The following is a 56,988-nucleotide window of genomic DNA, read 5'->3' as shown; positions in this document are numbered from 1 at the left end:
ATGACCTCCGGGATCTCCGAAGCGTGCTTGATCATGAAGCTGTGCTTCACGATCGGCCGGGAAATACCGATCATGTCGGTTTCCTGGAACGCGTCGGTGCCGACCATGGTGCTGGGCACCTGACCGGAGATGATCACCATCGGGATGGAGTCCATGTACGCCGTGGCGATACCGGTGATGGCGTTCGTGGCGCCAGGGCCGGAAGTCACCAGGACCACGCCGGCTTTACCGGTGGCACGGGCATAACCGTCAGCCATATGGGTCGCCGCTTGCTCATGACGAACCAGGATGTGGGTCACTTCCGGTTCTTTGAACAGGGCATCATAGACATGAAGAAGAGCACCACCGGGGTACCCGTAGATATATTTGACGCCTTCGTCACGCAAAAAGCGGACGAGCATCTCACCGCCAGATAAAAGCTCCACGTTGTTCACCTCTAAAACGCCAGAATACCGGCCCACACAAAGGGACGGGTCTTAATAGGTTTACTTCTCGGCAGAGCATGAGCGACGGTGGTCGCCGACTACGTCAGCACTGACTGAGCAAGTATTGGGATCGTCCCAAGTGTTGCGGGCCTTTCCCACCCAGCGCGAGGTAACGCGTTGCGGGTGTAACAGGTCGGCGCGGATGTGCGCCTCATGATCTGCCGAGTGGGCCTGCTTCTGGCAGTCCCTCTACAGCGGACTTTGGATTCTTCTGTTTCGCCCTCTGCAAGTCAAGCCGTCAATGTGCTTTATTCGAAGTAAGCGCATGAGAACGCAAGAAAAAACCTTTAAACAGCAACTGTGTTAGCTTCAATTGCGCAACCCATGACAAGGAAACAGCATGCGAATGTTCTTCTTGACGGCCAGCCTACTGGTTGGCCTGAGCCCGATGTGCATGGCCGGTCAGGTCTATAAATGGGTGGATGCCCAAGGGGTTACCCACTTTGGCTCTCAGCCACCGCCGGGAGGACAGGCCACGACGGTGATCAAGCCCTCCCCTTCCGCCGCCAAGCCAGCAGCCCCCCCGCCTGCCGGGGTCATTGGCGACCAGAAGGCGATTGACCAACAGGTCAAGCAACAGATTGCCGAGCAGCAAGCCCAGCTCAAGGCCTTCTGCGAACAGACTCGAACCAATCTGGCGCAACTGCAGAACAATCCGAGGGTACGCGAGGATGTGGAAGGGGAAATGCGCCGCCTCACAGAAGAGGAGCGGCGCCAGCGCATCGACGAAACCCGTAAGCAGATCGAGGAGCACTGCCAATAAATGGCAGTCAGTTGACGTCGCTGATCAATTGGTCGAACTGCGCCAACAGTCGCTGCAACTCGATACCCTGCCCCGGCCGCTGGGCATAGACCATTTCAGCCATCGCCAGGATGCCGGAGGCGTTGGGCAGCGGCAGGTCATTTTCCAGGATGGCTTTCATGCGTGGCAGGAAAATCCATTGCAGCCATTGCTCGAAGTCCAGCGTGTCGACCGCGAACGGCTCGACACTGGCCAACGCCTCGGCCGACGGCGAAACGCTGCTCCACCAGCCCTGGACCCGCAACTCCCGCTCAATCAGCAGCAACTGATCGGCGATCTTGGGAAAACGCGTATCCATCAGAGCGAAACCTTGGCCTTCTGACGGGCCAATGCCGCGCCGGCGGAGTCGCCTTGTTTCTCACGGGCCTGAGCGATCAATTCCCACAGGCTGGCCTGAAGCGCAGGACGACCGTTGGCGAACGTCAGGCCACGGCGGGCCAGTTGCTCGGCTTGCGGCGCATCGCCCTGGGCCATGCGCACCTGGGCCAGGCGATAGAGAACCTGGGGTTCACGCGGCGCAACACGCTGGGCTCGCTCCAGGCTGGAGGACGCACCATTGAGATCACCACCGGCCTGTTGCTGTTGAGCCGTGGTGAGCAATGCCAGTACTGGACCGTCCAATTGTTCATCTGCGGACAGACCTCCCGAGCTGGTCGAGGGAATGCTGCTTGGCGCAGAAGGCATGCTGTAGCTACCCTGGTCGATCGGTGAGGTATCGATAGGTCCTGGCGTAATCGGCCCCGGCGTGATCGGTGTGCTGCTGATCGGTGCCGACGTCGTGGCGCCGCCACCGGGCACCATCACCACGACACCGGTATCGCCCTGGGGAATCGCCTGGACCTGTCCCTGCACCGGCCGCTGCACCGTCGTTTGACGGAAACCGCCATTGGCCGAGACCCGCTCGCTATTGGAAACGGCAGTGCCGGAATCGACAACCGGAATCGACCCGCGCTGTACGGTAGAGCAACCGCTGAGCAATGCCACGGCCGTTACCGCTGGAATCAACCACTTGTTCACTTGAAACCCTCTTTGCTTAATTCATCCAGTCCTTGACCCAATCCATGACCGATTCGGCGGGATTTGGAATGCCACAGGCTGCACCGGGTGGTGGTTCGCTGCCGCGAATATACGGCATCTGCACCGCGCCCGGGCAACTGGCGTCGGAGCCTTGGCCGGTGCGCGAATCCACCCAGGCCTGAACGATATTGTCTGGTTGCGGCATGTCCAGCGGCAACGGATCGGCCTTGCGCATGAAACTGGTCCAGACCTGCAATGCACCGGTGGCGCCAGTGAACGGGGTCTTGCCATTGTCGTCACGGCCGAGCCAGACCACCGCCAGCAGATCCTGGCTGAAACCGGCAAACCAGCTGTCGCGCGAGTCGTTGCTGGTACCGGTCTTGCCCGCCAGGGTCAGGTTACGCGGTAGTACGTTATAAACCGAACTGCCAGTGCCTTCACGCATGACCCGTTGCATGGCGCTCTGGATCAGATAAATGGACGCTGGATCAAAACGCTGCTGGATCTGGAACGGATAGCGCTTGAGCGGCTCGCCGTCGGCGGTCAGCACGCTGCGAATGCCGCGCATCGGCGTATTGAAACCGCCGTTGGCCAGCGTCTGATACATGGCTGCCACTTCAATCGGCGTGAGGCCACCGGCCCCCAGCAGCATCGATGGGAATGCCGGGAATTCGCGACTGACACCCAGGCGGGCCAGGGTCTTGAGGACGTTCGGCACGCCGATTTCAAGCCCGAGGCGAGCCGTCGACAGGTTGTAGGAATGCGCAAGTCCCTGGTACAGGAACACCGTACCGTGGGACCGGCGATCATAATTCTGCGGTTTCCACACCTGGCCATCCGCGCCCTTGACCGAGAACGCCTCGTCGGACAACCAACTGGTCAGGGTGTACTGGCTCGGCTTTTCCAGGGCGGTGAGGTAGACCGCCGGCTTGATCAGGGAGCCGATCGGGCGGACCGCATCGAGCGCCCGGTTGAAACCGGCAAAACTGGCCTGCCGACTGCCGATCATGGCCTGGACTTCCCCGGTTTCCGGGTTGGTCACCACCATCGCGGCTTCCACTTCATCAGAGCCCTTGCGCCCGGCCAGTCGCTTGAAGGTGTCATTGACCGATGCTTCGGCCTTCATCTGCAGGATCGGGTCGAAACTGGTGAAGATCCGCAGGCCTTCTTCGGTCAAGTCTTCATCGCGGTAGTCTTCACGCAGTTGACGCTTGACCAGGTCCATGAAACCAGGAAACGAGCTGTCTGCCAGACTGCCGCGCTTGGTCACGCCCAAAGGCATCTTCTTCGCCGCTTCGACTTGCTCGGCCGTCGCCACGCCTTGCTGTTGCAGCAAGTCGAGTACCAGATTGCGCCGCTCGAGGGCGCGCTCCGGATTACGCCGCGGGTTGTAGGAGGACGGCCCTTTCACCATCCCCACCAACAATGCCACCTGATGCAGCTTGAGCTCGGACAGCGGCTGGCTGAAGAAGAACTGGCTGGCCAGGCCGAAACCGTGAACCGCTCGCTGGCCGTCCTGGCCGACGAAGACTTCGTTGAGATACGCCTCGAGAATCTCCCGCTTGTCGTAGTGCAGCTCCAACAACAGCGCCATCATGGCTTCGGTAAGCTTGCGGCTGAGGCTGCGCTCGTTGGTCAAATAGAAGTTCTTGACCAATTGCTGGGTCAGGGTACTGCCGCCCTGGCGCATACGGCCCGAGGATGTGTTGACCCAAATGGCTCGGGCAATCGACTTGGGCGAAACGCCGAAGTGATGATAGAAGTCGCGGTCCTCGACAGCGATCAGCGTATCGAGCAGGAACGGCGGCACCTGGTCGATCTTGATCAGGATCCGGTCTTCAAGGTTCTTGGGGTACAGGCCACCGATCAGCAGCGGTTCAAGGCGCACCACTGACAGCTTCGCATTGTTGGCACCGGTCAGCGCAGCGACGTAGTCGCCGGAGAAACGCACTCGCACCGCCTGCGCCTGCTCCATGCCCTCATAAAATTGGAAACCGCGGGTATTGAGGTCGACGGTATTGCCATTGACGGACGCAGCACCCGGGCCATTGGCAACGCTTTCACGGCGATAGCCCAGGGCATCGAGCTCGGTCAGGAAATCGTCCCGACTCAGCTTTTGTCCGACGAACAGCTCCAGGGGCCTGGCGTAGACCTTGGCCGGGATGGTCCAGCGCTTGCCGGAGAACTTCTCCTGGACCACGGCATCGAGATAGACCGCAAAGCCAGCGAGCACGACGAGGCCCACCAGGCTGAGTTTAAGGGCCCAGCCCAGCCAGGGCCGCAGGCGACTGGCGGGTGGTTTCTTGGGGGTACGGGGGGATCGGGTACGAGTCATGGCGGCGGATTATACGCACTTTGCCGCGCTTCAACATGACCACACAACGGGCCCTTCTGTTTGCGTTAACGCGGCTTGCCGCCATAATGACGGTCTTGAACTTTCCCAGTCTCTGAAGGATCGCCCGTGAGCCAGTCCCTGATCGCTGCCCTGCAAAACCCGGCCCTCTATCCGCATCCCGTCGAAGGGTTCCAGGTCATCGAGACCCACATTTCCTGGGTATTGCTCACTGGGCCGTATGCCTACAAATTCAAAAAACCGGTCAATTTCGGCTTCCTTGATTTCACCAGCCTCGAGGCACGCAAGCATTTCTGCGGGGAAGAACTGCGCTTGAACCAGCGCCTGACCCAGGATCTGTACCTGGAAGTCATGCCGATTACCGGCACCGAGCAAGCGCCACAATTGGGTGGCGAAGGCCCGGCCATCGAATACGCCCTGAAGATGCGTCAGTTTCCCCAGAGCCAACTGCTCAGCACACTACAGGCCAATGGTGAACTGACCACTGCGCACGTCGACGAAATGGCCGCGCAGATCGCCCGTTTCCATCTCTCCACGCCCACAGTGCCTGCCGAAAACGAAGCCGGCACCCCCGACAGCGTCATGGCGCCGGTGCGGCAGAACTTCGAACAGATTCGTCCGTTCCTCAGTGACAAGGCTGACCTGTTGCAGCTCGAAGCCCTGCAAGCCTGGGCCGAAAGCAGCTTCGAACGCCTCAAACCGCTGTTCAGTCAACGCAAAACCGAAGGTTTCATCCGCGAATGCCACGGTGACATCCACTTGGGCAATGCCACGGTGATCGATGGCAAGGTCGTGATTTTCGACTGCATCGAGTTCAACGAGCCCTTCCGCTTCACCGATGTCTATGCCGACACCGCTTTCCTGGCCATGGATCTGGAAGACCGGGGTCTCAAGTCCTTGGCGCGACGTTTCGTCAGCCAATACCTGGAGCTGACCGGCGACTATCAGGGGCTGGAGCTGCTGAACTTCTACAAAGCCTACCGCGCCCTGGTCCGCGCCAAGGTCGCGCTGTTCAGCATGCCGGCCGAAGCCGACCCGGTGCAGCGCGCCACAACCCTACGTCAATACCGCAACTACGCGAACCTGGCCGAAAGCTACAGCACCATTCCCTCGCGCTTTCTGGCTATCACCCACGGCGTTTCGGCCGTTGGCAAAAGCCATGTCGCGATGCGCCTGGTGGAAGCCCTGGGCGCCATTCGCTTGCGCTCGGACGTTGAGCGCAAGCGTCTGTTTGGTGAGCAGCAAGTGCCCAATGATCCACAAGCCGGCATCTATAGCAGCGACGCCAGCGATGCCACTTATGCCCGTTTGCATGAAATCGCTGGTGTCATCCTGCATGCCGGGTTCCCAGCAGTGATCGACGCCACGTACCTCAAACACGATCAGCGCGATGCGGCAGCGAAAGTTGCCGAGGCCACCGGCGCTCCGTTCCTGATCCTCGATTGCAACGCACCACAAGCGGTTATCGAAAGCAGACTTGCGCAACGTCAGGCCGATCAAACAGATCCCTCCGACGCAAATCTGGCCGTTATCGCCGCCCAACAGGCCACCCGCGAAGCACTCACCCCGGCGGAAATCCTCTGCAGTAAACGGGTCCAAACCAATGAAAGCGGCACGCTCGACATCGTGGTCGCGCAGATTCGTCAACGCTTGCCAGGCTTGTAAGAAACTATTTCGGTCGTGGAGTCCTCACAGCCTTCACGGCCGCCAAATAGTGGCAGTATACTGGCGTCATAAAACCAACAGGTGATATGAAATGAGCCAACCCAAGCTTCTCAGTACCCCGCTGTATGCTTTGCTGCGTGCAGACGACATTGCCGGTTTCAACAACGAACGGCCTCAAGGCCCCGTTGATATGCGTGGCGGCGACTTTCGCGGCCTGGACCTGCGCGAGCTCAATGCCGACGACGTGGATTTCACCGACGCTTACTTTCGCTCCGCGGATTTGCGCGGTATCGATTTTCGCAAGTCTTCCCTGGAAGGTGCCAGCCTGGCCCATGCGCAGATCTCAGGCGCCTATTTCCCCGCGGAGCTGTCTGCCGACGAGATTCTGATGTCGATGAACTTCGGCACCCGGCTGCGCTACCGCACCCGCTGAATCGGGCCGAATCTACCGTAGCCCCATTGATCTCCAGCGCCCCTGCCTGCGCTGGAAGACGCATCCTGCCGCGCCTCCCCACCCTATCGTGCGTAATGCATTAGAAGCTTTTGCTTCAAATCCCACCAAAGAATCACGTTTTTCCTACTGACCGCTACACTGCTGAGAAGCTTGCCCACTGCACCAATCGGCCGTCGCAAGGAGGCTCGATGAATGATGAACTGCAACACCTGAAGAACCTGGGCAAGACATCCGCCCAGTGGCTGCATGCCGTGGGCATCCACAGCGCCTCTGATCTGCGCCGCCTCGGAGCGGTTGATGCCTATCGCGCGGTACGCACCCGCGGGTTCCGGGCTTCGAAGGTGTTGCTCTATGCCATTGAGGGCGCATTGATGGATGTGCACTGGAATGACATCCCCGCCGAACGCAAGGAAGCCTTGAACAAACAATTGGATGCCGTTTCGACGCGTCACAAAGCCTGACCATTCTCCTTGTTTGTCGCCACACGGCCTTCGCTTGAAAGTTATTTAGGCAAATTCCCAAAACAACGTTTGACATGGTAATGAGAATCGCTATTATTAGCGCATCCGGTCGCGAGACTGGTCGATATTTGAAAAGCCCTTGGTTCGGACTCTCAGATATCTCCTCATCAGGCTAATCACGGTTATTTGACCCGACTTTTGTCGGGTCTTTTTTTGTCTGAAAGAATGCACCTTTCTCCACATCGCCCCTGTAGGAGCTGTCGAGTGCAACGAGGCTGCGATCTTTCCCAGACCTGACTCTCAAGCGAAAGATCAAAAGATCGCAGGCTTCGTCAGCGCCTACGGGGCTCGCTTGTGTTCGCGCATCTGGGCACAGTAATCCTGCGGCGGCGTAGCCTTGGTGTACCACACGTAATCTGCCATGGCCGATGTCATCTCGCTGCCCTCCTCGGCCAGCATCAGCACGATCGGTGCCTCACTGGCCCCCAAGTCCAGCACATGCAGCGGCACGCCGACGTCTTTTCGTCCATGCCAGGCACCGGCGAACAACAACGCAGGTAATGGCGCCTCCAGGAGACGTTCGGCCATGCGTCGGTCACGTTGTTGCTGGACGGCCAGCATGGCCGGCATCTGTGATTCGGGCAGCAGGCCGCAATGGGATTGGCGGATCTGCTCCAGCAACTGATCCTTCACACCGACTGCATTCGCACGGGCGCCTCGCAAGTGCGGCGCTTGCCGGTAGACGCGCTGGATCTCGGCGGTGTCCAGATTGGCGGCCAACAACGGATAACGTTGCGCCAAAGCGAACTCGACGACCGGCCCATACAGGCTCCAGTCCCATCCCGGCGACCAATCCAGGGCTGCGGGCAGATCAGCGGGCAAGGCAGGTAACTGGCGGACCGCGTCAACCCGAGGCTGCTGGAGGGGCGTCAACATTTCCAGCAGAAGGCTGCCTTGGGTCCGTTGCGCGGCCAGGGCCTGAAGCAGCCATAGCTGCAGCGCGTGGTGATCGCGATTATCGTGCTGCTCGCCCACCACCACTCGCGGCGCCCGTGCCAGGCGCTCGATCAACGCTTGAGGCGTGACGGCCCGGCCATTGTGCAAATCAAGGAGCTGCCCGTCGACCGGTGGCGGCGCGACACTCTGACACGCCGTCAGCACACTCAATGCCAGAACCAGGATCAGGCGCACGTCTACATCCTCAGGCAACCCTCAGCGGGCGATGATCAATGGATGTCCGCGCTCCGGGTGGGGTTGCACCAGCACTTCCAGGCCAAACACCGCTTTGAGCGGTTCCGGGCGCAGCACTTGCTGCGGCGTGTCCAGGGCCACCGGCCGGCCAGACGCGAGCAACAACAGGCGATCACAATAACGCGCCGCCAGGTTCAGGTCATGCAGGATCACCAATATAGCCGCGCCGCGATCGGCAAACTCACGCACCGCTTGCAGGATGGTGTGCTGGTGCAGTGGATCAAGCATCGAGGTCGGCTCGTCCAGCAGCAGGGTCTGCCCCGCTTCCCCTGGCCACAACTGTGCCAAGACCCGTGCCAGGTGCACCCGCTGACGCTCGCCTCCCGACAACGCCAGGTAACTGCGGCCCTGCAGATGCGCCGCGTCTGCAGCGTGCAACGCCAAGGCAACAATTTGCTCGTCACGCACTCGACCACTCTGATGAGGCAGGCGCCCCATGCCGACTACTTCTTCGACGCGGAAGGCAAAATCCAGGGTCGATGACTGCGGCAATACCGCCAGGCAACGGGCACGCTCGGCCCCCTCCCACTGGGACAAAGGCCGATCATCGAGCCAGACCTGCCCCTGCGCGGGAGGCAATTGACCGCACAGCCCCGCCAGCAAAGTACTTTTACCTGCACCGTTGGGCCCGAGCACGCCCAGCACCTGGCCGGGATGAAGCTCAAGATTGATATCAGCCAACACGGTCTTGCGACCCCGCTGGATGTGCAAGTTCTGCGCTCGTAACATCAGGCGCGCCCTCGCAGCAATAAATAGAGGAAGAACGGCGCCCCGATGAATGCCGTGACGATACCGATCGGCAGCTCCGCCGGTGCCAGCGCCAGACGCGCCACCAGGTCGGCGAACAGCAGCAGGCTCGCCCCCGCCAGCACCGAAGCCGGCAACAGAACGCGATGATCGGGGCCGGCCATCAACCGTACCAGATGCGGTACCACCAGCCCGACAAACCCGATCATGCCCGCCGCTGCCACTGCCGCGCCAACCCCCAGGGCCGTGCAAAACACCAATTCACGCTTGAGCCCTTCGACATCAACGCCCAAATGAGCAGCTTCGGACTCACCCAGCAACAGAGCATTGAGCGCCCGGGCCCGTCGTGGCAGCCAGAGTGCTACTCCAACGCTGACCAGCAACAGCGGCCACAACCGCGCATAACTGGCGCCATTCAGGCTCCCCAGGTTCCAGAACGTCAAGGTACGCAGGGTTGCGTCGTCCGCCAGATAAGTGAACAGGCCCACCGCCGAACCGGACAGCGCGGTCAGGGCGATACCGGCCAGGAGCATGGTCGCGACATGGGTCTGGCCGTTGCGCCGGCCGAGGCGATAAACCAATGCCGTGACCCCAAGCCCGCCGAGAAACGCACACAACGACAACACATAGGGACCGAACGCTTCGGGCAAGCCGCCCAGCGCCGAGCCGCCAACAATGGCGAACGCCGCGCCCAGCGCCGCACCGCTGGACACCCCCACCAGTCCCGGGTCGGCCAACGGGTTACGGAACAGCCCCTGCATCGCCACCCCGGATAATGCCAATACCCCGCCCACCGCCAACCCCAACAACGTGCGTGGCAGACGGATCTGACCGAGGATCAGCTCGGCCTGCTCCAGACCCTCGGCGGCCACTGGCAAGCCCATCAGACGCAACGCGGCGCGCAAGGTATCAAACAGGGGCAAACTCACCGGCCCCAGCGCCAGGGACAGCCAGATCGCCAGCAGACACAACACTCCGAGGCCAATGAACAAGGTGCGCGGCTTGACCAACGGGGTCATGGTGCCTTGGCCGGCTCGGCTGGGTAAAAACCGTTCGTCAGCTTCACCAGACCTTGCGGCAAGCGCGGACCCAGTCCGCCGACCAACAGCGTCGGGTCAAGCTCGATAACGCGCCCGGCCCTGGCGGCGCGGGTGGAGGAGAGAATCGGGTTTTCCCGGAACAACGCCGCACGAGCTTCCTCGCCACTTAACGCGCGATCAGCGAACACCAGGACTTCGGGATTCAGGCCGGCCAAAGTCTCCACCGAAAATGACTTGTAACCTTTGTGTGTCGCCAGGTTGTGACCACCGGCCTGCTGCACCAGCCAATCGGCGGAGGTGCCCAGGCCAGCGACCATTGGCTTGCCGCCGGCGCTCCCGATCAACAGCAACACCCCGGGGGCCTTTTGCTTGAGCTGGATTTTACTCACCCGAGCTTTTTGTTGGCTGAGCTGCTGTTGATAACGGTCGAACAACTGCGCGGCTTGGTCCTCGGCGCCCAGCAGTTGACCCAGGTGTCGCAGATTGTCCTGGAGAGTCGGCAGGTCCGGCGTGGCCGAGAACAGTTCAACCTGTACCCCGGCGCTGCGGATCTGCGACAGCACCGGTGGTGGCCCCATTTCTTCGGTGCCTACGAGGATCTGCGGACGCAGGCTCAATATCCCCTCGGCCGACAGCTGTCGCTGATAACCGATACTGGGCAAGCCTCGCAAGGCTTCCGGATGCTGGCTGGTGGTGTCCACGCCCACCAGTTTCGACTCACCGCCCAGCGCGCTGACCCATTCGGACACTGCCCCGCCGGCACTGACCCAGCGCTGCGGCAATTGAGCCGCCACCAAGCCCTGGCTGGCCAACATGACGACACAGAGCGTGACAACACGGATATTCAGGCGCATCAGGCTGCTTCCTCGAAGAAATATTCACAGGGCCGGGCATGAACCCCTCAGGCAAAGTATCCTCAGCCCCCTGCGAAGGAGGCGCCATTTGATAATTGTTTTCATTTGACCGTCAAGCATGAACCTTTTGGTGTGACCTCTGTGGAAGCGAGCCTGCTCGCGATAGCGGTGTGTCGACTACATTGCTGCTCACTGATCGATTGCTATCGCGAGCAGGCTCGCTCCCACATAAACTCGATCACTCATAACCATAGAGACCCACATGAAGTTTCTTTGTACCGGCGCCGAACTGCCCGACAACAGCAGTCGCGGTTTCGACATCGATGGGCGCAGGTTGCTGGCCGTGCGTCGCGCAGGCCAGGTTTATGTTTATCTCAACCGCTGCCCGCACCGCGGTGTGCCGCTGGAATGGCGGCCCGACGAGTTTCTCGACGCCAGCGCCAGCCTGATCCAGTGCGCCACCCATGGCGCACTGTTTCTGATCGAAAGCGGTGAGTGCGTCGCCGGTCCCTGCGCCGGACAGTTCCTGGCTGCGTTAGAGAGCAGGGAGGACCAGCAGGGGATCTGGGTTGAGCTGTAGTGATTCAAGCAACACCGGCAACGGGCGGTCCACCCACATCTGCTCGGGCGTCAGCGTCACCCCGTAGGCCAGCACTTCCACACCCGCGGCCACAGCGTCGCGCAACGCCGCCGCGTACACCGGGTCGATTTCCTGTGCCGGACGTACGGCGTCGATTCCGCTCAGGTTGACACAATACAACTGCACCGCCCGCACGCCGTCCCGGGCCAAGTGAGCGAGTTCGCGCAGATGCCTGGCTCCCCGCTGGGTCACCGCATCGGGAAACGCCGCCACAGTCGTGCCGTCAAAACCCAACGTGACACTTTTGACTTCGACCCAGGCGCAGCCTTCGTCATAGTCCAGTCGAAAATCGATACGACTGTTTTCCTGACCGTAGGCCACTTCACGCTTGAGCCCGGTAAAACCGTTCAGCTCGCTGATGACCCCGGCCCGCAGGGCCTCCTCAATTAACGGGTTGGCTCGCGCGGTATTGATGCAGGCCAACCGCCCCTGGGGGGTCTCGCCTATTTCCCAGGTGCCGGGCAATTTGCGCTTGGGGTCGCTGGAACGACTGAACCAGACTCGCGCACCTTCGGCCATGCAGTTGAGCATCGACCCGGTGTTGGGACAGTGAATGGTCAGCAGTTCGCCATGAACGGTCTCGATATCGGCAAGAAAACGCTTATAACGTCGAATCAGCCGACCTTCTTCCAGCGCAGGTGAAAAAAGCATCAGCCTTGCCAACTCCGCAGTCCGCGCTCGATTCGCTCCACCGCTTCTTGGAGCCGCGGCAGGCTCTGGGTGTAGGCGAAACGCACATGGTGCCCAGCCTGATGGCGGCCGAAATCCAGCCCGGGCGTGAACGCCACATGTTCGGTTTCCAGAAAGTGCTGGCAGAACGCAAAAGCATCGCCGCCGAATGCACGAATGTCGGCATACAGGTAAAACGCGCCTTCTGGCTCCACCGCAATGCCGAAACCCAACTCACGCAAGGCCGGCAGCAGAAAGTCGCGCCGCAGCGCGAACTCGGCACGACGCTGCTCGAATATCTCGATTGTCGCCGGTTCGAAACAGGCCAACGCCGCGTACTGGGCCATGCTCGGCGCACTGATGTAGAGGTTCTGCGCCAGCTTTTCCAGCTCACCGACAGCCGCCGAAGGGGCCACCAACCAACCCAGCCGCCAGCCGGTCATGCCGAAATACTTGGAAAAACTATTAAGGACGAAAGCTTCGTCGTCGACTTCCAGCACGCTCGCGGCGTCGGTGCCATAAGTCAGGCCATGATAGATCTCATCCACCACCAGGTGACCGTTGTGGCCCTTGATTGCCTTGGACAGGCCGGCCAGTTCGTCCCGGCTGAGAATCGTCCCGGTCGGGTTGGCCGGTGACGCGACCAGCGCCCCCACGCTGTTCTGGTCCCAGTAGCGGTTCACCAGGTCCGGGGTCAGTTGATAGCGAACGTCCGGGCCGACCGGCACCAATTGAGCCGCACCTTCCACCAGCCGCAGGAAGTGACGATTGCAGGGGTAACCGGGATCCGCCAACAGCCAGTGCTTGCCCGGGTCCACCAGCAACGCGCTGGTCAGCAGCAATGCGCCGGATCCGCCCGGCGTGACCAGGATGCGCCGTGGGTCTATGTCCACACCGTAGCGCTGCCCATAGAAACCGGCGATGGCTTCGCGCAGCTCGGGGATGCCACGGGCCGCCGTGTAACGGGTCTTTCCCGCCGCCAGCGCGGCCTGGCCGGCCTGGATGATCGGCTCAGCCGTGGTGAAGTCCGGCTCGCCGATCTCCAGATGGATGACATCGTGCCCGGCGGCCTGCAGCTCATTGGCACGGGCCAGGAGCGCCATCACATGGAAAGGTTCGATGGCGCGGCTACGCGCACTGTAGGGCTGAGCCATTAGCCTTCCTTCTGGTAAAAAAGAACCGATTCTACCTAACTCTCTTGCCAACCCAGAAACAACTGCGCAAGCGAGCACAAACTCAGGGTCCGGCCGCTGCAGCAAATGTCTCCAGCGATTGGCCCAGGCTTGACTAGAATCAAGCATTGAGCAGGTTTGTCACTCCACCGGACTGAACTTGACCCCGCTTTGCAAGCCCCGGCCACCGCAGGCTCGACAACCGGGAGTAGCGCGGCCCGATTTGATCTGGTAAGTTCGCCCGCTTGCAGCCGCAGGGCCGGCAGGTGTCGGTGATGGAGCAATCCTGCGTAGTGGATTACAAGAGTAGAGGCGGTCCATTCATGCCCACCCAAGCAAAGCAGAATCAAAATCAGTCGCTCAGCGGGTTTGAGCCGTACGTCCCGCAAGCTGGCGAAGAGTACATGGGCGCCCCCATGCGCGCGCACTTCACCAAGATCCTGAACAAGTGGAAACAGGACTTGATGCAGGAAGTCGACCGCACCGTGGATCACATGAAAGACGACGCGGCGAACTTCCCCGACCCGGCCGACCGGGCCAGTCAGGAAGAAGAATTCAGCCTCGAACTGCGCGCCCGCGACCGTGAGCGCAAGCTCATCAAGAAAATCGACAAGACGTTGCAACTGATCGAAGATGAAGAATACGGTTGGTGCGAGTCCTGCGGCGTCGAGATCGGCGTCAAGCGGCTGGAAGCACGTCCGACCGCCGACATGTGTGTCGACTGCAAGACCCTGGCGGAAATCAAGGAAAAACAGGTCGGCAAGTAATTGCCTGGGCTGTAACAAAAACGGAGCGTTCACACGCTCCGTTTTTTGTTTCTGAAACGTTCTCCAAGCTTGGCGACTTTGTGGGAGCGGGCTTGCTCGCGAAGGCGATGAATCATTCAACCTATACTTCAACTGACACACCGCTTTCGCGAGCAAGCCCGCTCCCACAGGAGATTTCGTGATCGCCAGATGTGTGTTTCTGCCCGGCTGGACTCAGTAACATACGCCCCATGACTCCCACTGCCCCCTACATCGGCCGCTTCGCCCCCACGCCCAGTGGCCATCTGCACTTCGGCTCGCTGGTCGCCGCGCTGGCGTCCTATCTGGATGCCCGGGCCGCCGGCGGGCGCTGGTTGCTGCGCATGGAGGACCTTGACCCACCACGGGAAGAGCCTGGCGCACAAGCGGCCATTTTGCAGGCGCTGCAAAGCTACGGGTTTGAATGGGACGGCGAGATGGTCCGCCAGAGTGCACGCCATGAGGCCTACGACCAGGTCATCAATCGCCTGCTCAGCCAGGGTCTGGCCTATGCCTGCACCTGCTCGCGCAAACAACTGGAGCCGTATCAGGGCATTTATCCAGGCCTGTGCCGCAACGCCGGTCACGACATCAAAGACGCGGCCATCCGCCTGCGCGTTCCTGAGCTGGCGTATCACTTCAGCGACCGCGTACAAGGCCAGTTCCGTCAACACCTGGGCCGTGAAGTCGGCGATTTCGTGATTCGCCGTCGCGACGGACTCTATGCTTATCAACTGGCGGTGGTGCTGGACGACGCCTGGCAGGGGGTCACCGATATCGTGCGCGGCGCCGACCTGCTGGACTCCACGCCACGTCAGCTGTACCTGCAAGAGCTGCTTGGCTTGCCACAACCGCGCTACCTGCATGTGCCGCTGATCACCCAGCCGGACGGGCATAAACTCGGCAAGTCCTATCGTTCGCCACCGCTGGCGGCCGATCAGGCCACGCCAATGTTGTTGCGGGCACTGCGCGCGCTGGGCCAACAGCCGGGCCCCGAACAGGTCGACGCCAGCCCCCGGGACCTGCTGGACTGGGGCATTCGCCATTGGGATGCCGGGAAGATCCCGCGCACGTTGACCCTGCCAGAGGCGCAAATACGTTGACGGCGCTTGCAGCTTGGCCCCCATCCGTTACCATCGCCGCACGTTTTCGGGCACGCGTTTAAAAAAGAGAGGCCGGGATGTACATCTATCGCTTGGTCCTGCTCCTGGTAGTGGGGATTTATCTGTTCTCCCCGGCCATCATGGATTGGTGGATCGACGCCACGGGTGCCTGGTATCGGCCCTATCTGCTTTGGCTGATCCTGATCGTCGTGACCTTCATCCTGCAGAGCCAAAAAGATGCCGATGAGCTTTAGCCTGACCCAGATGATCCTGATCAGCGCCGCCTACCTGGCAGTGCTGTTCGGCGTCGCCTGGATCAGCGAACGGGGCATGATCCCCCGGGCGATCATCCGCCACCCGCTGACTTACACCCTGTCGCTGGGCGTCTACGCCAGTGCATGGGCGTTCTATGGCACGGTCGGGCTGGCCTATCAGTACGGCTACGGTTTTCTGTCCAGTTACCTGGGTGTATCGGGGGCATTCCTGCTGGCGCCGGTGTTGCTCTACCCGATCCTGAAAATCACCCGCACCTACCAGCTATCATCCCTGGCCGACCTGTTCGCCTTTCGCTTTCGCAGCACCTGGGCCGGCGCGCTGACCACGATTTTCATGCTGGTGGGCGTACTGCCGTTGCTGGCCCTGCAGATCCAGGCGGTGGCCGACTCCATCAGCATCCTCACCCGCGAACCGGTGCAGCACCGGGTCGCACTGAGTTTCTGCGCGCTGATCATTCTCTTCACGATTTTCTTCGGTTCCCGCCATATCGCCACCCGGGAGAAACACGAAGGCCTGGTGTTCGCCATCGCCTTCGAATCGGTGATCAAACTGATCGCCATCGGCGGCGTCGGCCTCTATGCCCTGTACGGCGTCTTCGATGGCCCGCAACAACTGGAGCTGTGGCTGCTGCAGAACCAGACCGCCCTCGCCGCCCTGCACACACCTCTGCAGGAAGGCCCGTGGCGCACGCTGTTGCTGGTGTTCTTCGCCTCAGCGATCGTCATGCCGCACATGTACCACATGACCTTTACCGAAAACCTCAACCCGCGCTCGCTGGTGAGCGCAAGCTGGGGCCTGCCGCTCTTCCTGCTGCTGATGAGCCTGGCGGTGCCGCTGATCCTGTGGGCCGGACTGAAGCTGGGCGCCAGCACCAACCCTGAGTATTTCACCCTCGGCATCGGCATCGCCGCCAACAGCAAGGCCCTGGCGTTGCTGGCCTACATCGGTGGCCTGTCGGCGGCCAGCGGCCTGATCATCGTCACCACGCTGGCGCTGTCGGGCATGGCCCTCAACCATCTGGTGCTACCGCTCTACCAGCCGCCGGCCGAGGGCAATATCTACCGCTGGCTGAAATGGACCCGCCGCGCACTGATCGTCGCCATCATCATGGCCGGCTACGGCTTTTACCTGATGCTGGGAGACGGGCAGGACCTGGCCAACCTCGGCATTGTCGCGTTCGTCGCCACCTTGCAGTTCCTGCCCGGCGTACTGTCGGTGCTGTATTGGCCAACTGCCAACCGCCGTGGCTTTATCGCCGGTCTGCTGGCGGGGATCCTGGTGTGGCTGGTCGCCATGCTGTTGCCACTGCTGGGCAACATGCAGGGCTTCTATATCCCGTTGCTGAACATGATCTACGTGCTCGACGACACCAGTTGGCACATGGCGGCCATCGCCTCGCTGGCGGCGAACGTGCTGATGTTCACCCTGATTTCACTGTTCACCAACGCCAGCAGCGAAGAGGCCAGCGCCGCCGAAGCCTGCGCGGTGGACAATGTCCGCCGCCCCCAGCGTCGGGAACTGCACGCCGCCTCGCCCCAGGAGTTCGCCACGCAACTGGCCAAGCCCCTGGGCGCCAAGGCCGCGCAAAAAGAAGTCGAGCAGGCGCTGCGCGACCTCTACCTGCCCTTCGATGAACGCCGTCCGTATGCCTTGCGTCGCCTGCGGGACCGGATCGAAGCCAACCTGTCCGGCCTGATGGGCCCCAGCGTGGCCCAGGACATGGTCGAGACGTTCCTGCCCTACAAGGCCGGCGGCGAGAACTATGTCACTGAAGACATCCACTTCATCGAGAGCCGCCTGGAAGACTACCACTCGCGCCTCACCGGCCTGGCCGCCGAACTCGACGCCTTGCGCCGCTACCACCGCCAGACGTTGCAGGAACTGCCGATGGGCGTGTGCTCCCTGGCCAAGGACCAGGAAATCCTGATGTGGAACAAGGCCATGGAAGAACTGACCGGAATCGCCGCCCAGCGGGTGGTCGGTTCGCGCCTGAGTACCCTGAGTGAGCCGTGGAAAGGCCTGTTGCAAGGCTTCATCGACCTGCCGGATGAGCATTTGCACAAGCAGCACCTGGCCCTTGACGGCCAGACGCGCTGGTTGAACCTGCACAAGGCGGCGATCGACGAGCCGCTGGCGCCGGGTAACAGTGGCCTGGTGTTGCTGGTGGAAGACCTCACCGATACTCAGATGCTCGAAGACAAGCTGGTCCACTCCGAACGGCTGGCAAGCATCGGTCGGCTGGCCGCCGGGGTCGCCCACGAAATCGGCAACCCGATCACCGGCATCGCCTGCCTGGCGCAAAACCTGCGCGAAGAGCGCGAGGACGACGGCGAACTGACGGAAATCAGCGGTCAGATCCTCGAACAGACCAAGCGTGTGTCGCGTATCGTCCAGTCGCTGATGAGCTTCGCCCATGCCGGCGGCCACCAGCACAACGATGAGCCCGTCTGTCTGGCCGAAGTGGCCCAGGACGCCATTGGTCTGCTGGCCCTTAACCGGCGCAATTTCGAGGTGCAATTCTTCAACCTGTGCGACCCGGACCATTGGGTCGACGGCGATCCCCAGCGGCTCGCCCAGGTACTGATCAACCTGTTGTCCAACGCCCGCGACGCCTCACCTGCGGGCAGCGCGGTGCGGGTCAAGAGCGAAGCCAGCGAACACACGATCGACCTGATCGTCGAAGACGAAGGCAGCGGTATCCCACAGAACATCATGGACCGATTGTTCGAACCTTTCTTCACCACCAAGGACCCGGGCGAAGGCACCGGTCTGGGCCTTGCACTGGTCTATTCCATCGTTGAAGAGCATTATGGACAAATCACCATCGACAGCCCGGCCGATGTACAAAGCCAACGCGGCACCCGTATACGGGTGACCTTGCCGCGTCATGTCGAAGCGACGTCCGCTGTGAACTGAGACCGTCGAGAGAATCGAATCAATGCCGCACATTTTGATCGTCGAAGACGAAACAATTATCCGCTCCGCCTTGCGCCGCCTGCTGGAACGCAATCAGTACCAGGTCAGCGAAGCCGGTTCAGTGCAGGAAGCACAAGAACGTTTCAGCATCCCAACGTTTGACCTGATCGTCAGCGACCTGCGCTTGCCAGGCGCGCCCGGCACCGAACTGATCAAGCTCGGCCAGGGCACGCCGGTGCTGATCATGACCAGTTACGCCAGCCTGCGCTCGGCGGTAGACTCCATGAAAATGGGCGCAGTGGACTACATCGCCAAGCCGTTTGACCACGACGAGATGCTCCAGGCCGTGGCCCGCATCCTGCGCGATCGACAGACGGCGGCCAGCCATGCGCCGGAACCCGCGAGCAAGGCGACAGCCTCCGCCAAAGGTGGTGCCGGCAACCATAACGGCGAAATCGGCATCATCGGCTCCTGCCCGCCCATGCAGGACTTGTACAGCAAGATCCGCAAAGTGGCGCCCACCGACTCCAATGTCCTGGTCCAGGGCGAATCCGGCACCGGCAAGGAGCTGGTCGCCCGGGCGCTGCATAACCTGTCCCGACGGGCCAAGGCCCCGATGATTTCGGTGAACTGCGCTGCGATTCCGGAAAGCCTGATCGAGTCCGAGCTTTTCGGTCACGAAAAGGGCGCGTTCACCGGTGCCAGCGCCGGGCGCGCCGGGCTGGTGGAAGCGGCGGACGGCGGGACGCTGTTCCTCGATGAAATCGGTGAGCTGCCCCTTGAAGCCCAGGCACGTTTGCTGCGGGTGCTTCAGGAAGGCGAGATCCGGCGGGTCGGGTCGGTGCAGTCGCAGAAAGTCGACGTGCGCCTGATCGCCGCTACTCACCGTGACCTCAAGAGCCTGGCGAAGATCGGCCAGTTCCGTGAAGACCTGTATTACCGTTTGCACGTCATCGCCTTGAAGTTGCCGGCCCTGCGCGAGCGTGGCGCCGACGTCAACGAAATCGCCAATGCTTTCCTTGCCCGCCAGAGCGCGCGGGTCAACCGCACCGATCTCAAGTTCGCCCCGGATGCCGAACAGGCCATTCGTCACTACGCCTGGCCGGGTAACGTTCGAGAGCTGGAAAACGCGGTAGAGCGAGCAGTGATCCTGTGCGAGAGCCCGGAAATCTCGGCCGACCTGCTAGGCATCGACATCGAACTCAGTGACCTGGACGATGACGAGTTCATCGGCCTGGCCCCGCAACAGGGTGGTGCCAACAACTCCAGTCACGAGCCTACCGAAGACTTGTCCCTGGAAGATTACTTCCAGCATTTCGTCCTCGAACACCAGGACCACATGACGGAGACCGAACTGGCGCGCAAGCTGGGGGTTAGCCGCAAATGCCTGTGGGAGCGCCGTCAGCGCCTGGGTATCCCACGCCGCAAGACCGGGGTCGCCAGCGAAAGCTGAGGTGCGCGGGTAACACCGCCCAATGTGAAAAAACTGTTACCTCAGCTTTTTCACGTAACAGAAGCCGGGGTTTACGGTAACGAAACCCCGGCTTTTTTTCGCCCCGAAAAAACCAGAAACCCCACCACTCCCCCGGCTTTGCTGGGGTTCGCAAAAGTTGGCACGCACCCTGCTATAGCTTTGGTACAAGAACAATAACAAGCCGTGTAAACGACAATAAAAATAAGACGAATCGACTCACGCACAATAAAAACAAGACGGCGAGAGGCGCAGCTAACTGATTCTTTTGGAGAGGCGTTGTATTTGGGGCTTGCCCCACAACCAGGCCGAGAACAATAAAAACTGTCTCAAGACAGGTGCCTGAACTGGTTGGATCGATTGATCACTGCAACACAGCGACCAAAGCAATCCGTTTGCTCTTGACTCCCGAATGGGAGGGTCACGCAGGGAAAACCTCGTGGCGCGGGCACTCAACAAAAACAAGAAGCCCGAAATCAATAATAAAAACAGAGCACGCAACTAATTCTGGGGGAGCTTCGGCTCCCCCTGTGGTTTCCGGCATTCCCCTTCCTTGAAGCCTACAAGGCTTGTCGCTCAAGCTTGCAGCTCAAAACTGCTCCGTCCTACACCATCCCTCGACTAAATGCTAGAATCCCCGCCCATCATGCGGTCACTCTTCGTTTTTGGCCGAATATTCCTTCAAACAGTGCATCCCATGCTGAAGAAGCTGTTCCAGTCATTCCGTTCTCCCTTGCGTCGTACGCAACACATTCGCAGCACGCCTGAAGTGCTCAACAGTGGCCAGCACTCGTTGCAAAAGGCCCAGTTCAGCCGTTACGCGGTGAACATCGTCGAACGCCTGCAGAACGCCGGTTACCAGGCTTATCTGGTGGGTGGGTGTGTGCGTGACATGCTGCTCAACATCACACCCAAGGATTTCGACGTCGCCACCAGCGCCACGCCGGAACAGATCCGCGCCGAGTTTCGCAACGCTCGGATCATTGGCCGGCGCTTCAAGCTGGTCCACATCCACTTCGGCCGCGAAATCATCGAAGTGGCAACATTCCGCGCCAACCACCCGCAAAGCGATGAAGAAGAAGACAGCAACCAGTCTTCACGCAACGAGAGCGGGCGCATCCTGCGCGATAACGTCTACGGCACGCTGGAAGAAGACGCGCAGCGCCGCGACTTCACCATCAACGCCCTGTATTACGACCCGGTCAGCGAACGCATCCTCGACTACGCCAATGGCGTACACGACATCCGTAACCGCCTGATCCGCCTGATCGGCGACCCCAAACAGCGTTACCAGGAAGACCCGGTGCGCATGCTGCGAGCCGTGCGTTTCGCCGCCAAGCTGGATTTCGGCATCGAAAAACACAGCGCCACGCCGATTCGCGAACTGGCACCGATGCTGCGGGAGATCCCGTCGGCGCGCCTGTTCGAGGAAGTGCTCAAGCTGTTCCTGTCAGGCAACGCGGCGGACACCTTTGAAATGCTGGTGGACCTGCAACTGTTCGACCCGCTGTTCCCGGCCAGCGCCGAAGCGCTGGAGTACAACCCGACCTACACCCACACCCTGATCAGCGAAGCGTTGATCAACACCGATCTGCGCATCAAGCAGAACAAACCGGTGACCCCGGCCTTCCTGTTTGCCGCACTGCTCTGGCCTGCTCTCCCGGCCCGGGTGCTGCGCCTGCAGGAGCGCGGCATGCCGCCGATCCCCGCCATGCAGGAAGCCGCCCACGAGCTGATCAGCGAACAGTGCCAGCGCATCGCGATTCCGAAACGCTTCACGATGCCGATCCGCGAAATCTGGGACATGCAGGAACGCCTGCCACGGCGCAGCGGCAAACGTGCCGACCTGCTGCTGGACAATCCGCGTTTCCGGGCTGGCTACGACTTCCTGCTGCTGCGTGAAAGCGCCGGCGAACAAACCGATGGCCTCGGTGAATGGTGGACCGACTACCAGGACGCCAACGACAGCGAGCGCCGCGACATGATCCGCGAGCTCAGCGGCAAGGACGATGGCGCCAGCGGCCCGCGCAAGCGTCGTCGCAGTAGCGGCGCCAAGCGCAAACGTGCCGGTGTCCCGAGCGCTTCGGACGAATAGTCGATGGAACACATCTACATCGGCATGGGCAGCAACCTCGCCGAGCCCGCCGAACAATTGCGCAGCGCTATCCAGGCGCTGGCGCAACTGCCCGATACACACCTGACGGGCGTGTCAGCGTTCTACCAGAGCGACTCCCTGCTGCCCGGCCAGCCACGCTACACCAATGCGGTCGCGGCGCTGGACAGTCGCCTGGCGCCGCTGGACCTGCTCGATGCGCTGCAAGCCATCGAAACCGGGCAAGGTCGCGAACGTCTGGAACGCTGGGGTCCGCGCACCCTGGACCTGGACATCCTCCTGTTCGGCGATCGCCTGATCGACGAACCCCGCCTGAAAGTCCCTCACTACCACATGCACGCCCGGGCCTTCGTCCTCTATCCCCTCGCAGAACTGGCACCCACCGACCTGTGCCTGGCCGATGGGCGTCTGCTCAAGGATTTGCTCGCAGCGTGCCCGTTTGTCGGCCTGGAACGCTTGTCCTCCAACTGACGTAGATAGCCTGTGGGAGCGAGCCTGCTCGCGATAGCGGTGATTCAGCCAATGCAAATGTCGACTGACACACCGCAATCGCGAGCAGGCTCGCTCCCACAAAACTCGGACCCTACAGTCACTTTCGAGACTCTCCCCCACGCTGAAACGCATCAGTAACCCCGGTAACACCCGGCGGTAACACATCCAATTGACTTCCCGGGTACTCCTCACGACTATAGGCGTCCCGTTGCCGCCAACGCGGCGCTAAAGGGCGCAATCCAGGCCTTACAAGCACCACGCATAGAAGGTGCGCCTGTATAAATGACCCATCATGCGCGTTACTCGCAGTAGATCACGAGCGCCTAATGAGGACTTTTTCATGCCAGCTATTACCCTGACCACGCTGCAAGGTCTCAAGCAAAAAGGTGAAAAAATCACCATGCTGACCTGCTATGACGCAACCTTCGCCCACGCCTGCAATGAGGCCGGTGTCGAAGTGCTGCTGGTGGGCGATTCCCTCGGCATGGTGCTGCAAGGTCACGACAGCACACTGCCGGTGACCACCGCCGAGATGGCCTACCATGTGGCCGCCGTCAAACGCGGTAACACCGATGCGCTGATCCTTGCCGACCTGCCATTCATGGCCTACGCCACCCTCGAACAAACCATGACCAACAGCGCCATGCTGATGCAGGCCGGCGCACACATGGTGAAAATAGAAGGCGCGTTGTGGCTGGCCGATTCCATTCGCCTGCTGGCCGAACGCGGCATCCCGGTGTGCGCACACCTGGGCTTGACGCCCCAGGCGGTGAACATCCTCGGTGGCTACAAGGTTCAGGGCCGCAATGAAAACCAGGCCCGTCAGATGCGCGCCGATGCGATCGCGCTGGAGCAGGCGGGTGCCGCGATGTTGCTGCTCGAATGCGTGCCCAGCGAACTGGCGGAGGAAATCACCCAGGCGGTGAAGATCCCGGTCATCGGCATCGGCGCCGGCAGCGCCACCGACGGCCAGGTACTGGTGCTGCACGACATGCTCGGCTTGTCGATCACCGGTCGCGTCCCCAAGTTCGTGAAGAACTTCATGACCGGGCAAACGACCATTCAGGCCGCCCTGGGCGCCTATGTTGCCGAAGTCAAGGCGGCGACTTTCCCTGGCGTCGAGCACGGATTTTCTGCATGAACACCGTCAAAACCGTACGCGAACTGCGGGCTGCCGTGGCCCGCGCCCGCAGCGAAGGCAAACGCATCGCTTTCGTGCCGACCATGGGCAACCTGCACAGCGGCCATATGGCGCTGGTCACCAAAGCGGCGCAGCGGGCCGACTTCGTGGTGGCAAGCATTTTCGTCAACCCGCTGCAGTTCGGTGCCGGCGAAGACCTGGACAAATACCCGCGCACCCTCGCCGCCGATCAGGAAAAGCTGCTCCAGGCCGGCTGCCATCTGCTGTTCGCGCCAACCGTCGAAGAAATGTACCCCGACGGCATGACCGGGCAGACCCGGGTCAGCGTCCCGCAAGTGTCCGAAGGCCTGTGCGGCGCCAGCCGTCCGGGGCATTTCGAGGGCGTGGCGACGGTGGTCAGCAAGCTGTTCAACATGGTCCAGCCCGACCTTGCGGTGTTTGGCCAGAAGGACTTCCAGCAACTGGCGGTGATCCGCGCGCTGGTCCATGACCTGAACATGCCGATCCAGATCATCGGCGAGCCCACCGTTCGCGCCGAAGACGGCCTGGCGCTGTCGTCGCGCAACGGCTTCCTCAGCCCGGAACAACGCGCGGTGGCACCCGTGGTCTATCGCAGCCTGAGCCAGATTGCCGAGGCGATCAGGTTGGGGCGCCGGGATTTCCCGGCGCTGGTGGCCGAGCAGATCACGCAACTGAAAACTGTCGGCCTGCGTCCTGATTATCTGGAAATCCGCCACGCCCGTACCTTGCGTCCGGCCACGGCAGAGGATCGTGACCTGGTGATTCTGGTTGCCGCTTTCCTGGGCACCACCCGGTTGATCGATAACCTGCACCTGGACCTCGACACGCCCGCCTGAATACCACAAAACCCTGTGGGAACGGGCTTGCTCGCGAAAGCGGTGTATCTGTCACATCGATGTTGAATGTGCCGACGCCTTCGCGAGCAAGCCCGCTCCCACAAGGGTACTGCAGTGTTATTGCCGCTTCAGTAGCCTTCGGGCAAACTGCCCGCCGTTCGGACCCGACCAGAGGAAACATTCATGCACGCCATCATGCTCAAGGCCAAGCTGCACCGCGCCGAAGTCACTCACGCCGTGCTCGACTATGAAGGCTCCTGCGCCATTGATGGTGAGTGGCTGGACCTGTCGGGTATTGGCGAATACGAACAGATCCAGATCTACAACGTCGACAACGGTGAACGCTTCACCACCTACGCGATCCGTGGCGAAGAAGGCTCACGAATGATTTCGGTCAACGGCGCTGCGGCGCACAAGGCCAAGGTGGGTGACCGGGTGATCATCTGCGCCTACGCCCATTACAGCGAAGCCGAACTGGTCAACTTCAAGCCCCGCATGTTGTACATGGCTCCAGGCAACGAATTGAGCCATACCAGCAATGCCATCCCGGTGCAGCTCGCCTGATCGAGCCCCGGCCAACGGGCGAGCCTGTGGGAGCAAAGCTTGCTCGCGATAGCAGTATGCCAGGCGACATCCATGCAACTGGACCATTGCAGTCGCGAGCAAGCTTTGCTCCCACAGCGGACCAATCCCGCCCCTGTTGTATAAAAAAGTACCGGGCAACGGTCTGACAAAGCCAAGACAGATCGCGACGCGAGGTTTACTGTAGTCGCCCTGTGTCCATAGATCGTGTCGACGCAGTTGTCCGGCCGCCCACCTGAGGCCATGCCGGAATTTTTAGTGTACAAAAGGTCGTTCAAGTAAAAAGGAAACCCGCAGCGATGGCGTACTACCGAACCCCTCACGACGTGACCGCTCTGCCTGCCTGGCAAGCGCTGAATGACCACCGCAAAGCCATGCAGGATTTCAGCATGCGCGAAGCGTTCCATGCCGATCCGCAGCGTTTCAATCAATTCACCCTGTCGAGCTGCGGCCTGTTTCTCGACTACTCAAAGAACCTGATCAACGCCCAGACCCGTGACCTGCTGGTGTGCCTGGCCAATGAAGTCGACCTCAAGGGCGCGATCAAAGCGTTGTTCGAAGGCGAAATTGTCAATGCCTCCGAGAACCGCCCGGCCCTGCACACCGCGCTGCGCCGGCCGGTAGGCGATAAACTGCTGGTGAACGGCGTCGACGTCATGCCCGACGTACACAAGGTGCTGAACCAGATCACTGATCTGGTGGGCCGCATCCATGACGGCCTGTGGCGCGGCTACACCGAGAAACCGATTACCGACGTGGTGAACATCGGCATCGGTGGCTCTTTCCTCGGCCCGGAACTGGTCTCCGAAGCGCTGCTGTCTTACGCGCAAAAAGGCGTGCGCTGTCACTACCTGGCGAACATCGACGGCAGCGAGTTCCATGAACTGACCATGAAGTTGCGCGCCGAGACCACGCTGTTCATCGTCTCGTCGAAATCCTTCAACACCCTCGAAACCCTGAAGAACGCCCAGGCCGCCCGTGCCTGGTACCTGGCCCAGGGCGGTTCCGAAGCGGAGCTGTACCGCCACTTCATCGCCGTGTCGAGTAATAACGCCGCCGCCGTGGCCTTCGGCATCCGCGAAGAAAACATCTTCCCGATGTGGGATTGGGTCGGCGGGCGCTACTCGCTGTGGTCGGCCATCGGTTTGCCGATCGCCCTGGCCATCGGCATGTCGAACTTCAAGGAATTGCTCTCCGGCGCCTATTCCATGGACCAGCATTTCCAGAGCGCGCCGTTCGAACAGAACATGCCGGTACTGCTGGCGCTGCTGGGCGTGTGGTACGGCAACTTCTGGGGCGCGCAAAGCCACGCGATCCTGCCGTACGACCACTACCTGCGCAACATCACCAAGCACTTGCAGCAACTGGACATGGAATCCAACGGCAAGAGTGTGCGCCAGGACGGCACGCCGGTGTCGACCGACACAGGTCCTGTGATCTGGGGCGGCGTCGGCTGCAATGGTCAGCACGCCTACCACCAGTTGCTGCATCAGGGCACCCAGTTGATCCCGGCGGACTTCATCGTGCCGATCGTCAGCTTCAACCCGGTGTCCGATCACCACCAGTGGCTGTACGCCAACTGCCTGTCCCAGAGCCAGGCGCTGATGCTGGGCAAGACCCGCGCCGAAGCCGAAGCGGAACTGCGTGACAAAGGCGCGAGTGAAGAAGACGTACAGAAACTGGCCTCCCACAAGGTGATCCCGGGCAACCGGCCGAGCAACACCCTGGTGGTCGAACGCATCAGCCCACGTCGCCTTGGCGCATTGGTAGCGCTGTATGAACATAAGGTGTTCGTGCAAAGCGTGGTCTGGGGCATCAACGCTTTCGACCAATGGGGCGTGGAGCTGGGCAAGGAATTGGGCAAGGGCGTCTACAACCGTCTGGTGGGCAGCGAAGAAAGCGCGGCCGAAGACCCTTCGACCCAGGGTTTGATCAACTACTTCCGCGGGCGTCATCGCGGGTGATAGTCTGACAGGGCGGCTCACCCGCCCTGTCGCTTTTCGTTCAGGACAGTTCCTACGGCTCGGGTTACCCGCACACCGTGGGGTACACGGCACTGTAGGAGCTGCCGAAGGCTGCGATCTTTTGATCTTGATCCTCCACTTGGTATTCAAGTGTATTGAGAGAAAAGATCGCAGCCTTCGGCAGCTCCTACGAGGGTCGTGCCGCTCCCCTCTTGTCGCAAAAACAAGAATAAGGAACCGTCATGTTCGATATCAGCCAGTACCCCCAAGCCGATGCCGTCCGCCGGGCTGCGCAACTGAGTCAGGACGAGTACACGCGGCTCTACAAAGAATCCATCGAACACCCCAGCGCTTTCTGGGGCGAGCAGGCGACGCGCTTTCTCGACTGGATGACGCCTTGGCAAACCGTCCAGCGCTATGACCTCAAGATCGGCGACGCCACCTGGTTCGCCGGGGGCCAACTGAACGTCAGCGCCAATTGCATCGACCGCCATCTGGATACACGTGGCGACCAGACAGCGATCATCTGGGAAGGCGACAATCCCGCCGAATCGGCAGAAATCACCTACAGAAAACTTCATCACCATGTTTGCCGCCTGGCCAACGTGCTGAAAAGCCGCGGCGTGAAGAAAGGCGACCGTGTCTGCATCTACATGCCGATGATCCCGGAGGCGGCCTACGCCATGCTTGCCTGCACCCGCATTGGCGCCGTGCATTCGGTAGTGTTTGGCGGCTTTTCGCCGGATTCGCTGCGCGACCGGATTCTCGACGCCGATTGCCGCACCGTGATCACGGCCGACGAAGGCGTGCGCGGCGGACGATTCATACCGCTCAAGCGCAATGTCGATAAAGCCCTGGCAAGTTGCCCCAACGTCAGCACCGTGCTGGTGGTCGAGCGCACTCAGGGCGAAGTGGCCTGGGTCGAAGGCCGCGACCTGTGGTACCACCAGGCCATGCATGAGATGAGCGACGATTGCCCACCGGAACCGATGGATGCCGAGGACCCGCTGTTCATCCTCTACACCTCCGGCAGCACCGGCAAACCCAAAGGTGTGCTGCACACCACCGGCGGTTATCTGCTGCAAGCGGCGATGACGTTCAAGTACGTACTGGACTACCGCGACAACGAAGTGTTCTGGTGCACCGCCGATGTCGGCTGGGTCACCGGCCACAGCTATATCGTCTACGGACCGTTGGCCAACGGCGCCACCACGCTGATCTTCGAAGGCGTGCCGAGCTACCCCAGCAGTTCGCGCTTCTGGCAGGTGATCGACAAGCATCAAGTCAACATTTTCTACACCGCCCCGACCGCCCTGCGAGCGCTGATGCGCGAAGGTACCGGGCCGCTGCAGGAAACGTCGCGCAAAAGCCTGCGATTGCTCGGCAGCGTCGGTGAGCCGATCAACCCGGAGGCGTGGGAATGGTACTTCAACGTGGTGGGCGAACAGCGCTGCCCGATTGTCGACACCTGGTGGCAGACCGAAACCGGCGGCATCATGCTCAGCCCGCTGGTGAGTGCGCCGCGGCTCAAGCCGGGCTGCGCCACCCGCCCCATGTTCGGCGTGCAACCGGTATTGCTCGATGAAACCGGCAAGCAAATCAATGGTGCCGGCAGCGGTGTGCTGGCGATCAAGGCGAGCTGGCCGGGGCAGATTCGCAGCGTTTATGGCGATCATCAACGCATGGTCGACACCTACTTCAAGCCCTACCCTGGCTATTACTTCACCGGCGACGGCGCCCGTCGAGACGAAGATGGCGATTACTGGATCACCGGGCGCATCGACGATGTGATCAACGTCTCCGGACACCGCATCGGCACTGCCGAAATAGAAAGTGCCTTGGTGCTGCACGACAACATCGCCGAAGCAGCAGTGGTCGGTTACCCCCATGACCTCAAAGGCCAGGGCATCTACGCCTTCGTCACGCCGATGGATGGAATCGAGGCCAACGACGCGTTGAAAAAAGAATTACTGGACCACGTCAGCAAGGAGATCGGCAGCTTCGCCAAACCGGAACTGATCCAGTGGGCGCCGGCACTGCCCAAGACCCGTTCGGGCAAGATCATGCGGCGCATCCTGCGCAAAATTGCCTGCAACGAGCTCGACAGCCTCGGCGACACCTCGACCCTGGCCGATCCGAGCGTGGTGGAGGGGCTGATCGATAAGCGGCTCAATCGCTGAGCCAGCAACACAAGAGTCTGTGGCGAGCGAGCTTGCTTGAGCTGGACCTTCGGCAGCTCCTACAGTACAGCCCAGTGGGAGCAAGCTCCCTCGCCACAGGTCGGTGCCCGGCTTCATATCCGTATGCAATCCCAACCCGAGTATCCATAACTGCTAAACTCCCGCGCCTCATTTCCTTAAGGCGCGCCCGGCATGTCTTCCTTGAATCAGGCGCTGCGCGCCGCCCTCGATCAGCGTCAGGACCTGCTCGGCCAATTGCACCAGCAAGGCACCGATTGCTATCGCTTGTTCCATGGCAGCCAGGAAGGCGCCCCCGGCCTGACGGTCGACCGCTACGGCCCGCAATTGCTGGTACAGAGTTTCCATCAGTCGCTGGAACGCGATGCCTTGCTGCAATTGCACGGTATCGTCAACGAGTACCTGGGCCTGGACACCCTGCTGGTCTACAACGATCGCGCCCGGGGCAATTCGCGCGTCGACCGCCAGGACACCGTTTACCAAGCTGACGAAGCCGCCCTGCAAGACCTTGTCGGCCGTGAATGGGGCTTGAACTACCGCGTGCGCGGGCGCCATGCCGGGCAGGATCCGTTGCTGTTTCTCGACCTGCGTAACGCCCGTGGCTGGGTCAAGGAACACAGCCGCAACAAAAGCGTGCTGAACCTGTTCGCCTACACCTGCGGCGTCGGCCTGAGCGCCGCAGCCGGTGGCGCGCGCGAGGTGTGCAACCTGGACTTTGCCGAAGGCAACCTGGCGGTGGGGCGCGAGAACGGTCTGCTCAACCCTGATCTGCCGCCCATGGATTTCGTGCAATCGGATTACTTCCCGGCCATCCGCCAGCTGGCCGGCCTGCCCATCAGTCAGCGGCGCGGGCAGAAACTGCCAGGTTATGTGCGCCTGGAGCAACGCCAGTACGACCTGGTGCTGCTCGACCCGCCCGCCTGGGCCAAGAGCGCGTTCGGCACGGTCGACCTGTTGCGCGATTACCAGAGCCTGCTCAAGCCGGCGCTGCTCACCACCGCTGAAAATGGCGTGCTGATCTGCTGCAACAACCTGGCAAAAGTCTCCATGGACGACTGGCGCGAGCAAGTGCTGCGCTGCGCGGAAAAGGCCGGCCGCCCGGTGCGCGAATGGAAAATACTGACACCCGGCAGCGATTTCCCCTCGCTGGACCAGCAGCCGCCACTCAAGACGTTGATCCTTCAGCTCTGAACCAGCGGTTCAACTCCTACGCCGAAAACGGATAAATCTGATAAATCACAGTGGCTTCGGAACCGTAAACGCATGCCATACTCCAAGGCACTCCGAATTCACACCAGATGAAGCCGCACATGCCCAAAGGATTGATTCGCGCTTTCGGCGCCCTGTTGACCGTACTGGCCCTCTACAGCCTGCTGGGTTTTCTGATATTACCCGGTGTTGCCTTGCGGATCGCCAATCAACAACTGGCCGACCATGCAACGGTGCCAGCCCGGATTCAGCGTATCGAGCTCAATCCGTTCAGCCTCGAAGTCACGCTTTGGGGCCTGAATGTCGGCGAACCGGGCAAGGAGCAGGTCGCCTTCGAGCGGCTGTACACCAACCTGCAGCTCGACAGCCTCTGGTCCGGCGCCCTGCACCTGACCGATATCGAGCTGGACAAGCCCAAGACCGAGATCATGTTCGCCAAGGACGGTCAGCTGAACCTGCTGGGCCTGTTCAAGCTGCCGGCCAGCGAACCCACCCCGACCGACCCCGACGCCAAGCCGTTTCCGCTGCGAATCGACCGGATCAAACTGGCCGGCGGTTACCTGCATTTTCAGGACCTGCGTCCCAGCGAGCCCATCGAATTTCTGTACGACACCCTTGATTTCGAGCTCAAGAACCTCAGCACTCTGCCCGACGACAACGCCGACATGACCCTGGTAGCCGTCAGCCCTCAAGGCGGCCGGGTCGACTGGACCGGCAACTTCAGCCTCACGCCGATCGCCTCCGAGGGTAAGATCAAAGTCACCGACGGCCAGATGAAAGTCTGGTGGCCCTACGTACGCGACGCGGTACCGCTGGTGCTGGAAAACGGCGTGCTGAACCTGAGTACCGACTACAAGCTCAACCTGGCCAAGGGCACCGAACTGCTGCTCAACAACGTGGCCGTCAGCGTGGCCCCCTTCTCCATCAAGGCGCCGGATGGCCGCCCATTGGCGAAGCTCGAACGCCTGGATGTGAGTGAAACAACCGTCGACCTGGCCAAGCAACACGTCATCGTCGGCAAGATCCGCAGCCAGAAGCTGGAAACCTGGGCCGCGCGCGAGGCGGATGGGCAACTGGACTGGCAAAAACTCTTCGCCAGTCAGCCGGCTAAACCGCAGGTCAAGGTCGAACCGGCATCGGCCCCAGCAGCCGCCGATTCGCCCGAGCCTGAACCCCAAGCACCGAGCAAGCCCTGGCAGGTGCTGTTGAAGGACGTGCAACTGCGCAATTACCAGGTGCATCTGGCCGATCGTCAGGCGCAACCTGCCGTGGCCCTGGACCTGGGCCCGCTGAACCTCGACCTGCAGAACTACGACACCCTCAACGGTTCACCCTTTACCCTCAAGCTGGATACCGGGATAGGCAAACAGGGCAAGATCCTGGCTGACGGCGAGGTCAACCTGAACCCGGTCACCGCCCGGCTCAAGGTCAAGACCCAGGACATCGACCTACGCGTCGCCCAGGCGTACATCAACCCGTTCATTCGCCTGGAACTGCGCTCCGGGATGCTCGGCAGCGATCTGGCGGTGGACCTCAAGAGCACCGAGCCGCTGGCATTCGCCGTCACCGGTCGCGCCCAGGTCGATCAACTGCACACCCTCGATACCCTCAGGACCCGGGACTTCATCAAATGGAAACAGTTGGTGCTCGAAGGGCTCAACTATCAGCACGGCGATAGCCTGTCGATCGACAAGGTCAACCTGTACCAGCCTTACGCGCGATTCATGATCAACCGAGACCGCACCACCAACGTCGATGACCTGCTGATCCCGCAACCGGCCGACAGCGGTACGAACAACAGCCCGGCAAAACCGGCCTCCCAGGACAAACCGCTGGGCATCCACGTCGGCGGCATTGCCATCAATGACGGTTCAGCCAACTTCGCCGACTTCAGCCTGACACCGAACTTCGCCACGGCCATCCAACAGCTCAACGGCCAGATCGGCACCATCGACAGCCGCCAGGCCAAGCCGGCCAGCGTGGACATCAATGGCAAGGTCGACCGCTACGCGCCTGTCACCATCAAGGGCGCGGTCAATCCCTTCGACCCGATGGCCAGCCTCGACATCGCCACCAGTTTCAAACGGGTCGAGCTGACGACCCTGACGCCCTATTCCGGCAAATTCGCCGGCTATCGCATCCGCAAGGGCCGACTCAACCTCGACCTGCATTACCGGATCACCAAAGGCCAGTTGCAGGCCGACAACAAAGTGGTAGTCGAGCAACTGCAGCTGGGGGAAAAGGTCGACAGCCCGGACGCCGTGAGCCTGCCGCTCAAGCTGGCCGTCGCGCTGCTGAAGGATTCCGAAGGCAGGATTTCCATCGAGCTGCCGGTTTCCGGCGACCTCAATGACCCGCAATTCAGCGTGATGCCAATTGTCTGGCAAACCCTGCGCAACCTGGTGGTACGCGCGGCCCAGGCGCCATTCAAACTCATCGGTGGACTGGTGGCCGGGGGGGCCTCGCAAGATTTGGGCAGCGTGTCATTCGCCCCGGGCTCAAGCGAACTGAACCCGGACAACGAAGGCACGCTGCTCAAGTTGTCCGAAGCCCTCGGTAAACGTCCGGAGTTGCGCCTGGAGATCGAAGGCACCGCCGCCCAAAGCAGCGACGGCCCGCTGCTCGCCGCCCAGCGTCTGGAACGTGAATACCAGTACAACTACTACAAGATGCTGCAGCGCAGAGGCGACAAAGTCCCTGCCAAAGCCTCGCTGCTGGAGGTGCCCGAGGATGAAAAGGCACCGCTGCTCGAAGGCATCTATCGCACCCGTCTCAAGACCCAGCCACCGGTGGAATGGACGCAACTGGATAAAAAGGCACGCACGGAAAAACTGCGCGAAGGCGTGATCACGTTCTGGAGTGGCAACGAAGTGCTGTTGCGCCAGCTGGGACAGGAGCGTGCCAGCAGCATCAAGGACTTCCTGGTGGACAAAGGGCAATTGGCCGATGACCGTGTGTATTTCATCGACGCCAGCCTCGGTCAGGCCGAAAGTGACGGGCGCGTGATCACCCCTATGCATCTGGATGCCGAATAAGATGAAACGTCTGCACGAGCTTAGCCTGATCTTGCTGCTCGCCAGCGGCCACGTGTCGGCGGCCGATACATTGCGTTGTGGCAGCCAGTTGATCAGCGTCGGTGATCGCTCCAGCGAAGTGCTGCAAAAATGCGGGCAACCCACGGCGCGGGATGACCTGGGCTACGAGCGCAGTGTCAATCGCCGGGAAGAATACCCGGTGGAAGAATGGACCTACGGCCCCAACAATGGCATGTACCAGTATTTGCGCTTCAAAGGTAACCGGTTGGTGCAGATCACCAGCAAGCGGGGGCGCTGAGCGGGCCACTGCACAATCGGCAGGCATGTGGGTTAACGTGCCGCCGCCTTCGCGAGCAAGCCCGCTCCCACAGTGGACCGAGTTTCGTCAGGAAGAATGTGATCCATTGTGGGAGCAGGCTTGCTCGCGAAAAGGGCCACTCGATTTCCCAGGCTGATCCCTGAATACTTTTCCGCCCCGCAATAGAACAGGCCCCCGGCACGAATGCCGGGGGCCTGTAATGGCCACGTCCGTGTGGCCTTTCGCATGAACTCCAAAGCAACGGCAAACGTATGTCTCAGCCCGCTTGCCGTGCCTTCTCCCGGTCCAGGCGAGAAGTCTTGAGTCTTACTCGGATTTCAGGCCGTCAGCCGAAACATCTTTGACGCCTTTGATGTTCTTGGTGATCATCACGGCACGCTCTTTTTGCGCGTCGGTCAGCACTGTAGTCGAGGACAGTGAAACAACACCTTTGTTGGTTTCGACCTTGATGTCGGTAGCAGGCATGCCAGCTTCGGTAGCCAGGTCAGCTTTGACCTTGGTAGTGATCCAGGTATCAGAAACGTCTTCCTTAACCTCTGTCACTTCACCAGCAGCCAGCATCATCGGAGCCTGAGTTGCTTGAGTGGTCTCGGCGAAAGCGCTAGCCATGGTCAGAGTCAGGGCGGTGGCAGCTGCGGCAGTGATAGCGAACTTCTTCATACGAGTAACTCCTGTTTTTCTCAAAAACTGCCGGCGGTGTTTCCCGGCAGGGTTAACAGGAGTAGTGCGAAGGTTGTGCCAGTTTTGCATCAGCAATTAATTCGTTTTAAATCAATCAGTTAAGCGAAACGGCAATTTTCACAATCATGCAAAATGCATGGCCTGCTGATTTTGGACATGCAAGTTGCGGGTTTTCGGCTCTCGCTAAGTTTATGAATTGTTAAGATTTTCCGTGACGAGGGGAAAGCCCCCTCGCCACAGGCTCAGCCAGGCCCGAAATCAGGGTGCCGCTGCCCCCGTGCAACCGGCGGGCAAGAATTCCTGGACGGCCGTCGAACCGCAGGTCCAAACACCGGCCGCTGAACGGGAGAGGGTGATTGCCTTGCCGAGAACCGGAGCTGGCGCATTCAACAAGGTGCAGGCAATGGTTCCGGTTCCGTCCGCTGCAGTACCTGAAGCGGTCAGGGTGCAGTTGCTGGTGGGCGATGTTCCGCCGATGTTGGCTAACGTCGGGTTGGTTCCCTGGTTCATGACGTCCTCGAACGGCACCTTCAACGCGGAGACTTCCGCCAGCCCCGCCGTCGCTTTCGCCCGTGCCTGATACTTGGAATACTGCGGCAACGCAAACGTCGCCAGAATGCCGATGATCGCCACAACGATCAGCAACTCGATCAGCGTAAAACCCTTCTGCTTATTCATAGATATCTCCATAGCATGAGGTGGAGTCTCATGACCTGAAGGGACCTTTGCACGGCCTGTGCCAACCCTGTCGCGCCCGCTGGCAAGGGACTTCGACCCGAAGCGCCGCTAGGTCCTACCCAACAACCGCACTATCTGACATTTTTTGTCACCCCGCCCCGCTGGTTTGGTCTGGATGCTTGACTAGGCTATAAGTCATGAACTGTCCGCGTTCGGGATTCCCATGAATGACATCGCCTTAAGCGGTCTGGCCAAGCAATTGGTACTGGCCGAACTGATCACCGAGCAAAGTGCGCAGCAGGCGTACCAACAGGCCCAAAGCAGTCGCATGCCCCTGGTCAGTTACCTGGTGCAGAACAAACTGGTCCAGAGTCGCCAGGTGGCGGAAATCGCCTCGGAGCATTTCGGCGTGGCCCTGCTGGACCTCAACAGCCTGGACAAGGAAACCCAACCCACCGGCCTTGTCAGCGAAAAACTGGTGCGCCAGCATCACGCCCTGCCGCTGTGGCGACGTGGTAACAAACTGTTCGTGGGCATCTCCGACCCCACCAACCACCAGGCCATCAATGACATTCAGTTCAGCACCGGCCTGACCACCGAAGCCATCCTGGTGGAGGACGACAAGCTCAGCGACGCTATCGAAAAGTTTTTCGAGTCTTCCAGCACCGGCCTGGAAGGCATGGGCGATGTCGACCTCGACGGCCTGGACATCGAGTCGATCGATGATCACAAGCAGGACTCCATCGCCGGCCAGGACACCGACGACGCGCCGGTGGTGCGGTTCGTCAACAAGATGCTGCTGGACGCGATCAAAGGCGGCTCCTCTGACCTGCACTTTGAGCCCTATGAAAAAATCTACCGGGTGCGGGTGCGTACCGACGGCATGCTGCGGGAAGTGGCCCGCCCGCCGATCCAGCTGGGCACCCGCATCGCCGCGCGCCTGAAGGTCATGGCCAGCCTCGATATTTCCGAGCGGCGCAAACCCCAGGACGGGCGTCTGAAAATGCGCCTGTCGAAAAACAAGTCCATCGACTTCCGGGTCAACACCCTGCCGACGCTCTGGGGTGAAAAAGTGGTGATCCGGATCCTCGACCCCTCCAGTGCGCAGATGGGCATCGATGCCCTGGGCTACGAGCCGGATCAGAAAGAGTTGTACATGGCCGCTCTCAAACAACCACAAGGGTTGATTCTGGTCACCGGCCCCACCGGCTCTGGCAAAACCGTGTCGCTCTATACCGGGCTGAATATACTCAACACCGTGGACATCAATATTTCTACCGCTGAGGATCCGGTGGAAATCAACATGGAAGGCATCAACCAGGTCAACGTGAATCCACGCCAGGGTCTGGATTTCGCCCAGGCCCTGCGTTCGTTTCTGCGCCAGGACCCGGACGTGATCATGGTAGGCGAGATCCGCGACCTGGAGACCGCCGAAATTGCCATCAAGGCCGCGCAGACCGGACACCTGGTGCTTTCCACCCTGCACACCAACAGCGCCGCCGAAACCCTGATCCGTCTTCACAACATGGGCATTCCCGGCTTCAACATCGCCACCGCGGTACACCTGATCATTGCCCAGCGACTGGCGCGCAAGCTGTGCCCGCAGTGCAAAAGGGCCATCGAGATTCCCGAGGAAACCCTGCTCAAGGAAGGCTTCCCCCGGGAACGCATCGGCTCGTTCACGATCTATGAGCCGGTCGGTTGCGAACAGTGCAACAACGGCTACAAGGGGCGCGTGGGGGTTTACGAAGTGGTCAAGAATACGCCCGAGCTGCAACGGCTGATCATGGCCGAGGGCAACTCGTTGGAAATCGACCTGCAAATGCGTAAGGACGGTTTTAATGACCTGCGCGCCTCGGGACTGCTCAAAGTGATGCAAGGCATCACCAGCCTCGAAGAAATCAACCGGGTCACCAAGGATTGAACATGGCGGTCAAGGCAATAAAAACCGACGTTTACACGTGGGAAGGCAAAGACCGCAAGGGCGCAAAAATGACTGGGGAGCTGACCGGTCAGAGCCCGGCCCTGGTCAAGGCCCAGTTGCGCAACCAAGGCATCAACCCAGGCAAGGTACGCAAGAAGTCCACGTCGATATTCAGCAAGGGCAAGCGTATCAAGCCATTGGATATCGCCCTGTTCACTCGTCAGATGGCGACCATGCTCAAGGCCGGCGTGCCCTTGTTGCAGGCGTTCGACATCATTGGCGAAGGCTTCGACAACGCCAACATGCGCAAGCTGGTGGACGAGGTGAAACAGGAAGTCGCCGCCGGCAACAGCTTCGCCGCGTCGTTGCGCAAGAGCCCGCAATACTTCGACGAACTGTACTGCAACCTGGTGGACGCCGGTGAACAGGCCGGCGCCCTGGATACGCTGCTGGAGCGCGTCGCGACCTACAAGGAAAAAAGCGAAGCCCTCAAGGCCAAGATCAAGAAGGCCATGACCTACCCGGCCGCCGTGGTGCTCGTCGCCGCCGTCGTCACGGGGATTCTGCTGGTCAAGGTGGTGCCGCAGTTTGAATCGGTATTCTCCGGGTTCGGCGCCCAACTGCCGGCCTTCACGGTGATGGTCATCGGCCTGTCGGAGTTCATGCAGCAGTGGTGGTGGATGCTGCTGGGCGGCGCGGTGGCGGCGTTCTTCGGTGTCAAACATGCACTCAAGCGCTCCCAGGGCTTGCGTGACTGGCGCGATAAATGGCTGCTCAAACTGCCGCTGATTGGCACCCTGATGTACAAATCCGCCGTGGCCCGCTACGCCCGGACCCTGTCCACGACATTCGCGGCCGGCGTGCCGCTGGTGGAAGCCCTGGACTCGGTATCAGGCGCCACCGGCAACGTGGTGTTCAAACGTGCGGTACAACGCATCCGGCAGGATGTCTCGACCGGCATGCAGTTGAATTTTTCCATGCGTGCTTCAGGCATATTCCCGAACATGGCGATCCAGATGACCGCCATCGGCGAGGAGTCCGGCGCGCTGGACGACATGCTCGACAAAGTGGCGAGCTTTTATGAAGCCGAGGTGGACAATCTGGTGGACAATCTCACCAGCCTGATGGAACCGTTCATCATGGTGGTCCTGGGGGTGGTCGTCGGCGGCCTGGTGGTTGCCATGTACCTGCCCATCTTTCAACTCGGCTCTGCGATCTGACATGCCCCTGACTGAGTTTTTCGCACTGTATCCCCTGGCCTTTGTGCTCGCCGCGTTATTGCTCGGACTGATCATCGGCAGTTTCCTCAACGTCCTGGTGTGGCGCCTGCCCAAGATGCTCTCGCGCGAATGGCGGCTGCAAGCCCATGACTTGCTGGGCCTGCCCGCCGAAGCCCCCGGCCCGGTCTACAACCTGATGCTGCCGCACTCCCAGTGCCCGCACTGCGGCCACCGCATCCGGGCCTGGGAAAACATTCCGCTATTGAGTTACCTGGCATTGCGCGGTCGTTGCTCCAGTTGTGCCGCGCCCATCGGCCGGCGTTATCCCCTGACCGAGTTGGCCTGCGGCATCCTGTCGGCGTTCGTCGCCTGGTATTTCGGCTTTGGCTGGCAGGCCGCAATGGTGATGGTGCTGACCTGGGGCCTGCTGGGCATGAGCCTGATCGATGCCGAGCACCAGTTGTTGCCCGATACCCTGGTGCTGCCGTTGTTGTGGCTGGGCTTGATCGTCAACAGCTTCGGGTTGTTCGTCCCCTTGAATCAGGCGATGTGGGGCGCCGTGGCCGGCTATCTGGCGCTGTGGTCGGTGTTCTGGGTGTTCAAACTGATCACTGGCAAGGAAGGCATGGGCTACGGGGATTTCAAGCTGCTGGCGATGCTGGGCGCCTGGGGCGGCTGGCAGATCCTGCCCCTGACGTTGCTGTTGTCATCGCTGGTGGGCGCCGTTATCGGGGTCATTGTGCTGCGCCTGCGTGATGCACCGACATCGACGCAAATCCCCTTCGGGCCCTATCTGGCCATTGCCGGCTGGATTGCCTTGCTCTGGGGTGGTCAAATAACCGACTTCTATTGGCAGTCTGTCGGTTCCTAATGTCGATTTCAATGAATAGCCCCGCAGAAAAACCCTGGATTCTCGGCCTGACTGGCGGTATCGGCAGCGGCAAAAGCGCGGCGGCGCAGCACTTTATCGACCTGGGCGTGCACGTCGTCGACGCCGATCACGCGGCGCGCTGGGTGGTCGAACCCGGACGCCCGGCCTTGGCTAAAATCGCCGAACATTTTGGCCCCGGCGTATTGCAGGCCGACGGCACACTGAACCGAGCGCCCCTGCGCCAACTGATTTTCGAAAATGCCGAGCAACGCCGCTGGCTCGAGGCGCTGCTGCATCCGTTGATCGCCGAGGAAATCGCTCATCATCTGGCCCAGGCACAATCACCCTACGCGATTCTGGTGTCGCCGCTGTTGATCGAGTCCGGCCAGTACGCCATGACCCAGCGGATCCTGGTGATCGATGTGCCGGAACAACTACAGATCGAACGCACCTTGCAGCGCGACAAGACCAGCGAGCAACAGGTCCAGGCGATCCTCAAGGCCCAGTCCAGCCGTCAGGATCGCTTGAGCCATGCCGACGACGTGGTGGTCAATGACCGCGACCTCGCCTGGCTGCACAGCGAGGTCGAGCGCCTGCATCACTTTTACCTTACTTTGCGTGGAGGCCAGTCATGAGCCAAACCCCAACCGTTGATTGCCCAACCTGTGGCGCCCCTGTGGAATGGAGTCCGGAAAACACCTTCCGGCCCTTCTGTTCCGACCGCTGCAAACTGATCGACCTGGGCGCCTGGGCGTCGGAAGAACACAAGATCCCGGTCAGCCCCGATGCCGAGGACGACCTGTTCAGCGAAGAGTTCGAGCCTCGCCATTAAGGCCGCATGAAACCGTAGTCCTGTTCATCGTCGAGGTTCTCCGCCAGGAAACTCAGCTCATCGGCCAGGTCTTCCACGCTGCGCACCGCCTTGCTCTGCTGCACGATCGCACTGAGCAAGGCCCGCAGGCTAAGGCCCGGGTCGAAGCCGATTTCCACTGCCGCGTCCTGGCTGCGCCTGATCTCTTGTCTTGCCCACTCATAAACACTCATGGTTGTGCTCCCTGGAATTTTTCCAGAGCATGAAGCGCGTCCGGCTGCTCAGCCTTGATGTGAATCAAGGCTTGTCGTCATCCTTCCAGGGGGCCGACAGATAGCGCGTACGGTTAAAGGTCTCCAGCCATTCGGGGCTGAACACCACCAACGCACTGACCACCATGCCGTTGATAAACGCCTCGGGAAAGATGATCAGCCAGAGGTAGCCGATGAAATCTTCCAGCCAGTAAGGCATGGCGAACACCCCGTCGTACCACAGCAGGCCAAGCCCCACCAGCAGGCACAACAACGCCGAAAGCGCGGCGGCGAGAAATCCCGAACAGAAGATGTACACGAACAGATTGCGCGGTTGGGCGCGTTCCACCAGGATCGCGCAGCACTCGGTGACCAGCACCGGCAGCAAAATCAGCAACGCACCGTTGATACCCACCGCCGCCATGTCCTGGCGCCCCAGCAGCACCAGGGCAAGCTGGGCGCAAAGGCCGCCGAGAATCGCCAGCGGCCAATCCAGCAGCAGTGTCACGGCGGTCATGCCGATGAAGTGATACGAGACGCCGGTATCGAAATCCCGTCGCACCAGCCACAACATGAACAGGGCCAGGACCGTGCCGAACAGCAAGTGCTGGCGACGGCTGTCGGTGAACAGCTCCACCCAGGGCGCCCGCACTACGGCCCAGGCCAGCACCGGCAGATAAATCAGCCAGCCGACCGTCAGCGTCTGCGCAGACAGCAGTTCGGCTCCGATCATGGCGCTACTCCTCTGGCTTGTCCTTGCATCAAAGACTCCATGATCACCTCAGGATTCAAGCCGGCAGTCTACACCCCACCCCGAACCGGCCATAAATCAATGCAACGCTTCCAGCTTGTCGCAATTGAACGCTAAGCTTGGGCTCATGGATGATTCCGATTATTTACGCCTGCTGACCATCGCGGCCGAGCAAGCCAACGCCTTTCTGTCCAATGCCCGCAAATGGGAGCGTGAGCGTTGGGTCTGCCAGCGTCTGCTGCAAGGGCTGAACGTACCCTATCGCGCCGACGAGTTCGCCCCTGCCGGAGAGCCGCCGGACGTATTGTTTCGCGATGCCAACTTCGAAGTGTTTTTTGTCCTCGACGAAGGCCGTCGCCTCAATGACGAATGGCGCGACGAGCTGCAACGCCGTCGTAGCGCTTTCTCCCTGAGCCAACTGGTGCGCCGCGAAGCCAAGCCCCGACGCATCCCGGCCAATGAGTTCCTGCTGCGCCTGGCCCCGACCCTGCGCAAGAAAGCCCACAACTACACCGAACGCGGCATGGACCTGGGGGAGTTGGACATCATCGCCTTCGCCAGCCTCAAGCGTGAAGTGCTGGATCTCAATAGCCATTTCCCGCCGCCGACCGAATACCTGCGCCAGGGTTGGCGCTCGCTGTCGCTGGTGGGGCCGACGTTTGCCCGGGTACTGTTCGCCCATCCCGACGCGCCGGATTTCCTGCGCAGCAATCTGGGGCGCAGCATCGTGTTCGATGTCGGGATCAGCCTGTGAGCCCACTGCAGGAACTGATTGCCGCTGTGCCCCAGCAAGGCCGCGTACGCTGGATAGGCGTGCGACCCCAGGGCCATGCGCCCATGATTGCACTGGACGCCGTGGAGGCACGCCTGGAAGCCGGCCTGACGGGCGACCATGCCCGTCCCGGCGTGCGCAATGCCCGGCAAGTCACCTTGATTCAGTGGGAACACCTGGCCGTGATCGGTTCGCTGATGGGCCGCCCGGTGGATCAGCCGGTGTTGCCGCAAGAGCTGCGCCGCAACCTGGTGGTCAGCGGTATCAATCTGTTCAGCCTCAAGGGCCGGCGCTTTCGCATCGGCCAGGCCATCTTCGAAACCACCGGCTGGTGCCAGCCGTGCGCGCGGCTGGAACGCAACCTCGGCGAAGGGACGTTCCAGGCCGTGCGCGGCCATGGCGGAATCACCGCACGGGTGTTAAAAAGTGGAATCATTCGCCTGGACGACAGCTTGAGTGTCGAACCTGTTCCGGCGAGCGGCTACGCTGCTTTCAATGCCGGATAGCCAGACGCTGTAGCGTCTATACCTTTCGAAACGTCTACCTGCCGAGGCCTTTATGACCAGCCGCCTGAACCCGGAAGACCAGAAGCATGTCGAAGAGTACCTGCAACTGTCCCAACACCGAGTCGAGCGCCGGCCTTTCCGGCCGTGGATGCTCCTGGTGGTGGTACTGGCCATCACCATCGGCCTGGGCCTGTTGAGCCGACTGATCAGTTACCTGACGCTATGAGTTGCGTGGCACTCGCGCGGGTAACGGCACCGATTTCCTTTAGCCTTGCGAGATATCCCCATGACTCATCGTATTGTCATCGTTGGCGGCGGCGCCGGCGGTCTGGAGTTGGCTACCCGTCTGGGTAAGACTCTGGGCAAGCGCGGCACGGCCAGTGTGATGCTGGTCGACGCGAACCTGACCCATATCTGGAAACCGCTGTTGCATGAAGTGGCTGCCGGTTCCCTGAACTCCTCCGAAGACGAACTCAACTACGTCGCCCAGGCAAAATGGAACCATTTCGGTTTCCAGCTGGGGCGCATGAGCGGTCTGGATCGGGAGCGCAAGAGCATCCAGTTAGCCGCCACCTATGACGAGGCGGGCCTGGAACTATTGCCGGCCCGTGAACTGGGTTACGACACTCTGGTGATCGCCGTCGGCAGCACCACCAATGACTTCGGCACCGAAGGCGCGGCGCAACATTGCCTGTTCCTCGACACGCGCAAACAGGCCGAGCGTTTCCATCAGCAATTGCTCAACCATTACCTGCGCGCCCATGCCGGGCAAACCGACGTGGTCGAACGCATCAGCGTCGCCATCGTCGGCGCCGGTGCGACGGGGGTTGAGCTGGCGGCCGAGCTGCACAACGCCGCCCATGAGCTGGCTGCCTATGGCTTGGACCGGATCAAACCGGAGAACATGCACATCACCCTGATCGAAGCCGGACCGCGGGTCCTGCCGGCCTTGCCAGAACGCATCGGCGGACCTGTGCACAAGACCCTGGAGAAACTTGGGGTCAATGTCATGACCAACGCCGCTGTTGGCCAGGTGACAGCCGACAGCCTGATCACCGTCGATGGCAAGGTCATCAACGCGAGCCTGAAAGTCTGGGCCGCCGGGATTCGCGCCCCGGACTTCCTCAAGGAAATCGACGGGCTGGAGACCAACCGGATCAACCAGCTACAAGTACTGCCGACACTGCAAACCACCCGTGACGAGAACATCTTTGCCTTCGGCGACTGCGCCGCCTGCCCGCAACCGGGCACCGACCGCAACGTCCCACCCCGCGCCCAGGCCGCCCACCAGCAGGCCTCGCTGCTGGCCAAGTCCCTCAAGCTGAAGATCGAAGGCAAGGCGCTGCCCGAATACAAATACACCGACTACGGCTCGCTGATCTCGCTGTCGCGTTTCTCGGCGGTGGGCAACCTGATGGGCAACCTCACCGGCAGCGTGATGCTCGAAGGCTGGCTGGCGCGGATGTTCTATGTATCGCTCTACCGCATGCATCAGGTGGCGCTGTACGGCATGTTCCGTACGGCGATGTTGATGCTGGGCAGCAAGATCGGGCGCGGGACTGAGCCCAGGCTGAAGTTGCACTGAAGATAACCGGGAGCGACCGCTAGCGACTTCGCTCGATCAGCAACACCGCCATCGCGAGCAGGCTCGCTCCCACAGGGTGACCACAATCAACTGTGGGAGCGAGCCTGCTCGCGATGACTGCCGCCCAGGCAATCACGCGCTTGAGTTGAAATCCTTACTCCAGGCCGCGTCCCCAATCAAACCTGAAACCGCTGAACCATGGCGCGCAACGCATTAGCCAGTTGCGACAACGCATGGCTGGACGCGCTGGTCTGGTCCGCACCGGTGGCCGAGCGCACGGACAAATCACGAATGTTCACCAGGTTGCGATCCACCTCGCGAGCCACTTGTGCCTGTTCTTCGGCGGCGCTGGCGATTACCAGATTGCGTTCGTGGATTTCATTGACCGACGTCGTGATGGTTTGTAGCGCCTCGCCCGCCCGCTCCGCCATCGCCAGGGTATTGGCGGCCCGACTGGAACTGGCCTGCATGGAATCCAGTGCCTGGGTAGCACCGCTGCGCATGCCTTGGACCATCTGTTCGATTTCCTGGGTCGATTGCTGCGTGCGATAAGCCAGCGCTCGCACCTCGTCCGCCACCACCGCAAAGCCGCGACCGCTTTCGCCTGCCCTGGCTGCCTCGATGGCGGCATTGAGGGCCAGCAGGTTGGTCTGCTCGGCGATGGCCCGGATCACATCCAGTACCTTGCCAATGTCCTGCGATTGGTTGGCCAGGGATTGCACCAGGCCGCCGGTGACCTGCACGTCGCTGGCGAGCGCACCGATGGCGTCAACGGTGTCGCTGACCCGCTCTTGGCCAAGGGTCGCCGATTCACTGGACTGGCGCGTGGCATCGGACGTGGAAACCGCGTTACGTGCAACTTCTTCCACGGCAGTGGTCATCTCAGTGACGGCAGTGGCGGCCTGTTCGATTTCGTTGTTCTGCTGTTGCAGGCTCTGGCTACTATCAAGGGTGACCGCGTTCAGCTCATCGGCGGCGGTTGCCAGTTGAGTGGCCGAGGCGCTGATACCTTGCAACGTCTCGCGCAGGTTCTGTTGCATGGTCGCCAGCGCCTTGAGCAAGCGGCTCACCTCGTCGTTGCCATGGGCTTCGATCGGCCGGGTCAAATCGCCCCGGGCCACGTTTTCAGCGGCATTCAACGCTTCGCCCAAGGGTTTGACGATACTGCGGGTGAGCAGCATCGCCAGTACAACCGTAGCCAGGGCAGCGAGCACAATGAACAGGCTGACGATCATCCGGGAGGTGGCGTAGTGCTCCTGGGACTTCTGACTTTCGATGGACACCTGTTTGGAGAACAGCAGCGCCAGGTCGTTGAGCTGTTTACCGGAACCGTCCACTACGGTCTTCATGTCTACCAGCAACAGCTTGATCAACTCGTCCCGACGGCCCTGCTCTGCCAGGGTGAAAGACTGAGCGATGCCCGCACGGTAGGCGGCGAAAGTTTGCTTGAACTGGTCATACAACGCCTTGCCTTCAGGTGTGACGACAAGCTTCTCGTAGCTGGCGATCATTTCGCTCAGTTCTTTATCACGAGTATCCATTTGCCCACGGTACACCGGGATGTTTTTCGGATCCTGGTCCAAGGCCATACGCAGGGAAATAGTGCGGATACGCAGCATCCACTCGCGGATCTCATCCCCGCCGCGAATGCTGGGGAGCCATCGGGTCTCCACCGCGACTTCGCTGTCGCGGATACTCGACATTTGCCCCAGCGCAAACACGCCGAGCAACGCCACCAGCACGGCGATCAAGGCGAAACCCAGTGCGGCACGAGGGGCGATATTCAGCTGACGAAGAAACATAACGAGGTGCCTTTTTTATTGTTGGCCTGAAGTAGGGCGGACGTCCGTGCCCCTGTCGGCGGGTTATCGGCTAGTTGTACGATGACTTGAACCAAGTCACTTTTTCGCAGGCAAAAAAAATCCCCGTATCTTTCGATACGAGGATTTTTAATATGGTCGGGGTAAGGGGATTCGAACTCCTGACATCCTGCTCCCAAAGCAGGCGCGCTACCGGACTGCGCTATACCCCGGTAAAAAAAAGGCGACCTTCGCAAGTCGCCTTCCTCGATCAGCGCTTTTGGCCTCTGATCTTAAGATTCGATTCCAGCGAACTGGTTTCAAAAATGGTGGGTCGTGTGGGATTCGAACCTACGACCAATTGGTTAAAAGCCAACTGCTCTACCAACTGAGCTAACGACCCAAAAATGGTCGGGGTAAGGGGATTCGAACTCCTGACATCCTGCTCCCAAAGCAGGCGCGCTACCGGACTGCGCTATACCCCGATTGAAATGGCTCCGTGACCAGGACTCGAACCTGGGACCCAATGATTAACAGTCATTTGCTCTACCGACTGAGCTATCACGGAACTGATATTTCAAGTTACTACTTTAAGCTGCTACGTTGAAGCCAGCTTCAACCTCTTCTACCCTAGCGCATCGCTGCGTTCGTGTGTCTGAGGCGCGCTATTCTACAATCTTAAAAACCTCTGTCAACCCCTTAAATTGCTTTCAAGACAATGATTTGCAACTTATTTTGGGTTCCTTCTCACAGAGAAGTGGCCCTCGGGGGTGACGTACTGCGGGGCGCACTTTACAAGCCTTTTCCTTTGAGTTCAACGGCCTGATGAAAAAAATGGCGCTTGGAAGCAAACACCCATAAATCAGGAAAAGATCGACGGTCGTGGCGAGGGAGCTTGCTCCCGCTGGGTCGCGTGACAGCCCTCAAAAAACGAGGAGTGCTTCGCCCTCCAGCGGGAGCAAGCTCCCTCACCACAAAAGACCAGACAATCGCCTCAGTTGAAAACGATTTCGTCGTTCTCCACGGTGCCTGTGACGGTTTCGCCTGGCATGAAGCGACCAGAGAGGATCAACTGTGCCAGCGGGTTCTCGATCCAGCGCTGGATCGCCCGTTTCAGCGGCCGCGCGCCATAGACCGGGTCGTAACCTACCGCGATCAGCTTATCCAGCGCCTCGTCACTCAATTGCAGCTTCAGCTCGCGCTCGGTGAGACGACTGCGCAGGCGACCAAGCTGGATCTCGGTGATGCCAGCGATCTGATCACGGGCCAGCGGCTCGAAGATCACCACTTCGTCCACCCGGTTGATGAACTCCGGCCGGAAGTGGGTGGAGATCGCGTCCATCACAGCGGCGCGTTGCGCCTCGCGATCACCGACCAATTCCTGGATCTGCGCCGAGCCCAGGTTGGAGGTCATCACGATCACGGTATTGCGAAAGTCCACCGTGCGTCCGTGGCTGTCGGTCAGACGACCATCCTCCAGCACTTGCAGCAGGATGTTGAACACATCCGGGTGGGCCTTCTCGACTTCATCGAGCAGGATCACCGAGTACGGCTTGCGTCGCACAGCCTCGGTCAGGTAACCGCCCTCTTCGTAGCCGACATAGCCCGGTGGTGCGCCGATCAGCCGCGCCACGGAATGTTTCTCCATGAACTCCGACATGTCGATACGCACCATGGCCTCTTCGGTGTCGAAGAGAAACTCGGCCAGAGCCTTGCACAGCTCGGTTTTACCGACACCGGTCGGGCCGAGGAACATGAACGAGCCACTCGGCCGGTTAGGATCCGACAGCCCGGCTCGAGACCGGCGCACGGCGTTGGACACTGCCACCACCGCCTCTTCCTGACCAATCACGCGCTGGTGCAGCAGGCTTTCCATCTTCAGCAGTTTGTCACGCTCGCCTTCGAGCATCTTCGACACCGGAATGCCGGTCCACTTGGACACCACTTCGGCAATTTCTTCTTCGGTGACCTTGCTGCGCAGCAACTGGTTTTCGCTCTTGCCGTGCTGGTCGACCATTTGCAGGCTGCGCTCCAGATCCGGGATCACCCCATACTGCAGCTCGGCCATGCGGTTGAGGTCGCCTTTACGGCGGGCCGCTTCCAGTTCCTGACGGGACTGTTCGATCTTTTGCTGGATCTGCGCCGAGCCCTGGACTTCGGCCTTCTCCGAATTCCAGATTTCCTCGAGATCGGAATATTCGCGCTCATGGCGAACGATCTCTTCCTGCAACCTTTCCAGGCGTTTCTTTGCCGCTTCGTCGCTTTCTTTTTTCAAGGCCTGGGATTCGACCTTGAGTTGAATCAGGCGCCGCTCCAGCCGATCCAGCACTTCCGGCTTGGAGTCGATTTCCATGCGAATGCGGCTGGCGGCTTCGTCGATCAGATCGATGGCCTTGTCCGGCAACTGTCGATCCGTGATGTAGCGGTGGCTGAGCTTGGCCGCCGCGATGATCGCGCCATCGGTAATCGCCACCTTGTGGTGAACTTCATAGCGTTCTTTAAGGCCGCGCAGGATGGCGATGGTGTCTTCTTCACTCGGCTCCTCCACCAGCACTTTCTGGAAACGCCGCTCAAGCGCCGCGTCCTTCTCTATGTATTGGCGGTACTCGTTGAGTGTTGTCGCGCCGACGCAGTGCAACTCGCCACGGGCCAGCGCAGGCTTGAGCATGTTGCCGGCGTCCATCGAACCTTCGCCCTTGCCCGCGCCGACCATGGTGTGCAATTCGTCGATGAACAGAATGATCTGCCCTTCCTGCTTGGACAATTCATTGAGCAAGGCTTTGAGCCGCTCTTCGAACTCGCCACGGTACTTGGCACCGGCGATCAGCGAACCCATGTCCAGGGACAACAGTCGCTTGCCCTTGAGGCCATCCGGCACTTCGCCATTGATGATGCGCTGGGCCAGGCCTTCGGCGATGGCGGTTTTACCCACGCCAGGCTCACCAATCAGCACCGGGTTGTTCTTGGTGCGGCGTTGCAGCACCTGGATTGTGCGGCGGATTTCGTCGTCACGGCCGATCACCGGGTCAAGTTTGCCTTCCTCGGCACGCTTGGTCAGGTCGACAGTGTATTTGTCCAGCGCCTGACGGGACTCCTCGTGGTTGGCGTCGTTGACCGCTTCGCCGCCACGCAGGTTGTTGATGGCATTCTCCAAGGCTTTCTTGCTCACGCCCTGGCCGAGCAACAGCTTGCCCAGCTTGCTGTTCTCATCCATGGCGGCGAGCAGCACCAGCTCACTGGAGATGAACTGATCACCCTTTTGCTGGGCCAGGCGGTCGGCCTGGTTGAGCAGTCGCGCCAGATCCTGGGACATGTTCACGTCCCCTGTCGGATTCTGGATCTTGGGTAGCTGGTCGAGTTCTTTGGCCAGCTCTTTACGCAGGCTGCTCACGTCAAAGCCCACCTGCATCAGCAGTGGCTTGATGGAGCCGCCCTGCTGCTCGAGCATGGCTTGCATCAGATGCGCCGGCTCGATGCCGGGATGGTCCAGGCCGACGGCCAACGACTGGGCATCGGACAGGGCCAATTGCAACTTACTGGTTAAACGGTCAATACGCATGGGTCACCTTCCTTTTGAGCAGGCCGGACCTGAAAAACATCCTGAATGAAGAAACCTGCCAGATACCGCTATAGATGTGGACGATTCTGGAAGATTCAAGCAGTGCGCTATTGATACAGATCAGAGAAGTCTAGCGCTCGAGCCAGATCAGGGAGGCGAAGCGACCGGTACGCGGGTTGCGCCGGTAGGAAAAGAACCGTGGGTCGGTCACCGTGCATTGGCCGCCCCCATAGACCGCCGTAACACCGCGCGCCGCCAGCCGCAGACGAGCCAGGGCATAGATGTCGGCCAGCAATTTGCCGGTGTTGTGGCTCGGGACGAAGGCTTGCGCCGCCTGTGGCAACTGCGCGACGAAGGCTTCCCGCACCTCGGGCCCGACTTCGAAGGCTTGCGGACCGATAGCCGGGCCGAGCCAGGCGAGGATTTCATCGGCGGGCACTTCCAGACTGTCCAGCGTAGCTTCCAGCACGCCGTTCGCCAGCCCGCGCCAACCGGCATGGGCTGCTGCGACGCGGGTGCCGGCACGGTTGCAGAACAGCACCGGCAGGCAGTCCGCCGTCATCGCCGTGCAGGCGATACCCGGTGTGGCACTCCAGCTGGCATCGGCGGTGGCCACCTGAGCCGGATCAGCCTCGACCACGGTAATACCGTGGACCTGCTGCAACCAGGCCGGACGGATGGCCAATCGATCAGTGAGGCGACGACGGTTCTCAGCGACGGCCGCAGGCTCATCGCCCACATGGTCGCCCAGGTTGAGGCTGTCGAACGGCGCCAGACTGACGCCGCCGGTACGGGTGGTGACGCAGGCCTTTACCCAGGCCGGCGCGGGCCAGTCGGGTATCAGCCAGTCACTCATCCGATGAACGCCTCGCGGTCTTGCTTGAGCAACGTCAGCAGCCAGACAAAATCATCCGGCAGCGGCGATTCCCAGCTCATGCGCTTGCCGGTAGTCGGATGATCCAGTTCCAGGAAACGCGCATGCAGCGCCTGACGCGGGAAACTCTTCAGCGATTCGACCATGGTCTGGCTGGCAGCCGGTGGAATGCGGAAGCGACCGCCATAAGCCGGGTCGCCCACCAACGGGAAGTTGATGTGGGCCATGTGCACGCGGATCTGGTGGGTACGGCCGGTTTCCAGCTTGACCCGCACGTGCGTGTGGGAACGGAAACGCTCCAGCACGCGATAGTGGCTGACCGCCTGCTTGCCGCCTTCCATCACGGCCATACGCTGGCGCTGCTGGCCGTGACGGCCAATGGGGGCGTTGATCTTGCCACCGGCGGTGACCACACCGATCACGATGCACTCATAAATGCGGCTGACGCTGCGGCTTTGCAGCTGTGTGACCAGTTGTGTCTGCGCCTGAATGGTCTTGGCCACCACCATCAGACCGGTGGTGTCCTTGTCCAGGCGGTGCACGATACCGGCACGGGGCACGTTGACGATGTCCGGCACGTGGTGCAGCAAGGCGTTGAGCAGGGTGCCATCGGCATGACCGGCGGCCGGATGCACCACCAGGCCCGCAGGCTTGTTGATCACCAGGATGTCGTCGTCTTCATAGACGATGTCCAGGGCAATGTCCTGGGCGACCCATTCTCCCTGGGCCTCCTGTTCGGCAGTCAGTTCGAGGATAGCGCCGCCATGGACGATGTCGCGCGGGCGGATCACCGCCCCATCCACAGTCAGGCGGCCGTCCTTGATCCAGGCGGAAAGGCGCGAGCGCGAGTGCTCGGCGAAGAGTTGTGCGGCGACTTGATCGAGGCGTTGGCCGCCCAATTCGGACGGCACCTCTGCGCGAAGTTCTATTTTATCGGACATGCTCGGACTAGGCGTCGGCACAGCCTTTGGTTTCGGCTGCGCGCTTGTGGTTAAATACGGCGTCTTTTGCCCCGAGGCTTCTCAACGGGGCGCTCATCATAACAGGACGGCCCCGCCCAAGACAGCGGCCGTCATAGGGACGCAAGCCGCCATGCAAGTGAAACACCTGCTGCTGATCGCCATCCTCGCATTGACTGCTGCTTGCTCGTCGAAGGAAGTCGTAGACGAAAACCTGAGCGAAGTCGAACTGTACCAACAGGCGCAGACCGACCTGGACAACAACAGCTATACCAGCGCCACGGCCAAGCTCAAGGCCCTGGAGTCGCGGTATCCGTTTGGTCGCTATGCCGATCAGGCCCAGCTGGAGCTGATCTACGCCAACTACAAGAACGCCGAGCCGGAAGCTGCGAAATCTGCCGCCGAGCGCTTCATTCGTCTGCACCCGCAGCACCCGAACGTCGATTACGCTTACTACCTCAAGGGCCTGACTTCCTTCGACCAGGATGTCGGCCTGCTGGCGCGCTTCCTGCCGCTGGACATGACCAAGCGGGACCCGGGCGCCGCGCGCGACTCCTACAACGAGTTCGCCCAGCTGACCAGCCGCTTCCCCAACAGCCGTTATTCGCCGGACGCCAAGCAGCGCATGATCTACCTGCGCAACCTGCTGGCGGCCTACGAAATCCACGTAGCTGACTACTACCTGACCCGTCAGGCCTACGTCGCCGCTGCCAACCGTGGCCGCTACGTGGTGGAAAACTTCCAGGAAACCCCATCGGTGGGCGACGGCCTGGCGGTGATGACCGAGGCTTACCAGCGCCTGCACCTGGACGATCTGGCGGCCACCAGCCTGGAAACCCTCAAGCTGAACTACCCGGATCACCCGTCCCTGGAGGATGGTCAGTTCACCCCGCGTGTTGCCGAAGCCGACAACCGTTCGTGGCTGAGCAAGGCGACCCTGGGCCTGATCGAATCCCGTCCTCCCCTGCCGCCGGGCGAAACCCGCGCCAACCAGGACGTGCAGCGTCAGTTCCAGGATGCCAAGGAAGCCATTCCCAACGAGCTCAAGCCCAAGGACGCCGATGGCGACGTGATCGAGGAAGAAGAGCCCGAGAACGAATCCAGCGATCGCTCCTGGTTCAGCTACATGACCTTTGGTCTGTTCGACTGAGGCCAGGCACCCGTAAAAAGGGAGACCCGCGGGTCTCCCTTTTTTGTGCCTGGATTTTATAGCGCTGTGCGCCGTTCCTGTCCTTGGCTAAACTGCCTGATCATTAGCCAAAAAGCCGCCCATCATGCTTCGTTTACTGTTCTGGATCGCCCTGATTGCCGCCGCGATATGGTTGTGGCGCAAGTTCAAGGGGACCTCTGCCGCGCCGAATTCCCCTCGGGAACAGGACGCACCGCCCATGGTCCGTTGCGCCCATTGCGGCGTGCACCTGCCGCGAGATAGGGCTCTGACCCTCGAACAACAGTGGTATTGCAGCCAGGCTCACCTCGAGCAAGGCCCGGGCACTCGTGACCGCTGAGCAAGCCTCAAGTCCTCGCGTCAAACAGGCGCAGCGCCTGCTGCGTCTCTATCACCTGTACCGTCTAAGCATCGGCATCACCTTGGTGCTGCTGATCTCCAGCAACATGGACAACCGCTTGCTGGAGTTCGCCAACAACGATTTGCTGCGCAGCGGCAGTTGGTTGTACCTGGTGCTGAATATCCTGCTGGTGGTATTTCTTGAAAATACCCGCCGCCCAACCCGGCTGTTCGGCCTGGCTCTGACCGACGTGCTGTTGTTGTCGTGGCTATTCTACGCGGCCGGCGGCGCCCCCAGCGCCATCGGTAACCTGCTCATCGTCTCGGTGGCCATCGGCAATACGCTGTTGCGAGGCCGAATTGGCCTGTTGATTGCCGCTGTCGCCACGCTGGGCATCGTCGGATCAAGCTTCTTCCTCGACCTCAGCGATTCGAGCCGTCCCAGCAGTTATCTGCAGGCCGGCACCCTGGGAGCCTTGTGTTTTGCCGCCGCGCTGCTGGTGCAAGGCCTGACCCGACGCCTGGAAGCCAGTGAAATCCTGGCCGAACAACGGGCCAGCGAAGTGGTTGGCCTGGAGGCGCTCAACGCACTCATCCTGCAACGCATGCGCACCGGCATCCTGGTGCTCGATCGCCAGCGCCGGGTGCAATTGGCCAATGAAAGCGCGTTGAATCTGTTGGGCATGCACGATCTGGTCGGCCAGCGGCTCGACGATTGCTCTGGCGCCCTGGTGGAGCGCCTGCAACTGTGGTTGAACAACCCCAGCCTGCGCCCGCAAAGCCTGACGATTAACGGCACCGGCCTTACCTTGCAACCGAGTTTCATTGCCCTGGGACATCACGATCAGCATCAGATCCTGGTCTTCCTCGAAGACTTGGCCCAAGTGGCCCAGCACGCCCAGCAGCTGAAACTCGCCTCCCTGGGGCGCCTCACCGCCGGTATCGCCCATGAAATCCGCAATCCGTTGGGGGCAATCAGCCATGCGGCGCAATTGCTGCGCGAGTCCGAGGAACTGAACGACGCAGATCGGCGTCTGACGCAGATCATCCAGGATCACTCCCAACGAATGAACCGCGTCATTGAAAACGTCCTGCAACTGTCTCGTCGCCAGCAAACCACGCCGCAACGCCTGGATCTACGGATCTGGCTCGACCAGTTCGTCCGACAAGCTCGGGAAAACGCGGCTGGGCATCAGCACTTGCACCTGAGCATCGACCCGGGCGACTACATCACGCTGATGGACCCCGATCAGTTGACCCAGGTGCTCGACAACCTGCTGCGCAACGCCTGGCGTCACAGCGCGATGGCCCATGAAGAGGCCGAGGTCTGGCTCAAGCTGTTCATCGATCCCCACAGCCAGCTGTCCACGCTGGACATTATCGACAACGGCCCCGGCGTGATGCCGGACCAGCAAGCGCATTTGTTCGAACCCTTTTTCACTACCAGCAGCCAGGGCACCGGCCTTGGGCTCTATCTGTCCCGTGAGCTGTGCGAAAGCAACCAGGCCCGCCTAGACTTCAAACCACGCCAAGGCGGCGGCTGCTTTCGCATCACTTTTGCTCACGGACGGAAACAGATTTGACTACACGCTCACGGCAACGAATCCTGATCGTCGATGACGAACCGGACATCCGCGAACTCCTGGACATTACTCTGGGCCGGATGAAACTCGACACCCGCAGCGCCGAGAACCTTGCCCAGGCCCAAGCCCTGCTGGCTGAAGACACCTTTGACCTGTGCCTGACCGACATGCGCCTGCCCGACGGCACTGGCCTGGAATTGGTGCAACATATCCAGCAACGCTACCCGCAACTGCCCGTGGCAATGATCACCGCCTACGGGAGCCTGGAAACCGCCATCGACGCCCTCAAGGCCGGCGCCTTCGACTTTCTGACCAAACCGGTCGACCTGGGTCGGCTGCGCGAGCTGGTCACCAGCGCGTTACGCCTACCGTCGGTCGCCATCCCGGCGGCGTCCATCGAGCGCTGTCTGCTGGGCGACTCCCCGCCGATGCACAACGTCCGCAAACAGATCGAAAAACTCGCTCGCAGTCAGGCGCCGGTCTACATCAGTGGGGAATCGGGTTGTGGCAAAGAGCTGGTCGCCCGATTGATCCATGAGCAAGGCCCGCGTTCCGCCCAGCGTTTTGTGCCGGTCAACTGTGGGGCGATTCCCACGGAGCTGATGGAAAGCGAGTTTTTCGGCCATCGAAAAGGCAGCTTCAGCGGCGCCATCGAAGACAAACCCGGACTGTTCCAGGCCGCCCACGGCGGGACCTTGTTCCTTGACGAAGTGGCCGACCTGCCCCTGGCGATGCAAGTCAAATTGCTGCGAGCCATCCAGGAAAAGGCCGTGCGGGCCGTTGGCGGACAGCAGGAAGAAGTGGTTGATGTACGAATTCTTTGCGCCACCCACAAGGACCTGGACGCCGAAGTCAGCGCCGGGCGCTTTCGCCAGGACCTGTACTATCGACTCAACGTCATCGAACTGCGCGTCCCGCCGCTGCGCGAACGCCGCGAGGATATCGAACCACTCGCCAATCACACCCTCCAGCGTCTGGCCGCCAACACCGGCAGCCCGGCGGTCAAGCTCCATCCGCAAGCTCTGGACGCCCTTCGAAACTACCGCTTCCCGGGCAATGTTCGGGAACTGGAAAACATGCTCGAACGCGCCTACACCCTTTGCGAGCACCAGTTGATCGAAGCCCATGACCTGCGTTTGGCCGAGGGCACTAGCACCACCGACGCCGGCAGCCCCGACCTGATGCGGGTCGATAACCTGGAAGACTATCTGGAGGACGTCGAACGCAAACTCATCCTCCAGGCTTTGGAGGAAACCCGCTGGAACCGCACGGCGGCGGCGCAGCGGTTGAAGTTGTCGTTTCGGTCGATGCGGTATCGCTTGAAGAAGTTGGGGTTGGATTGAGCCCCGGCTTTCAAGCCCACGCTGCCCCGTGGCGAGGGAGCTTGCTCCCGCTGGGCTGCCGTAGGAGCTGTCGAGTGCAACGAGGCTGCGATCTTTCCCCAAACGCTTGAGTCTCAAGCGAAAGATCAAAAACTCGTCCGAACGCGGCCCGAGCCTTCGGCAGCGCCTACTGCAGCCCAGCGGGAGCAAGCTCCCTCGCCACAGGTTCTGTGTTCGCCTTGGCTGCTTTTCTAGCCCTTCGCCACGGGGACCTGCTCGTCCAGCACGCGATTGGCCAATAACTCACTCAGCTCGATCAGTTGTTGCACTCCCAATGCAACATGCCGTCGCGAGCCTTCGAGTTCGAAGGCCAGGTCGCTGACGGTTGCGTTGGCTGAGGCCAGGGTTTCGCTGAGGTTGGCGAGCAGGCATTCGGTGTCGATGCCTTCCACGACGGTGAATAGCTGGTTTGAGGGTGGTTTCTTTTTGGCTTCGGGCTTTGGGGCTAGGTAATAGTCGAGGGCGCGCTGGGCGGCTTCGTCGAGCTTTTTGGAGTTAAGGCTGGCGTTGGGAGAAGCGTTATTGGTTTCTGAAGGTGATGGAGGTTTGTTACACATTGCGGTACTCCAAAGGGGGAATGGATTACCAAGTTTTCGGGCCGCGACGCCCGGACGCTGAATTGGCAGCGACGGGAAAAAGGTTAGCCAGAGTTCTTCCCACCCGGCAACCGCCGGAACTCGTCGGAAAATTCGGCTCGAATTAGGGGCTTTGTCCGACCCTTCCCACAAATTCTGGTTGGCTGTCAGGCTGCCTCCGTGAGTGTGTATATCCGTTTCTGCGGTAACGGCCACTTATGGTTCCGCTCTTACAGCGGGTCACTTTCGAAAAGCCGGAAGCCGGCCCAGGCGAAAGTAACCAAAGCGCTTCTGCCCCACCACTCGGCACCTCGCTTAGGCTCGGTGTGCCCTCACTCCGGCATTGCTCCGTGGGCCCGCCGCGAAGGGCCATCCATGGCCCAGCGCGGCTACCTCGGCATCCATGCCGAGGTACCCACTGCGCAATACCTGCGTTCGGCCAGTGTGGTTAACGGGGCGCCGAGATCAACGTCCTCCGCGAGGCGGCCTGACAGCCGGCCTGGTTTTGTGCGGACGCGTTTCTCCTGTGGGAGCGAGCCTGCTCGCGATAGCGGTACCTCGGTCACATCGAGGATGGATGGGCTCCCACACGGGGATAGGGATACGACCGGGAGAAACAGGTCGGCTAT

At 60.9% G+C, this 56,988-nt stretch carries 52 protein-coding genes, 4 tRNA genes and 1 pseudogene (1 of these 57 only partly in view); 33 read left to right on the top strand and 24 right to left on the bottom strand.

Features of this window, described 5'->3' with window-relative positions:
- Positions 1–425, bottom strand: the 5' end (the start) of a protein-coding gene (locus BMY45_RS25805; RefSeq protein ID WP_047229879.1) for an acetolactate synthase 3 large subunit. It extends 1,300 nt beyond the left edge of the window; 425 of the gene's 1,725 nt are visible here — the first part of the coding sequence; its start codon is at positions 423–425; its stop codon lies off the left edge, out of view.
- A 400-nt stretch (positions 426–825) separates the two neighbouring features.
- Here BMY45_RS25805 and BMY45_RS25800 point away from each other — a divergent pair, with 400 nt between their 5' ends.
- Positions 826–1,248, top strand: a complete 423-nt coding sequence (locus BMY45_RS25800; RefSeq protein WP_371264165.1) for a DUF4124 domain-containing protein — start codon at positions 826–828, stop codon at positions 1,246–1,248.
- A gap of 7 nt (positions 1,249–1,255) precedes the next feature.
- Here the strand turns inward: BMY45_RS25800 and BMY45_RS25795 are convergent, their stop codons facing one another.
- From BMY45_RS25795 to mrcB, 3 genes are read right to left on the bottom strand one after another with little or no spacing between them, the layout of a single operon-like run.
- On the bottom strand, positions 1,256–1,585 hold the full coding sequence (locus tag BMY45_RS25795; protein ID WP_092403051.1) for a YqcC family protein: 330 nt from the start codon (positions 1,583–1,585) through the stop codon (positions 1,256–1,258).
- Entirely contained in the window at positions 1,585–2,304 is a 720-nt protein-coding gene (locus BMY45_RS25790) for a tetratricopeptide repeat protein (protein ID WP_092403049.1), read from the bottom strand. The genes BMY45_RS25795 and BMY45_RS25790 overlap by 1 nt, the downstream gene beginning before the upstream one ends.
- Positions 2,305–2,320: 16 nt before the next feature.
- Positions 2,321–4,639 (bottom strand): penicillin-binding protein 1B, encoded by a 2,319-nt coding sequence (gene mrcB / locus BMY45_RS25785; protein ID WP_047229834.1) that lies wholly within the window; start codon positions 4,637–4,639, stop codon positions 2,321–2,323.
- A 126-nt stretch (positions 4,640–4,765) separates the two neighbouring features.
- On the opposite strand from mrcB, the gene BMY45_RS25780 reads away from it, so the two are divergent.
- The 3 genes from BMY45_RS25780 to BMY45_RS25770 all read left to right on the top strand — a co-directional run bounded on the left by BMY45_RS25780 (position 4,766) and on the right by BMY45_RS25770 (position 7,237).
- Positions 4,766–6,322 (top strand): bifunctional aminoglycoside phosphotransferase/ATP-binding protein, encoded by a 1,557-nt coding sequence (locus BMY45_RS25780; protein ID WP_092403047.1) that lies wholly within the window; start codon positions 4,766–4,768, stop codon positions 6,320–6,322.
- Between the two features lie 91 nt (positions 6,323–6,413).
- Complete coding sequence (locus BMY45_RS25775) at positions 6,414–6,755, top strand: pentapeptide repeat-containing protein (RefSeq protein ID WP_092403045.1); 342 nt, start codon at positions 6,414–6,416, stop codon at positions 6,753–6,755.
- A gap of 209 nt (positions 6,756–6,964) precedes the next feature.
- Positions 6,965–7,237: a TfoX/Sxy family protein gene (locus BMY45_RS25770; protein WP_047229837.1), complete on the top strand. Its 273-nt coding sequence runs from the start codon at positions 6,965–6,967 to the stop codon at positions 7,235–7,237.
- A 339-nt stretch (positions 7,238–7,576) separates the two neighbouring features.
- On the opposite strand, the gene BMY45_RS25765 is transcribed toward BMY45_RS25770, so the two are convergent.
- Genes BMY45_RS25765 through BMY45_RS25750 form a run of 4 tightly spaced genes read right to left on the bottom strand, consistent with a single transcriptional unit; the run spans position 7,577 to position 11,129 of the window.
- A complete protein-coding gene (locus BMY45_RS25765) occupies positions 7,577–8,428 on the bottom strand; it encodes a ChaN family lipoprotein (protein WP_092403043.1) in 852 nt (283 codons plus the stop codon).
- A gap of 21 nt (positions 8,429–8,449) precedes the next feature.
- Positions 8,450–9,217, bottom strand: a complete 768-nt coding sequence (locus BMY45_RS25760; RefSeq protein WP_092403041.1) for a heme ABC transporter ATP-binding protein — start codon at positions 9,215–9,217, stop codon at positions 8,450–8,452.
- Positions 9,217–10,200, bottom strand: coding sequence for a FecCD family ABC transporter permease (locus tag BMY45_RS25755; RefSeq protein WP_171061425.1), 984 nt, complete (start codon positions 10,198–10,200; stop codon positions 9,217–9,219). Before BMY45_RS25755 ends, BMY45_RS25760 begins: the two co-directional genes overlap by 1 nt.
- 50 nt (positions 10,201–10,250) lie before the next feature.
- Positions 10,251–11,129 (bottom strand): heme/hemin ABC transporter substrate-binding protein, encoded by an 879-nt coding sequence (locus tag BMY45_RS25750; protein ID WP_092403037.1) that lies wholly within the window; start codon positions 11,127–11,129, stop codon positions 10,251–10,253.
- 262 nt (positions 11,130–11,391) lie between these two features.
- Here BMY45_RS25750 and BMY45_RS25745 point away from each other — a divergent pair, with 262 nt between their 5' ends.
- Positions 11,392–11,709, top strand: coding sequence for a Rieske (2Fe-2S) protein (locus BMY45_RS25745; protein WP_092403035.1), 318 nt, complete (start codon positions 11,392–11,394; stop codon positions 11,707–11,709).
- Here the strand turns inward: BMY45_RS25745 and sfsA are convergent.
- Positions 11,665–12,420: a DNA/RNA nuclease SfsA gene (gene sfsA / locus BMY45_RS25740; protein ID WP_092403033.1), complete on the bottom strand. Its 756-nt coding sequence runs from the start codon at positions 12,418–12,420 to the stop codon at positions 11,665–11,667. The two genes, BMY45_RS25745 and sfsA, sit on opposite strands and share 45 nt — an antisense overlap.
- A complete protein-coding gene (locus BMY45_RS25735) occupies positions 12,420–13,592 on the bottom strand; it encodes a pyridoxal phosphate-dependent aminotransferase (RefSeq protein ID WP_092403031.1) in 1,173 nt (390 codons plus the stop codon). Before BMY45_RS25735 ends, sfsA begins: the two co-directional genes overlap by 1 nt.
- Before the next feature lie 341 nt (positions 13,593–13,933).
- On the opposite strand from BMY45_RS25735, the gene dksA reads away from it, so the two are divergent.
- The 15 genes from dksA to BMY45_RS25655 all read left to right on the top strand — a co-directional run bounded on the left by dksA (position 13,934) and on the right by BMY45_RS25655 (position 34,050).
- Complete coding sequence (gene dksA / locus BMY45_RS25730) at positions 13,934–14,377, top strand: RNA polymerase-binding protein DksA (RefSeq protein WP_018609331.1); 444 nt, start codon at positions 13,934–13,936, stop codon at positions 14,375–14,377.
- 230 nt (positions 14,378–14,607) lie between these two features.
- On the top strand, positions 14,608–15,498 hold the full coding sequence (gene gluQRS, locus BMY45_RS25725; RefSeq protein WP_092403029.1) for a tRNA glutamyl-Q(34) synthetase GluQRS: 891 nt from the start codon (positions 14,608–14,610) through the stop codon (positions 15,496–15,498).
- Positions 15,499–15,575: 77 nt separating this feature from the next.
- A complete protein-coding gene (locus BMY45_RS25720; protein WP_003176118.1) occupies positions 15,576–15,752 on the top strand; it encodes a hypothetical protein in 177 nt (58 codons plus the stop codon).
- On the top strand, positions 15,736–18,690 hold the full coding sequence (locus BMY45_RS25715; protein ID WP_160893587.1) for a sensor histidine kinase: 2,955 nt from the start codon (positions 15,736–15,738) through the stop codon (positions 18,688–18,690). Before BMY45_RS25720 ends, BMY45_RS25715 begins: the two co-directional genes overlap by 17 nt.
- A gap of 22 nt (positions 18,691–18,712) precedes the next feature.
- Positions 18,713–20,143: a sigma-54-dependent transcriptional regulator gene (locus tag BMY45_RS25710; RefSeq protein WP_047229846.1), complete on the top strand. Its 1,431-nt coding sequence runs from the start codon at positions 18,713–18,715 to the stop codon at positions 20,141–20,143.
- Between the two features lie 715 nt (positions 20,144–20,858).
- Positions 20,859–22,256: a polynucleotide adenylyltransferase PcnB gene (locus BMY45_RS25700; RefSeq protein WP_177193395.1), complete on the top strand. Its 1,398-nt coding sequence runs from the start codon at positions 20,859–20,861 to the stop codon at positions 22,254–22,256.
- 3 nt (positions 22,257–22,259) lie between these two features.
- A complete protein-coding gene (gene folK, locus BMY45_RS25695; RefSeq protein ID WP_092403025.1) occupies positions 22,260–22,745 on the top strand; it encodes a 2-amino-4-hydroxy-6-hydroxymethyldihydropteridine diphosphokinase in 486 nt (161 codons plus the stop codon).
- A 361-nt stretch (positions 22,746–23,106) separates the two neighbouring features.
- Positions 23,107–23,907: a 3-methyl-2-oxobutanoate hydroxymethyltransferase gene (gene panB / locus BMY45_RS25690; protein ID WP_092403023.1), complete on the top strand. Its 801-nt coding sequence runs from the start codon at positions 23,107–23,109 to the stop codon at positions 23,905–23,907.
- Positions 23,904–24,764 carry a pantoate--beta-alanine ligase gene (panC, locus tag BMY45_RS25685; RefSeq protein ID WP_092403021.1) on the top strand — a complete coding sequence of 287 codons (861 nt, stop codon included), beginning with the start codon at positions 23,904–23,906 and terminating at the stop codon, positions 24,762–24,764. Before panB ends, panC begins: the two co-directional genes overlap by 4 nt.
- Before the next feature lie 183 nt (positions 24,765–24,947).
- Positions 24,948–25,328, top strand: coding sequence for an aspartate 1-decarboxylase (gene panD / locus BMY45_RS25680; RefSeq protein ID WP_092403019.1), 381 nt, complete (start codon positions 24,948–24,950; stop codon positions 25,326–25,328).
- A gap of 317 nt (positions 25,329–25,645) precedes the next feature.
- On the top strand, positions 25,646–27,310 hold the full coding sequence (gene pgi, locus BMY45_RS25675; RefSeq protein ID WP_092403017.1) for a glucose-6-phosphate isomerase: 1,665 nt from the start codon (positions 25,646–25,648) through the stop codon (positions 27,308–27,310).
- Positions 27,311–27,552: 242 nt separating this feature from the next.
- A complete protein-coding gene (acs, locus tag BMY45_RS25670) occupies positions 27,553–29,490 on the top strand; it encodes an acetate--CoA ligase (RefSeq protein ID WP_092403015.1) in 1,938 nt (645 codons plus the stop codon).
- A gap of 192 nt (positions 29,491–29,682) precedes the next feature.
- Positions 29,683–30,699, top strand: a complete 1,017-nt coding sequence (locus tag BMY45_RS25665) for a class I SAM-dependent rRNA methyltransferase (RefSeq protein ID WP_092403013.1) — start codon at positions 29,683–29,685, stop codon at positions 30,697–30,699.
- A gap of 119 nt (positions 30,700–30,818) precedes the next feature.
- The gene (locus BMY45_RS25660; protein WP_177193394.1) at positions 30,819–33,752 is read left to right on the top strand and encodes a DUF748 domain-containing protein; all 2,934 of its coding nucleotides are present in this window, start codon (positions 30,819–30,821) and stop codon (positions 33,750–33,752) included.
- Between the two features lies 1 nt (position 33,753).
- Positions 33,754–34,050 (top strand): DUF2845 domain-containing protein, encoded by a 297-nt coding sequence (locus BMY45_RS25655; RefSeq protein ID WP_092403009.1) that lies wholly within the window; start codon positions 33,754–33,756, stop codon positions 34,048–34,050.
- 327 nt (positions 34,051–34,377) lie between these two features.
- Here BMY45_RS25655 and BMY45_RS25650 read toward each other — a convergent pair whose 3' ends face one another.
- Positions 34,378–34,731, bottom strand: coding sequence for a BON domain-containing protein (locus BMY45_RS25650; RefSeq protein WP_092403007.1), 354 nt, complete (start codon positions 34,729–34,731; stop codon positions 34,378–34,380).
- Between the two features lie 279 nt (positions 34,732–35,010).
- Entirely contained in the window at positions 35,011–35,430 is a 420-nt protein-coding gene (locus tag BMY45_RS25645; protein ID WP_092403005.1) for a pilin, read from the bottom strand.
- A 223-nt stretch (positions 35,431–35,653) separates the two neighbouring features.
- On the opposite strand from BMY45_RS25645, the gene pilB reads away from it, so the two are divergent.
- Genes pilB through yacG form a run of 5 tightly spaced genes read left to right on the top strand, consistent with a single transcriptional unit; the run spans position 35,654 to position 40,277 of the window.
- A complete protein-coding gene (gene pilB, locus BMY45_RS25640; RefSeq protein ID WP_092403003.1) occupies positions 35,654–37,354 on the top strand; it encodes a type IV-A pilus assembly ATPase PilB in 1,701 nt (566 codons plus the stop codon).
- 2 nt (positions 37,355–37,356) lie between these two features.
- Positions 37,357–38,574, top strand: coding sequence for a type II secretion system F family protein (locus tag BMY45_RS25635; RefSeq protein WP_092403001.1), 1,218 nt, complete (start codon positions 37,357–37,359; stop codon positions 38,572–38,574).
- 1 nt (position 38,575) lies between these two features.
- Positions 38,576–39,445: a prepilin peptidase gene (locus BMY45_RS25630; protein WP_047229861.1), complete on the top strand. Its 870-nt coding sequence runs from the start codon at positions 38,576–38,578 to the stop codon at positions 39,443–39,445.
- A gap of 11 nt (positions 39,446–39,456) precedes the next feature.
- Positions 39,457–40,080, top strand: coding sequence for a dephospho-CoA kinase (coaE, locus tag BMY45_RS25625; protein WP_092402999.1), 624 nt, complete (start codon positions 39,457–39,459; stop codon positions 40,078–40,080).
- Positions 40,077–40,277, top strand: coding sequence for a DNA gyrase inhibitor YacG (gene yacG, locus BMY45_RS25620; protein WP_047229863.1), 201 nt, complete (start codon positions 40,077–40,079; stop codon positions 40,275–40,277). Before coaE ends, yacG begins: the two co-directional genes overlap by 4 nt.
- On the opposite strand, the gene BMY45_RS25615 is transcribed toward yacG, so the two are convergent.
- A complete protein-coding gene (locus BMY45_RS25615; protein ID WP_092402997.1) occupies positions 40,274–40,489 on the bottom strand; it encodes a hypothetical protein in 216 nt (71 codons plus the stop codon). The genes yacG and BMY45_RS25615 overlap by 4 nt on opposite strands.
- Positions 40,490–40,553: 64 nt before the next feature.
- A complete protein-coding gene (locus tag BMY45_RS25610) occupies positions 40,554–41,240 on the bottom strand; it encodes an energy-coupling factor ABC transporter permease (RefSeq protein WP_092402995.1) in 687 nt (228 codons plus the stop codon).
- 145 nt (positions 41,241–41,385) lie between these two features.
- On the opposite strand from BMY45_RS25610, the gene BMY45_RS25605 reads away from it, so the two are divergent.
- The 4 genes from BMY45_RS25605 to BMY45_RS25590 are packed head-to-tail and all read left to right on the top strand — an operon-like array spanning position 41,386 to position 44,121.
- Positions 41,386–42,012, top strand: a complete 627-nt coding sequence (locus BMY45_RS25605) for a DUF1780 domain-containing protein (protein ID WP_047229866.1) — start codon at positions 41,386–41,388, stop codon at positions 42,010–42,012.
- The gene (locus BMY45_RS25600) at positions 42,009–42,536 is read left to right on the top strand and encodes an MOSC domain-containing protein (protein WP_047229867.1); all 528 of its coding nucleotides are present in this window, start codon (positions 42,009–42,011) and stop codon (positions 42,534–42,536) included. The genes BMY45_RS25605 and BMY45_RS25600 overlap by 4 nt, the downstream gene beginning before the upstream one ends.
- Before the next feature lie 52 nt (positions 42,537–42,588).
- The gene (locus BMY45_RS25595; RefSeq protein ID WP_076386361.1) at positions 42,589–42,762 is read left to right on the top strand and encodes a DUF3094 family protein; all 174 of its coding nucleotides are present in this window, start codon (positions 42,589–42,591) and stop codon (positions 42,760–42,762) included.
- A gap of 60 nt (positions 42,763–42,822) precedes the next feature.
- Entirely contained in the window at positions 42,823–44,121 is a 1,299-nt protein-coding gene (locus BMY45_RS25590; RefSeq protein WP_092402993.1) for an NAD(P)/FAD-dependent oxidoreductase, read from the top strand.
- Between the two features lie 176 nt (positions 44,122–44,297).
- Here the strand turns inward: BMY45_RS25590 and BMY45_RS28725 are convergent, their stop codons facing one another.
- The 9 genes and pseudogenes from BMY45_RS28725 to rluD all read right to left on the bottom strand — a co-directional run bounded on the left by BMY45_RS28725 (position 44,298) and on the right by rluD (position 51,294).
- Positions 44,298–45,161 (bottom strand): methyl-accepting chemotaxis protein, encoded by an 864-nt coding sequence (locus tag BMY45_RS28725; protein ID WP_371913976.1) that lies wholly within the window; start codon positions 45,159–45,161, stop codon positions 44,298–44,300.
- Positions 45,153–45,923: pseudogene (locus BMY45_RS28720) on the bottom strand (MCP four helix bundle domain-containing protein); the annotation flags it as partial. The gene BMY45_RS28725 and the pseudogene BMY45_RS28720, both read right to left, overlap by 9 nt.
- A 153-nt stretch (positions 45,924–46,076) precedes the next feature.
- Positions 46,077–46,153: transfer RNA gene (locus tag BMY45_RS25580), tRNA-Pro, on the bottom strand.
- Between the two features lie 94 nt (positions 46,154–46,247).
- A tRNA-Lys gene (locus BMY45_RS25575) sits at positions 46,248–46,323 on the bottom strand.
- Between the two features lie 5 nt (positions 46,324–46,328).
- Positions 46,329–46,405 (bottom strand) — tRNA-Pro (locus BMY45_RS25570).
- Between the two features lie 7 nt (positions 46,406–46,412).
- Positions 46,413–46,488: transfer RNA gene (locus tag BMY45_RS25565), tRNA-Asn, on the bottom strand.
- Between the two features lie 426 nt (positions 46,489–46,914).
- The gene (gene clpB, locus BMY45_RS25560; protein WP_047229871.1) at positions 46,915–49,479 is read right to left on the bottom strand and encodes an ATP-dependent chaperone ClpB; all 2,565 of its coding nucleotides are present in this window, start codon (positions 49,477–49,479) and stop codon (positions 46,915–46,917) included.
- A gap of 130 nt (positions 49,480–49,609) precedes the next feature.
- Positions 49,610–50,335, bottom strand: coding sequence for a peptidoglycan editing factor PgeF (pgeF, locus tag BMY45_RS25555; protein WP_092402989.1), 726 nt, complete (start codon positions 50,333–50,335; stop codon positions 49,610–49,612).
- A complete protein-coding gene (gene rluD, locus BMY45_RS25550) occupies positions 50,332–51,294 on the bottom strand; it encodes a 23S rRNA pseudouridine(1911/1915/1917) synthase RluD (RefSeq protein ID WP_092402987.1) in 963 nt (320 codons plus the stop codon). The genes pgeF and rluD overlap by 4 nt, the downstream gene beginning before the upstream one ends.
- A 151-nt stretch (positions 51,295–51,445) precedes the next feature.
- Here rluD and BMY45_RS25545 point away from each other — a divergent pair, with 151 nt between their 5' ends.
- The 4 genes from BMY45_RS25545 to BMY45_RS25530 all read left to right on the top strand — a co-directional run bounded on the left by BMY45_RS25545 (position 51,446) and on the right by BMY45_RS25530 (position 55,745).
- Positions 51,446–52,462 (top strand): outer membrane protein assembly factor BamD, encoded by a 1,017-nt coding sequence (locus BMY45_RS25545; protein WP_092402985.1) that lies wholly within the window; start codon positions 51,446–51,448, stop codon positions 52,460–52,462.
- Between the two features lie 124 nt (positions 52,463–52,586).
- Positions 52,587–52,820 carry a PP0621 family protein gene (locus BMY45_RS25540; RefSeq protein WP_092402983.1) on the top strand — a complete coding sequence of 78 codons (234 nt, stop codon included), beginning with the start codon at positions 52,587–52,589 and terminating at the stop codon, positions 52,818–52,820.
- Positions 52,810–54,402 (top strand): two-component system sensor histidine kinase NtrB, encoded by a 1,593-nt coding sequence (locus BMY45_RS25535; protein WP_092402981.1) that lies wholly within the window; start codon positions 52,810–52,812, stop codon positions 54,400–54,402. The genes BMY45_RS25540 and BMY45_RS25535 overlap by 11 nt, the downstream gene beginning before the upstream one ends.
- Positions 54,399–55,745 (top strand): sigma-54-dependent transcriptional regulator, encoded by a 1,347-nt coding sequence (locus BMY45_RS25530; RefSeq protein WP_092402979.1) that lies wholly within the window; start codon positions 54,399–54,401, stop codon positions 55,743–55,745. The genes BMY45_RS25535 and BMY45_RS25530 overlap by 4 nt, the downstream gene beginning before the upstream one ends.
- Before the next feature lie 230 nt (positions 55,746–55,975).
- Here BMY45_RS25530 and BMY45_RS25525 read toward each other — a convergent pair whose 3' ends face one another.
- Positions 55,976–56,341: a DUF6124 family protein gene (locus BMY45_RS25525; RefSeq protein ID WP_092402977.1), complete on the bottom strand. Its 366-nt coding sequence runs from the start codon at positions 56,339–56,341 to the stop codon at positions 55,976–55,978.
- Positions 56,342–56,988 lie beyond the last annotated feature (647 nt).

It is taken from the genome of Pseudomonas sp. NFACC39-1, assembly GCF_900110355.1.
Classification (GTDB): Bacteria; Pseudomonadota; Gammaproteobacteria; order Pseudomonadales; family Pseudomonadaceae; genus Aquipseudomonas; species Aquipseudomonas tehranensis.
This window is presented reverse-complemented; position numbering and strand designations above follow the sequence as displayed.

Coding starts and splice junctions, on each gene's coding strand:
- BMY45_RS25630 (WP_047229861.1), top strand. CDS start 38,576: ATGCCCCTGACTGAGTTTTTCGCACTGTATCCCCTGGCCTTTGTGCTC.
- BMY45_RS25635 (WP_092403001.1), top strand. CDS start 37,357: ATGGCGGTCAAGGCAATAAAAACCGACGTTTACACGTGGGAAGGCAAA.
- panB (WP_092403023.1), top strand. CDS start 23,107: ATGCCAGCTATTACCCTGACCACGCTGCAAGGTCTCAAGCAAAAAGGT.
- BMY45_RS25715 (WP_160893587.1), top strand. CDS start 15,736: ATGCCGATGAGCTTTAGCCTGACCCAGATGATCCTGATCAGCGCCGCC.
- gluQRS (WP_092403029.1), top strand. CDS start 14,608: ATGACTCCCACTGCCCCCTACATCGGCCGCTTCGCCCCCACGCCCAGT.
- BMY45_RS25605 (WP_047229866.1), top strand. CDS start 41,386: ATGGATGATTCCGATTATTTACGCCTGCTGACCATCGCGGCCGAGCAA.
- BMY45_RS25770 (WP_047229837.1), top strand. CDS start 6,965: ATGAATGATGAACTGCAACACCTGAAGAACCTGGGCAAGACATCCGCC.
- BMY45_RS25700 (WP_177193395.1), top strand. CDS start 20,859: ATGCTGAAGAAGCTGTTCCAGTCATTCCGTTCTCCCTTGCGTCGTACG.
- BMY45_RS25665 (WP_092403013.1), top strand. CDS start 29,683: ATGTCTTCCTTGAATCAGGCGCTGCGCGCCGCCCTCGATCAGCGTCAG.
- BMY45_RS25750 (WP_092403037.1), bottom strand. CDS start 11,129: ATGCGCCTGAATATCCGTGTTGTCACGCTCTGTGTCGTCATGTTGGCC.
- coaE (WP_092402999.1), top strand. CDS start 39,457: ATGAATAGCCCCGCAGAAAAACCCTGGATTCTCGGCCTGACTGGCGGT.
- pgeF (WP_092402989.1), bottom strand. CDS start 50,335: ATGAGTGACTGGCTGATACCCGACTGGCCCGCGCCGGCCTGGGTAAAG.
- BMY45_RS25720 (WP_003176118.1), top strand. CDS start 15,576: ATGTACATCTATCGCTTGGTCCTGCTCCTGGTAGTGGGGATTTATCTG.
- BMY45_RS25660 (WP_177193394.1), top strand. CDS start 30,819: ATGCCCAAAGGATTGATTCGCGCTTTCGGCGCCCTGTTGACCGTACTG.
- pgi (WP_092403017.1), top strand. CDS start 25,646: ATGGCGTACTACCGAACCCCTCACGACGTGACCGCTCTGCCTGCCTGG.
- panC (WP_092403021.1), top strand. CDS start 23,904: ATGAACACCGTCAAAACCGTACGCGAACTGCGGGCTGCCGTGGCCCGC.
- yacG (WP_047229863.1), top strand. CDS start 40,077: ATGAGCCAAACCCCAACCGTTGATTGCCCAACCTGTGGCGCCCCTGTG.
- BMY45_RS25615 (WP_092402997.1), bottom strand. CDS start 40,489: ATGAGTGTTTATGAGTGGGCAAGACAAGAGATCAGGCGCAGCCAGGAC.
- dksA (WP_018609331.1), top strand. CDS start 13,934: ATGCCCACCCAAGCAAAGCAGAATCAAAATCAGTCGCTCAGCGGGTTT.
- BMY45_RS25760 (WP_092403041.1), bottom strand. CDS start 9,217: ATGTTACGAGCGCAGAACTTGCACATCCAGCGGGGTCGCAAGACCGTG.
- sfsA (WP_092403033.1), bottom strand. CDS start 12,420: ATGCTTTTTTCACCTGCGCTGGAAGAAGGTCGGCTGATTCGACGTTAT.
- clpB (WP_047229871.1), bottom strand. CDS start 49,479: ATGCGTATTGACCGTTTAACCAGTAAGTTGCAATTGGCCCTGTCCGAT.
- acs (WP_092403015.1), top strand. CDS start 27,553: ATGTTCGATATCAGCCAGTACCCCCAAGCCGATGCCGTCCGCCGGGCT.
- folK (WP_092403025.1), top strand. CDS start 22,260: ATGGAACACATCTACATCGGCATGGGCAGCAACCTCGCCGAGCCCGCC.
- BMY45_RS25775 (WP_092403045.1), top strand. CDS start 6,414: ATGAGCCAACCCAAGCTTCTCAGTACCCCGCTGTATGCTTTGCTGCGT.
- BMY45_RS25595 (WP_076386361.1), top strand. CDS start 42,589: ATGACCAGCCGCCTGAACCCGGAAGACCAGAAGCATGTCGAAGAGTAC.
- BMY45_RS25735 (WP_092403031.1), bottom strand. CDS start 13,592: ATGGCTCAGCCCTACAGTGCGCGTAGCCGCGCCATCGAACCTTTCCAT.
- BMY45_RS25645 (WP_092403005.1), bottom strand. CDS start 35,430: ATGAATAAGCAGAAGGGTTTTACGCTGATCGAGTTGCTGATCGTTGTG.
- BMY45_RS25590 (WP_092402993.1), top strand. CDS start 42,823: ATGACTCATCGTATTGTCATCGTTGGCGGCGGCGCCGGCGGTCTGGAG.
- panD (WP_092403019.1), top strand. CDS start 24,948: ATGCACGCCATCATGCTCAAGGCCAAGCTGCACCGCGCCGAAGTCACT.
- BMY45_RS28725 (WP_371913976.1), bottom strand. CDS start 45,161: ATGCAACAGAACCTGCGCGAGACGTTGCAAGGTATCAGCGCCTCGGCC.
- BMY45_RS25795 (WP_092403051.1), bottom strand. CDS start 1,585: ATGGATACGCGTTTTCCCAAGATCGCCGATCAGTTGCTGCTGATTGAG.
- mrcB (WP_047229834.1), bottom strand. CDS start 4,639: ATGACTCGTACCCGATCCCCCCGTACCCCCAAGAAACCACCCGCCAGT.
- BMY45_RS25745 (WP_092403035.1), top strand. CDS start 11,392: ATGAAGTTTCTTTGTACCGGCGCCGAACTGCCCGACAACAGCAGTCGC.
- BMY45_RS25610 (WP_092402995.1), bottom strand. CDS start 41,240: ATGATCGGAGCCGAACTGCTGTCTGCGCAGACGCTGACGGTCGGCTGG.
- BMY45_RS25650 (WP_092403007.1), bottom strand. CDS start 34,731: ATGAAGAAGTTCGCTATCACTGCCGCAGCTGCCACCGCCCTGACTCTG.
- BMY45_RS25545 (WP_092402985.1), top strand. CDS start 51,446: ATGCAAGTGAAACACCTGCTGCTGATCGCCATCCTCGCATTGACTGCT.
- rluD (WP_092402987.1), bottom strand. CDS start 51,294: ATGTCCGATAAAATAGAACTTCGCGCAGAGGTGCCGTCCGAATTGGGC.
- BMY45_RS25655 (WP_092403009.1), top strand. CDS start 33,754: ATGAAACGTCTGCACGAGCTTAGCCTGATCTTGCTGCTCGCCAGCGGC.
- BMY45_RS25540 (WP_092402983.1), top strand. CDS start 52,587: ATGCTTCGTTTACTGTTCTGGATCGCCCTGATTGCCGCCGCGATATGG.
- BMY45_RS25525 (WP_092402977.1), bottom strand. CDS start 56,341: ATGTGTAACAAACCTCCATCACCTTCAGAAACCAATAACGCTTCTCCC.
- pilB (WP_092403003.1), top strand. CDS start 35,654: ATGAATGACATCGCCTTAAGCGGTCTGGCCAAGCAATTGGTACTGGCC.
- BMY45_RS25800 (WP_371264165.1), top strand. CDS start 826: ATGCGAATGTTCTTCTTGACGGCCAGCCTACTGGTTGGCCTGAGCCCG.
- BMY45_RS25710 (WP_047229846.1), top strand. CDS start 18,713: ATGCCGCACATTTTGATCGTCGAAGACGAAACAATTATCCGCTCCGCC.